The organism is Zhengella mangrovi (assembly GCF_002727065.1).
GTDB lineage: Bacteria > Pseudomonadota > Alphaproteobacteria > Rhizobiales > Rhizobiaceae > Zhengella > Zhengella mangrovi.
Genome location: NZ_PDVP01000002.1, coordinates 560,659 through 618,329, shown reverse-complemented (window position 1 = coordinate 618,329; position 57,671 = coordinate 560,659). Strand labels below are relative to the sequence as shown.

Here is a 57,671-nt window from a genome sequence, read left to right as displayed (position 1 = left end):
ATTCCGCGCGGATCTATTGCTGGGCCTGGGATGCGCGTCCGTTTCCGGCCTTTCCGCGGCAGGCGGCGACCTGGGCGGATGGCGGCAACTGGGCACGGGGCCACTGGCTCAACGGGCGCGTCGAGGACGTCGAGATCGGTGACGTCATCAATGCCGTCCTGTCGCGCCACGGCGTGCCTCCGGCCGATGTCGGCGGCGTCGATGCCCTGGCCGGCGGCATCGTCCTCGACAGCGCTTCCAGCGCCCGCGATGCCCTGGAACCCCTCGTCGCCGCGCACGGCCTGACGGTGGACGAGGCCGGTGGCAGCCTGGCCTTCCGCTCCGAGTCGCGTGCCGCCGAACCCGTCATCGTCGACGACTGCGTGGAGACCGAGGGTGATGCCGTGCGCGTGATCGAACACGCTGCCGCCGGCGACCGCCCGCGCGAGGCGGTGATCGCCTTCCGCGACCCCTTCAGGGGGTATGAAACGGCAGTGGCCCGCGTGGAGGCGGAGACCCGTGGCACGGGGGAGGTGAACCTCGCCTATCCGGGCATCCTCCACCAGGGAACAGCCCGCGCGCTGGCATCCGGCTGGCTGTCGCGGCTGGACTCGGCAACGCAGGAACTCACCGTCACCCTGCCGCCGGCGAGCGGCATCGAGGTCGGTGCCCCGCTGCAACTGGCGGCCGTCCCTGGCCGGACATGGCTGGTGACGTCGCTGGAAGAGGGACTGACCTGCCGGCTGAAGGCCCGACGGATCAATCCCGCCCCGCCGCAACCCGACATCCCGGTCACGGACACGCCCGCGGCCGTGCCGTTTCCCGAGCCCGGCGCGCCCCAGGCCATCTTCCTCGACCTGCCCATGGGCGATGCCATGGCGGCGGAGGAAGAGGCTTTCAGGGTCGCCGTCTGGTCCGATCCCTGGCGCACCCATGCCGTCGAGGCGTCTCCGGAGACGACCGGCTACGACCGCCGTACGCTGGTCACCGGCCCCGCCGCCATCGGCACGCTTCTGCGCGATCTTGCACCTGGACGGGGCGCCCGGCGCGAGCGGCGCTCAAGCCTCGACGTCGCCTTCGTTGACGCCGAGCCGGAATCGGTCACCGCTCTCGCGCTGTTCGGTGGCGCCAATGCCATGGCTGTCGGCTCGCCTGACACCGGCTGGGAAATCCTTCAGTTCCAGCACGCCGAGGAGATCCGCGCCCAGGTCTGGCGGCTGTCCTGTCTTCTGAGGGGCCAGCTCGGCACCGAGGACCGGATGGCGCTGGGCGCCCCGGCGGGGAGCCACGCCGTCCTGCTCGACGAGACCGTCCGGCCCGCCGGCCTGCGGGCGGGGGAAGTGGACCTGCCGTTGCAATGGCGTGTCCGTCCGCTGGTCCCCTTCGCCGCGCCCGACACGGTCACCGGCCTTGCCGCCCGCGGCGGAACCCGGGCCCTGACCCCGCTCAGCCCGGTGCATGTCCGTTGCGCCCCCGCGGCCGATGGCGGACGCCGGTTCCGCTGGACCCGGCGGTCGCGCATCCGAGCCGATACCTGGGATGCCGTTCCGCTGGGCGAGGACCGCGAGGACTATCGCGTTCTGGTCCGGACGCCGGACGGGAAAGGCCTATGGGAAACGGAGGTTGCCGGGCCGGCATGTATCTGGCCGGGCGCATCGATCGCCGGCGTCATCGCGGCCGGGCATGCCCGCGTGATCGTCGAGGTCCGCCAGGCAGGAGGCCCGCGGGCCTGGGGCTTGCCGGCCACGCGGGCATTCGATTTGCCGCACTTCACCTCAACAGCAAACGAAAGGAACTGAGCATGACGGATTCCAAACCCTGGTACCTGTCCAAAACCATCTGGGCATCGCTGATCACGATTGGCAGCGCGGTTGCCGGCATGGCCGGTCTGCCGGTTGCCGGACTGGACAATTCCGCGCTTGCCGAGACCATCCTCCAGGCGACGACGGCGCTGTCCGGCCTGGCGGCCATCGTCGGCCGTCTGTCGGCGCGCTCGGTCATCGACTGACGCCAGCGGGGCCGTGGCCGCGTCTTGCCGGAAATCGATTGCGGCAGGGCACGGCCATGGCCTATCCATTCATGTCGCGTTCAGGCGAAAACGGTTATAGCCTTGGCCATGATGAAAAGAACTGTCCTCCCTGTTTTCCTCGCCGCCGCCGTGCTTGCGGTCAATGCCGTGTCGCCCGCCGCTGCCTGGAACCTGCAACGTCCCGGTCTCGCACCGGTGACCGATGCCACTCCGGTGGCCGGTGGCTGCTATGCCGTCGGCCAGCGTGTTGCCTCCCAGCGTGGCGGCCAGTTGGCCAAGGCGTCCGAGGAGAGGCGCGGCGGCAAGTCCGTCTGCGTGATCGTCGTCCTCGTGCCGCAGGGCTACGGCCAGCGTCCGAGCCGGCAGGAAATTGTCGTTCCTTATAAATAGGCCGGGCGAAAGGATTGATCCGGCTGAAAAATACGCCAATATCGAACTGCAACGGGAGAAGGACGTCAGCCGATGCGAATACTGGTCATCGAGGATGACGCGGACCTGAACCGGCAGCTGTGCGAGGCACTGGCCGAGGCCGGCTATGTCACCGATTGCGCCTTCGATGGCGAGGAAGGTCACTTCCTCGGCGATACCGAACCCTACGACGCGGTCGTTCTCGACCTCGGCCTGCCCCAGCTCGATGGCCTGTCGGTCCTGGAGCGGTGGCGCCGCGAGGGGCGGACCATGCCCGTGCTGATCCTGACCGCCCGCGACCGCTGGAGCGACAAGGTCGCCGGAATCGACGCCGGGGCCGACGACTACGTCGCCAAGCCGTTTCACATCGAGGAAGTGCTGGCCAGGGTCCGCGCCCTGATCCGCCGGGCAGCAGGGCATGCGTCGTCGGAACTGACTTGCGGCCCGCTGCGTCTCGACACCAAGAGTTCCAAGGCGGACGTCAACGGCCAGACGCTCAAGCTGACGTCGCACGAATTCCGCCTGTTGTCCTATCTCATGCATCATCCCGACAAGGTGGTCTCGAGAACGGAACTCGTCGAACACCTTTATGACCAGGATTTCGACCGGGATTCCAACACGATCGAGGTCTTTGTCGGCCGCTTGCGCAAGAAGATGGGTGTCGATCTCATCGAGACCGTGCGCGGCATGGGATACCGCCTGCGGGCAGATGCCGGCTGACGCCGGCGACAGGTGCGGATGACGCTTCTTCCGAAATCACTCGCTCTCCGCGTGACGCTGCTGTCCACGTTTCTCGTGGTCATTGCCCTTTTCGTCATCGCGACCGTGATCGCCACGCTCTACGGCCGCTCGAGCGAGCGCAATTTCGACCAGCTCCTCTCCGCCCATCTCTTCAACCTGATCGGCTCCGTCGGCCTCGATTCGAACGGCCAGCTCGACGGGTCGCCGGATTTCGGCGACATCCGCTACTCGCAGCCGGAATCGGGCTGGTACTGGTCCGTCGAGCCCGTGACCGGCGGTATCAAGGCGCCTCTCTCGTCGCCGTCGCTCACCGGGCCTATCCCGTCCCCGGCGCCGGACAAGGTTCCCTTCGACAGCTTCTTCCGGCGCCATTACATTGCCGAAGGGCTCGCCGGCGAGAAGGTCCGCATCTTCGAAAGCGAGTTCGAACTGGGGGGAACCGGCGCCGCGGCCCGGTTCCGGATCATGGGCAACGAAAGCGAGTTGCGCGACGAGATCGGCGCCTTCCGGCGCCAGGTCTGGACCTATTTTGCCATTCTCGGCCTGGCGCTCGTCGCCATCAATGCCGCCGCGATGCGCTATGGCCTGCAGCCGCTGGTGCGAGTCCGCAAGGCCCTCGGCGACATTCGCGCGGGCAGGGCGCAAAGCCTGTCCGGTCCGTTCCCGTTCGAAATCGAGCCCCTGGCAGAGGAGATGAACGCGCTGATCGAGAACAACCGCCGGATCGTCGAACGCTCGCGCATCCAGGTCGGCAACCTGGCCCATTCGCTCAAGACGCCACTGGCGGTCATCGTCAACGAGGGCAGGGCCGTCGGTGGTGACAAGGGCCGAATTATCGGCGAACAGGCCGAGGCCATGCGAAACCAGGTCGAGCACTACCTTCAGCGGGCCCGCATCGCCGCGCAGCGCGAGAGCGTGATCTTCCGCACCGACGCCACCGCTGCCGTGGCCCGGCTGGTGCGTGTCGTCGCCAAGCTCAACCCGGGCAAGGATCTCGACGATGACCTGCCGCAGGCCCCGCTGCTTTTCGCCGGCGAGGAACAGGACCTCGAGGAGATCGTCGGCAACCTCCTCGAAAACGCGATGAAGTGGTCGCGCCAGTCGGTTCTGGTCCGGCTGGAGCCCGGCGAGGCGGGCCGGCTGGTCATATCCGTGGCCGACGACGGTCCGGGCATTCCGGCCGACAAGGCTTCCGAGGCACTCAAGCGCGGCCGCCGGCTGGATGAAAAGACACCGGGAACCGGGCTCGGTCTTTCCATCGTCGCCGAACTGGTCAATGAATACGGGGGCCGGCTTCAACTGGGTGAGTCCTCGCTCGGCGGGCTCGAGGCCAGGGTGGAACTGCCCCGTGTGAAAATGTGAAATGGTCCTAATTCGGCCAAATCCTGTCACTAACGGGTTGGCCGTCCGAGTTTCGAGGAAACGATTGATGCGACTTCTGCCCTTCCTGATCCTGCTGCCGGCCATCGCGCTTGCCGGATGCGCGACCAGCGGGAACACGCGGACTGCCTTTGCGCCGCTGGCACTCCAGTCTCGTGGTGCCGCCGCGGTGGAGAAGAACCTGCTGGCGCCGCTGGGTGGCGGCCTGGTCGCCCAGAGCGATGCGCTCAAGCCCGGAACCGACAACGAGCGTCGCGCGGTCGAGGCGGAATACAGGGCGCTGGAATATTCCAGGGGAGGCGAGACGGTGGAATGGAAGGGGTCGTCCGGCGTTTCAGGCGCTGTCACCCCGGCGCAGCCCTACCAGGTCGGCTCGCAGAACTGCCGTCAATATGCCCACGCGCTGACCGTGTCGGGGCAGGTAAGCGAATACAGGGGCGCGGCCTGCCGCAATCCGGATGGCAGCTGGACTCTCCTCAATTGAACCCGGCCTGTGGCGAAATGCGCCACCGGCTCTTCCCAGGTGCCGGTTGGCATCGGCTGTCGCAATGTCTAAATGGGCACCATGACGATCTGGATCATTGCCGTTTTCCTGACCCTTGGCGCCTCTGTGGCGCTGCTTCGCCCGCTCCTGCGAAAGCAGGAGACGTCGGTCGACGCAGCCGCGTTCGACCGCGAGGTCTACAAGGATCAGCTCGAGGAGCTCGAGCGTGACGAGGCCCGCGGACTGATTTCCGGCAAGGAGGCGACGGAAGCGCGGGCCGAGATCGGCCGGCGCCTGCTGAAGGCCGATGCACAGCTCAGGGCGCAGACCGTCAAGGCGTCGTCGACATCGCCGCGTGTCATCGCAGGTGCTGCAGTGCTGGCCGTACCGCTGGTCAGCTGGGGCCTCTACGCCGACCTGGGCTCGCCGTCGGCGCCGGACCAGCCGCTGGCCATGCGGATGCAGAAGAACCCGACCGAGAACACCATCGATGAACTGGTGGCGCGCGCCGAGGAGCATCTGCGCAAGAACCCGTCGGACGCCACCGGCTGGGAGGTTCTGGGTCCGATTTACATGCGCCTCGGGCGTTTCGACGAATCCGCTGATGCATGGCGCAACCTGATCCGCCTGAAGGGTGAAAATGCCAATCGCCTGAATGGCTTGGGCGAAGCGCTTGGCGCGGGTGCGCAAGGCATTGTGGCCGGTCCGTCCCTGGCCGCCTTCGAGAAGGCTCTTGAACTGGATCCTGCCAACGAGAAGTCGCGGTTCTTCGTCGCCGTGGGTGCCGCCCAGGCGGGCCGCCTCGACGAGGCTCGTACCGCGTGGACCAGGCTGAGCGAGGACGCTGCGCCCGATTCGCCGTGGCGCCAGGCCGCGCTGCGGGCCATCGAGGAATCGCGCAATGCGCCGGCGGTCGCCGCCGCCGAAGCACCCGGTCCGACGGCTGAGGACATGGCCAATGCGTCGCAGATGAGCGCGGCCGACCGCCAGTCGATGATCGCGGGCATGGTCGACCGGCTCGCCGGCAAGCTGAAGGACAACCCGGACGACGAGCAGGGCTGGCAGCGCCTGATCCGCGCTTATGCCGTCATGGGCCGCAAGGAAGACGCGGCTGCCGCGCTGGCGAGCGCGCGTGAAGCCTTCGCTGGCAAGCCCGATGCGCTCGCCCGCCTGGACGGCTTCGCCGCGTCGGTCGGCATCGCGGATGGAGCGCAGGCGTCACCTGCCGCGCCAGGTCCGACGGCCGAGGACGTCGCCAACGCCTCGCAGATGAGCGCGACCGACCGCCAGTCGATGATCGAGGGCATGGTCGACCGGCTCGCCGGCAAGCTGAAGGACAACCCGGACGACGAGCAGGGCTGGCAGCGCCTGATCCGCGCCTATGCCGTCATGGGGCGCAAGGACGATGCCACGGCAGCATTGACCGAGGCGCTCGCCGCTTTCGACGGAAAGCCGGACGAGTCCGGTCGTATCACCGCCTTCGCGGCGTCGCTCGGCATCGAGCCTGCGGCGAAAACAGACTGAGGTGGAAGCGCTATGGCCATGACTCGCAAGCAGAAACGGTTGGCGGTGATTTTCGGCGGACTCGCATTCCTGGGCATCGCCACCGGGCTGGTGCTCGTCGCGCTGAACCAGAAGATTGTCTTCTTCGTCACGCCGTCCGACCTGACCTCCATGCACGCCGAGGCGGGCCAGCGAATGCGCCTTGGCGGCATCGTCAAGGATGGCAGCGTCGTGCGCGGCGATGGCACCAGGGTCCGCTTCGCGGTGACCGATACCATCAAGGACGTGCCCGTCACCTATGACGGCATCCTGCCCGACCTGTTCCGCGAAGGGCAGGGCGTGGTCACGGAAGGCCTGTTCAACCGCGACGGCGTCTTCGTCGCCGATACCGTTCTGGCCAAGCATGACGAGAATTACATGCCCAAGGAAGTGGTGGAAAGCCTGAAGGAAAAGGGCGTCTGGCAGGAAGGCCAGGCCACCAACTGACGACCGGGAGAGGGAGAGAGGACCATGGTTGAAATCGGACACTTTGCCCTGGTGCTGGCGCTGGCCGTCGGGCTGGTCCAGTCGGTCCTGCCGATCTACGGCGCGCGCACCGGCGACGAGCGGCTGATGGGGATGGCGGCGCCGGCCGCCGTGACCGTCTTTGCCCTGGTGACGATCTCCTTTGTCGCCCTCATCCAGGCTTATGTGACGTCGGACTTCTCGGTGCTCAACGTCGTCGAGAACTCGCATTCTGCCAAGCCGCTGATCTACAAGATCTCCGGCACCTGGGGCAATCACGAGGGCTCCATGCTGCTCTGGGTGTTCATCCTGTCGCTCTTCGGCGCGCTGGTGGCCCTGTTCGGCGGCAACCTGCCGTCGAGCCTGAGGGCCACGGTGATCGCCGTCCAGGGCTGGATCGGCACGGCCTTCTTCCTCTTCATCCTGTTTACCTCCAATCCTTTCATCCGCGTGGCCAGCCCCCCGGTCGAAGGCCAGGACCTCAACCCGATCCTTCAGGACATCGGCCTCGCCATTCACCCGCCGCTTCTCTACCTCGGCTACGTCGGCTTTTCGGTCAGCTTCGCCTTCGCCGTGGCGGCGCTGATCGACGGCCGCGTCGACGCCGCCTGGGCGCGCTGGGTTCGCCCGTGGACTCTGGCTGCCTGGATTTTCCTGACCGCCGGCATCGCCATGGGCTCCTACTGGGCCTACTACGAGCTCGGCTGGGGCGGCTTCTGGTTCTGGGATCCGGTCGAGAACGCGTCCTTCATGCCGTGGCTCGCCGGCACGGCGCTGCTGCACTCGGCCATCGTCATGGAGAAGCGATCGGCGTTGAAGATCTGGACGATCCTCCTGTCGATCATCACCTTTTCCTTCTCTCTGCTGGGCACTTTCCTCGTCCGCTCCGGCGTGCTCACCTCGGTTCATGCCTTTGCCACCGACCCCTCGCGCGGCGTCTTCATCCTGATGATCCTGATGGTCTTCATCGGCGGCTCGCTGGCCCTGTTCGCCTGGCGCGCGGGTACGCTGACCGCAGGCGGCCTGTTCCAGCCGATCTCGCGGGAAGGCGCGCTGGTCCTCAACAACCTGTTCCTGACGACCGCGGCGGCGACCGTGCTGATCGGCACGCTCTATCCGCTGCTGCTGGAATCGGTAACGGGCGAGAAGATTTCCGTCGGCGCGCCCTTCTTCAACCTGACCTTCGGGCCGCTCATGCTGCCGCTGCTGCTGGCCGTCCCGTTCGGCCCGCTGCTCGCCTGGAAGCGCGGCGATCTCTTCGCCGCCGGCCAGCGCCTGGTCGCCGCGTTCGCGGTGGCGCTCGCCGCCGTCGCCGTCGTCCTGCTCTTCGTCGATCGCACCGCGCTGCTCGCCGCACTGGGCGCCGGCCTCGCGTTCTGGCTCCTTGCCGGCAGCCTCACCGATCTCGCCCTGAAGGCCGGCATCGGCAAGGTGTCGGCTCCGGTGATGCTGCGCCGCCTGCGCGGCCTTCCGGGGTCCGCCTTCGGCACTGCCATCGCCCATTTCGGCCTCGGCGTGACCCTGCTCGGTATCGTGTCTGTCACGGCCTTCCAGACCGAGAACATCCTGACCATGGCCAAGGGCGATACACTGCCGGTCGCCGGCTACACCCTTCGCTTCGACGAGACCGTTCCGGTCCAGGGCCCGAACTACACCGCCGACGAGGCCCGCTTCTCCCTCGTCAACGCGGCGGGGAAAAAGATCGCCGGAATCTCGTCCGCCAAGCGGATGTACACCGCGCGCCGCATGCCCACGACAGAAGCGGGCATTCACACTTTCATCTTCTCTCAGCTCTACGTGTCGCTCGGCGACCCGGCCTCCAACGGCGGCATGGTCGTGCGCATCTGGTACAAGCCGCTGGTCACCCTCATCTGGATCGGCGGACTGGTCATGATGTTCGGCGGTATCGTTTCGCTGGCCGACCGTCGCCTGCGCATCGGCGCCCCCGCGCGCTCGGCAAAGGGTACCGAAGCCGCCGCAACAGGGGGCCGGGCATGACCTCGCGGATTCGCCGCCTTCTGCCGGCGTTCGCCGCGGCTGCGATGCTGCTGCTCCAGGCGGCGCCGGCTTTCGCCGTCCGGCCGGACGAGATGTTGAGCGATCCGAAGCTGGAGCACCGCGCCCGCGAAATCTCGGCCGGATTGCGCTGTCTGGTCTGTCAGAACCAGTCCATCGACGACAGCGATGCCGATCTGGCCCGCGACCTGCGTGTCCTGGTTCGCGAGCGGCTGGAAAAGGGCGACACGAACGAGGAAGTCGTGCGCTTTGTTGTTTCACGCTACGGCGAATTCGTTCTGCTGAAGCCCCGCTTCGAACTCAAGACGCTGCTGCTCTGGGGAACGCCTGTGCTCGTTCTGTTGTTTGGCGGGGCTCTTGTTGCCGTCAGCGTGCGGAACCGCCGCCGCGCGGCTCCAACCGGTCTCAGCGAGGCGGAAAACGCTGAATTGAAGAAGATTTTGGCCGAAGGCGATTAGTGCCGTGTGCATGCATTGATCGCTACCGTGAACTTGGGGGAAAAAGACCATGGTTGCCACGTTGAGACGCATCGAGTTTGCCGGGCATTCCGGCGCCAGCCTGGCCGCCAGGCTCGACTTGCCCGACGGCCCCGTGCGCGCCTACGCTCTGTTCGCCCACTGCTTTACCTGCTCCAAGGATATCCTGGCCGCACGACGGATCGCGGCCGACCTGGCGCGTGCCGGCATTGCCGTTCTCCGTTTCGATTTCACGGGCCTCGGTTCCTCGGAAGGCGAATTCGCTTCCACGGATTTCTCCTCCAATTGCGGTGACCTGATCGCCGCCGCCGACTGGCTGCGCGCGAATTACGAGGCGCCAACCATCCTGGTCGGGCATTCGCTGGGCGGCGCCGCCGTTCTGTCCGTGGCATTGAAAATCCCCGAGGCGAAGGCCGTGGTGACCATTGGCGCGCCCGCCGATGCCGACCATGTGCTGCGCGGCTTCCATGCCTCGCTCGCTGAAATCCGCGAACAGGGACAGGCAAAGGTGAACCTGGCTGGCCGGGAGTTCACGATATCGCGCGATTTCGTCGAGGACGTGGAAACCGCCAATGTCCGCAAGGCCGTGCATGGGATGCGAAAGGCTCTGCTCATCCTGCACTCGCCCTATGACGAAACGGTCGGCATCGATAATGCCGCGGCCATCTTCGAAGCGGCCAGGCACCCCAAGAGCTTCATCTCGCTCGATCATGCCGACCACCTGCTCACCAGGCCAGAAGATGCCCAGTTCGCGGCCTCGGTGATCGCCGGCTGGGTTTCGCGCTACCTGCCGTCCGACCGCGCCCAGGGCGAAACGGCGCGCGAACATGTGCGTGTTTCAGAGACGGGGCAGGGCACGTTCCAGAATTCGGTCCTCGCTGGCCGCCATCGCCTGTTTGCCGACGAGCCGGAAAGCGTCGGTGGGCTGGATACGGGGCCGTCGCCCTATGATTTCCTGTCCGCCGCGCTGGGCGCCTGTACGTCGATGACCCTGCGCATGTATGCCGACCGCAAGAAGCTGGACCTTGGCCGCGTCACGGTCGATGTCAGTCATGCCAAGATCCATGCCGCCGATTGCGCCGAGTGCAGCGACGAGGAAAAGGCCATGGGCGGCCGTGTCGATCGCTTCGAGCGGGTCATTTCCGTGGAGGGCGGGATTCCCGAAGCGCTGCGCGACAAGATGGTGGAAATCGCCGGCAAGTGCCCGGTTCATCGCACGCTGGAGCATGGCTCGAAGGTGGCGACCCGCCTGAACGGCGACGGCTGAACGCGGTTTTCCGTGACATTACAAAAGTTTCATTCACCGGAAAGAGCCGCGTAATGTGACCTGTCCTAGATATCCTTTCGAAGGTGCCCGAAGGCGCCGAACGAGGAAAGGATATCGAAGACATGACCGCAACAACATCCAAGCTGCGTATGCGCTACATGGCCGCGGCCGCCGCCGTCGCGATTGCGTCCGCATCCGGAATGGCCGCCCTGTCTCCCTCCGCTCACGCCGAGGCGGTGAAGGTCGAGGCGACCCAGATGAATCCCGGCTTTGCCGATGTCGTCGAGAAGGTTTCTCCGGCGGTCGTCTCCGTCCGCGTCAAGAGCGACGTCCAGCCGGCCAGCAACGACGGCTTCTCCTTCAACTTCCCCGGCATGCCGGGCATGGACAACCTGCCGCCGGATCATCCGCTTCGCCGCTTCTTCCGCGAATTCCGTGGCCCCGGTGACCAGCAGGGGCGCCAGGCACCGAACGGCAACCGCCGCCCGCATCTGCGCCCGACCTCGCAGGGCTCCGGCTTCTTCATTTCCGACGATGGCTACCTCGTCACCAACAACCACGTCGTCGAAGGCGGTGCAGCCTATTCGGTCGTCATGGATGACGGCACGGAACTCGATGCCAAGCTGGTGGGCACAGACCCGCGCACGGACCTTGCAGTCCTCAAGGTCGAGAATGCACGCAAGTTCACCTATGTCGGCTTTGCCGATGACAGCAAGGTGCGCGTCGGCGATTGGGTCGTCGCGGTCGGCAACCCCTTCGGCCTGGGCGGTTCCGTGACCGCTGGCATCGTCTCGGCACGCGGCCGTGACATCGGCGCCGGCCCCTACGACGATTTCATCCAGATCGATGCGGCGGTGAACCGCGGCAATTCCGGCGGCCCCGCCTTCAACCTGAAGGGTGAGGTGATCGGCATCAACACCGCCATCTTCTCGCCGTCCGGCGGCAACGTCGGCATCGCCTTCGCCATCCCGGCGTCGATTGCCAAGAACGTGGTGCAGGACCTGATCCAGCACGGCTCGATCCAGCGCGGCTGGCTTGGCGTGCAGATCCAGCCGGTGACCAAGGATATCGCCGAATCCGTCGGCCTGGCCGATGCCAAGGGCGCCATCGTCGCCGAACCGCAGCCGGGCAGCCCGGCGCTGGCCGCTGGCCTCAAGGCCGGCGACATCATCACCGCGGTCGACAGCGACACGGTCGACAGCCCGCGCGACCTGGCCCGCAAGATCGGTGGCATCAATCCCGGCACCGACGTGAATGTCTCGGTCTGGCGCGACGGCAAGTCCCAGGACATCACCGTCAAGCTTGGCACCATGCCGAAGATGAACGACATGGCCAGCAACGACAACGGCCAGCAGTCCACGCCGGCCCAGCCGGGTACGATGGAGGAGTTCGGACTCACGGTCACGCCGTCCGATGACGGCAAGGGCGTCGTCGTGACCGATGTCGCCTCCGGGTCCGACGCCGAGGATCGCGGCATCCAGGCCGGCGACATCATCGTGTCGGTCAATTCCAGCCCGGTGGCGAGCCTCGCGGACGTCCAGGCAGCCGTCGATGCCGCCAACAAGGCGGGCCGCAAGGCCGTCCTTCTCCAGGTGGAGCGCAACGGGTCCAACCGCTTCGTCGCCCTGCCGGTCATGAACGGCTGATCGCCGTTTGCCGAGCTTGCCTTCGCCGTCCGGTCCCACTCACCCTCAAGGGCCATGGCGGCGGAGGCATGGCAGCCCCGAATGCCTCGTGCGCGAGGCTGCGCGGCAGCGGGTTCCCCATCACCCGCTGCCGCATTCCGTTTGCGAGGCTGAAAAAGAGGGAGTGAGGCGTTGAATATGCAGTCCCAAATCGGCCGTGAATCCGTTAAGACCGACACCATGAAGATACTGGTGATCGAAGACGACCGCGAGGCGGCCGACTACCTGGCGAAAGCCTTCGAGGAAAGCGGCCACGTCGCCCACGTCGCCGGAGACGGCGAAACCGGCTTCGCCCTGGGCGAGACGGGCAGTTACGATATCCTCGTCGTCGACCGCATGCTGCCGCGCCGTGACGGCCTGTCGGTGATCGCGGGCCTGCGCGCCCGTGGCATCGAGACCCCGGTGCTCATCCTCTCCGCGCTGGGCGAGGTGGATGACCGCGTGACCGGCCTGCGCGCCGGTGGCGACGATTACCTGACCAAGCCCTATGCCTTTTCCGAGCTGCTGGCGCGCGTCGAGGTGCTCAACCGGCGCTCCGGCGCCAAGGACAGCGAAACCGTCTATCGCGTCGGCGACCTGGAACTCGACCGCCTGTCCCATTCCGTCCGGCGCGCCGGGCAGGACATCACGCTCCAGCCGCGCGAATTCCGCCTGCTGGAATATCTCATGCGCCATGCCGGACAGGTGGTGACCCGCACCATGCTGCTGGAAAACGTCTGGGATTACCACTTCGATCCGCAGACCAACGTGATCGACGTCCACGTTTCGCGGCTGCGCTCGAAGATCGAGAAGGGCTTCGAGACGCCCATCCTGCACACGGTGCGTGGCGCCGGATACATGCTCAAGGCAGGATGAGCCTATGCGCCTGCCGGCGATCCTGAACACGACCGCCGCCCGCCTGTCGGCGCTCTTCATCCTGCTCTTCATGGTCTGTGCCATCGCGCTGGTGACCTACATGACGTCGCTGTCGGTGCGCATGCTGACCGGGCAGACGCGGGAATCGATCGACCAGGAGATCGCCCAGCTTTCCCAGGTCTACGAGGTTGCCGGCCTGCCGGGCATCGTCCGGTCCATTGACCGCCGCGCCCGCCAGCCCGGCGCCAATCTCTTCCTGATCGCCGATCCCGCCGGCCGCATCCTCGCCGGCAACGTCCAGAGCCTTGCGCCCGGCATCCTCGACAACAAGGGCTGGACGGAACGGCCCTTCACCTATGTCCGCTACGGCGAGGGCGCCGCCGCCCGCGACAGCGACGATCCGCACAAGGCGATTGCCCGCATCTTCGAACTGCCCAACGGGCTGCTGGCCATGGTCGGCAAGGACCTGGGCGAGCCCGAACGCCTGCGCGTCGTTGTTCGCAAGGCGCTTATCCTGGCGCTCGGCATGATGGCCTTCGGCGGTTTCCTGATCTGGTTCTTCGTCGGCCGCCGCGCCTTGAAGCGCATCGATGCCGTCTCCGCGGCCAGCCGCCGCATCATGGGCGGCGACCTCGGCGGACGTCTGCCGGTCTCCGGCTCCGGCGACGAGTTCGACCGCCTGTCGATCAACCTGAATGCCATGCTGGCGCGCATCGCCGAGCTCAACGATGGCCTGAAGCAGGTCGCCGACAATATCGCCCATGACCTGAAAACGCCGCTCACCCGGCTGCGCAACCGCGCCGAGGTGGCGCTGGCGTCGTCCAGCAACGAGGCGGAACTGCGCGCGGGCCTCGAGCAGGCGGTGGCCGAATCCGACCACCTGATCCGAACCTTCAATGCCATCCTGATGATTTCCCGCCTCGAAGCGGGCAACGGCGTCACCGAGCGCGGGCCGGTCGACCTCGCCACCGTCGCCCGGGATGTCTGCGAACTCTACGAGCCGCTGGCCGAGGAAGCCGGGGTCACGCTCGCCTGCGGTCCGCTGGCCGACGCGCAGGTGGCCGGGAACCGCGAACTGATCGGCCAGATGGTCTCCAACGTGGTCGACAATGCCATCAAGTATGCCGGCGGTGACGGCAAGGACGCCCGCGTCACGGTTTCCCTTGCCAGCCGGCCGGAGGGGCCGGTCCTGTCCGTCATCGACAACGGCCCGGGCATTTCGCCGGATGATCGCGAACGCGCGACCGAACGCTTCGTGCGGCTGGAGGAAAGCCGGAGCCAGCCCGGCTCCGGTCTCGGCCTCGCGCTTGCAAAGGCGGTGATGAAGTTCCACGGTGGGCGCCTGGATCTCGGCGACGCCGGCCCCGGACTCGCCGTGTCGATGATCTTTTCCAGGGGGGAGGAAAAACCATGACGTCGCAAGCCGGGCAAGCCTCAAGACCGTGGTTCGGCGATGACCAGGCCGTTCTGGTCCCGCTGGATCCGGACCATGCCCGCGACGAGTGCCGCGATCTAGCCGGACGGGCTGGCGATGCCGGCCTGGACGGTCTTGCCCGCATCCTGGAACGCCCGGACGACGTCAATGCGGCCTTTGTCGCTGCCGCGCTCGACCTGTCGCCCTTCCTGCGCGATACCGTCCGCCGCGACCCTGCCATCCTTTCCCGCCTGGCCGAAGATGGCCAGGAGAAGTGCCTCGATGCCATTTTCGCCGGGATCCGCGCGGCCGGACTGAAGGAGGAGCAGACCGAGACCGGCCTGATGCGCGACCTGCGCCTCCTCAAGGCCGAGGCCCATGCGCTGATCGCGCTGGACGACCTCGCCCATGGTGGCCATGCCCGCGTCACGGTCGGGCGCCTGTCCGCGCTGGCCGATGCCGCCATCGGTGCGGCCATCCGTTTCCTGCTGGCCGATGCCGCGCGCCAGGGCAAGCTGACCCTGCCGGATGCCGCCGATCCCGAAACCGGGTCGGGCTGGATCGTCCTCGGCATGGGCAAGCTCGGCGCCTGCGAGCTGAACTTCTCCTCCGACATCGACCTCGTCGTCTTCTTCGATCCCTCCGCGCCCGCGGTAGGAGATCCGTGGGATGCTGCCGACACATTCGTCCGGTTGACCCGCCGCCTTGTCCGCATTCTCCAGGACCGCACCGAATACGGCTACGTCTTCCGCACCGACCTGCGCCTGCGGCCCGATCCCGGTTCCACGGCGCTCGCCATCCCCGTGGAGGCAGCGCTGATCTACTACGAGGGCAGGGGGCAGAACTGGGAGCGCGCGGCGATGATCAAGGCCCGCCCGGTGGCCGGCGACATTCGCGCCGGGGACGCCTTCCTGAAGGAGTTGCAGCCCTATGTCTGGCGCAAGTACATGGACTATGCGGCCATCGCCGACGTCCATTCCATCAAGCGTCAGATCCACGCCCACCGCGGGCACGATGCCATCGCCGTGCACGGCCACAACGTCAAGCTCGGGCGGGGCGGCATTCGCGAAATCGAGTTCTTCGTCCAGACCCAGCAGTTGATCGCCGGTGGCCGCTTCCCCGAACTGCGCGGTCGCCAGACCATTCCCATGCTCTACAAGCTGGCCGAACGCCGCTGGATCGAGCCGGAGACGGCGGCCGAGATGGAGGAGCAATACTGGTTCCTGCGCAACGTCGAGCATGCCATCCAGATCGTCGCCGACGAGCAGACGCACATCCTGCCCGAGGACGACGAGGGTATCCGGCGCATTGCCCTCATGCTCGGCTTTTCCGGCATCGACGATTTCTCCGAGCGGTTCCGCGCGGCGTTGAAGACCGTCGAATCCCACTATGCCGCGCTCTTCGAGACCGCGCCGCAACTGTCCGGCGACATGGGCAACCTCGTCTTCACCGGCGAGGACGACGATCCCGGCACGCTGGAAACCCTGTCGCAACTGGGCTTCGAACGTCCGAGCGACATGGCCCGCGTCATCCGCACCTGGCATTTCGGCCGCTACCGCGCCACCCAGTCGGCCGAGGCCCGCGAACGCCTGACCGAGCTGACGCCGGCCCTGCTGAAGACCTTCGGCGCCACCCGCCGCGCCGACGAGGCCCTGCTGCGCTTCGACGAGTTCCTGGCCGGCTTGCCGTCCGGCATCCAGTTGTTCTCGCTCCTGCAGACGAACCCGGCGCTCCTCGACCTGCTGGCGACCATCATGGGCGCCGCGCCGCGCCTGGCCGGCATCATCACCCGGCGCGCCCATGTCTTCGACGGCCTCCTGGACCCGGCGCTGATCTCCGACCTGCCGACGCGGGCCTACCTCGCCGAGCGGCTGGAGAGCTTCCTGGCCGGTGCGACACTGCACGAGGAAGTGCTCGACCGCCTGCGCATTTTCGCTGCTGAACAGAAATTCCTGATCGGCGTGCGCCTGCTGACCGGCTCCATCGATGCCCGGCGCGCCGGCAAGGCCTTCTCGGACCTCGCAGACCTGACCATCGGCGCCGCGCTGGATGCGGTCGAGGAGGAATTCGCGGTTCGCCATGGCCGCGTTGCCGGCGGCCGTGTCGCGATCCTCGGCATGGGCAAGCTGGGCAGCCGGGAACTGACCGCCGGCTCCGATGTCGACCTGATCCTGCTCTATGACCACGATCCCGAAGCGATGGAGAGCGATGGCCAGAAGGCGCTCGCACCGTCGCAATATTACATCCGCCTGACCCAGCGCCTGATCGCCGCGGTCTCCGCGCCCACCGCGGAGGGCGTGCTCTACGAACTGGACCTGCGCCTGCGGCCCTCGGGCAACAAGGGGCCGGTCGCCACCCACGTGGAAAGCTTCTGCAAGTACCAGCGCAGCGAGGCCTGGGTCTGGGAGCACATGGCACTGACGCGTGGCCGCATGGTCGCCGGCAACGAGCACCTGAGCCGCGAGATGACCGACAGGATCGCCGGGATCCTCGCCGATGCGGGCCACGATGCCGCGCGGATCCGCAAGGAAGCACGCGACATGCGCAAGCTCATCGGTGAGGAGAAGCCGCCGCGCGACCACTGGGACCTGAAACTGGTGCCCGGCGGCCTGATCGACCTGGAATTCATCGCCCAGGTGGCGCGTCTGACCGGCCAGGTCGACTTGCCGGAGGACGGCGGCGTCCTGACCTCCACGAGCGATGTCCTGGGTGCGCTTTCGGCGGATTTCGCAGACCCCGCGCTGCGCGACGACCTTGTCGCGGCATGGACCCTCTACATGGCGCTGACGCAGATGCTTCGCCTCTGCCTCACGGGTCCGTTCGAGCGCGACGACGCGCCGCCTGGCCTGGTCGATCTCCTTTTGCGCTCGACCGACCTGCCGGATTTTTCGGTTCTGGAAGCCCATGTCAAAGAAATGTCCCTTCTTGTGCGTAAACACTTCCAGACGCTGCTTCGCGCAAAAGCCGAGGCGGCATCGGGTGAGTAAGACGTGCCTGCATGACGATGGTTGAAACAGGAACATGAGGAAGCCGAGATGAAGAAAACGACGAAACTTGCACTGGCTTTTGCGACCTTGGCAGGCTTTGCCTCCGCCGCCGCACAGGCGGATGATTTCGGGCCCGGCCGGGATGGCGGTGGCTGGCGTGGCCATCATATGGGCATGGGACCGACGGGCGATTGTGGCGGCATGGACCGAGACGAAATGGGCATGGGCCCAGGAATGGGACCGGGCATGGGGCCCGGATATGGTCGTGGTCCCGGAATGGGTCGTGGCCCCGGCATGCGTGGCCAGGCCATGTTCGACCGGGCCGACGCCGACAAGTCCGGCGATGTCACCTACGAGGAGTTCTCCGCCGCCATGGGTGGCCGCATCCTCGGTGCCGATGCCGATAAGAACGGCGAACTGACCGTGGGCGAGGTGGCCGACGTCATCGAGCGCATGCGGGCCGAGCGCCGGGCCGAGCAGCTGATACGCCGCTTCGACCTCAATGGCGACGGCAAGCTGACCACCGACGAGATCGAGAACCGCCAGAAGAAGATCTTTGCGCTCATGGACCGCAACGATGACGGCAAGGTCGAAAAGGACGAGGTCGGCCGGCCTGGCGCCTGGGGCCCGCGTGGCAACTGGGGTCATCGCGATGGCTGGGGTCCGCGCGGCAACTGGGGCAACATGCCCGGCTACGGTATGGGCCGTCAGGGAATGGGCCCCGGCATGCGCGGCAATCGCCCGATGATGGACGACGACGACTAGAGCAATTCCAGCGAAAGTGGGTACCGGTTTCGCGTCCGGAATTGCGGCACGGGAAGTTGAATTCCAGCGAAAGTGGGTACCGGTTTCGCGTCCGGAATTGCGGCACGGGAAGGTGAATTCCAGCGAAAGCGGGTACCGGTTTCGCGTCCGGAATTGCGGCACGGGAAGGTGAATTCCAGCGAAAGCGGGTACCGGTTTCGCGTCCGGAATTGCGGCACGGGAAGGTGAATTCCAGCGAAAGTGGGTACCGGTTTCGCGTCCGGAGTTGCGGCGGAACAACCCGGCAAGGCATTGCGGCCGAACAACTTGTGGCGACATTGCCCGAAGACGCCGGCAAGACCGGGCCGATGGCAGCGGTTGAAGCATTGGATGGCCCCGGCTTTTGGCCGGGGTCATTTTTATGGAACGCAGCTCAGGCGGCCAGTTGTTCCGTCTGCGCATGCGGAATGCGCACGGAGACGATGGTTCCGCGGCCCTCGTGCGACCGGATTTTAAGAGCGCCGCCATGCAGTTCGGCCAGCGAGCGGGAAATGGCGAGGCCGAGACCGGAGCCGGTATGGTTCTTGGAGAACTGGTTCTGCACCTGTTCGAACGGCTTGCCGAGCTTGCGCAGGGCTTCGCTCGGAATGCCGCAGCCGTTGTCCTCGATGGTCAGTGTCAGCGCGCCGGACGTGTTGCGCGCCCGCACCTTGATGTGCCCGCCTTCGCCGGTGAATTTCACTGCGTTCGACAGCAGGTTGAGCGTGATCTGCTTCATGGCCCGGCGGTCGGCGGTCAGCGTAAGCCGGTCGGAAATCCGCGTTTCCATCGTGATCGCCTTGGCCTTGGCCTGCAGGGCCACCATGGCAACGGTTTCCTTGATCAGCGGGCAGAGATCGAAGTTTTCCTGCTCCAGCGTGAACCGTCCGGCCTCGATCTTGGACATGTCGAGTATGTCGTTGATGACGTTGAGCAGGTAATTGCCGCTCTGGTGGATGTCGCGCGCATATTCCTCGTAGCGGTCGGAACCGAGCGGCCCGAAAAGGCCGGCCTGCATCACTTCCGAGAATCCGATGACAGCGTTGAGCGGTGTGCGCAACTCGTGGCTCATGTTGGCCAGGAATTCCGACTTGGCCCGGTTGGCTGCTTCGGCCCGGTCCTTTTCCGCCTGGTATTTCCGGTTCAGGTCTTCCAGTTCGCGGGTGCGTTCTTCTTCCGATTTGCGCATCAGCGACAGGTCGTGGATGGTCGCCATCAGCCGGCGCTCGCTTTCCTGCAGCCGCTCGTGATGCAGCTTGAGCGCGGTGATGTCTGTTCCGATCGACACGACGCCGCCGTCGCGGGTGCGGAACTCGTTGACCTGCAGCCAGCGCCCGTCGGCCAGCTGCCGTTCCCAGGTTGCGCCGCCGTCGCCGTTGGCCATGCGCTTCTGCATGGCGAACGGGGCCATCTGTGCTTCCACGTCGTCGCGGTGGGTGCCCGGCTGCACGTCGGAGGCCGTCAGGCCCATCTGCTCCAGGTACTTGGAATTGCAAAGGACCAGCTTGCCGCGCGAATCCCAGAGGACAAAGGATTCCGGGACGTTCTCGATGGCCGTCCGCAGCCGCATGTCGGCTTCCTCGGAGGCCAGCGCGAGGCGGTGCTGCTCGGTGACATCGACCGCGATGCCGATCAGGTGGGCTTCCGGCGCCTCAGGGTCGACGACCTTCGCACGGGCGCGCATCCACACCCAGTGGCCGTCGGCGTGGCGCATCCGGAACACCTGGTCGATATGGCTGATCTCGCGGCCGGCGATCCGGGTCGCGATCTCGAAGAGGTCGCCGTCGTCGGGATGGATGATGTTCGACACCTCGCCGAAGGAGAGCATGCCCTCGCTCGGCGCGTAGCCGAGCATGTCGTACATAGACCGCGACCAGTACATGCAGCCGCGCGACATGTCCCAATCCCACAGGCCGCAGCGCCCGCGCATCAGCGCCATGTCGACGTGGTCGTGGGCCTTGGAATACATGGCATCGGCCGCACGTGCCCGCGCCGCCTGGCCGAAATAGGCGTACAGGATGACGATCAGCACCATCGACGTGGTCACAAACAGCGTGACGTTGAGCGAGATTGACTGTTTCCAGGCGGCGAAGACCAGCGACTCCGGCACCACGGCCAGCGCTCCGAAGCGCCGGTTCGGGCTGAACGACATGGCGGCCAGCTGGCTGCGGCCGTCCATTCCGACGGTCATGACGTCGGCTTTGTCGCCGAACAGGAACAGCGGCTGCCCGCCGGTCAGGATCGTGTCGAGGCTGCGACCGACGAGCGGCTGCGCGGTGCCGACGGCCGCGATCACGGTCAGCGAATTGTCGGTGACGATCAGCGCGCTGCGCCCGCCCATGGCGCCAACCGCATTGACATCCTCGATGGCCGACAGGACGTCGGCGACCGGTGCGTCGTCGTCGAGCCGCGCCAGTTCGCTGGCCAGCTTGCCGGCGCTCATCTGCAGCATCACGCGGGCCGTCTGGGCCGTGTCGTCATGCTGGTTGAGCATGTTGATCAGGCGGATGCCCGCCACCATGACGAGGAAAATGACGATCAGGATCGGGACCGACCGCCGAAGCACGGGCTCCGAGGCGATCAGGCGGCGATAGGCCGGCTTGGCCAGAAGTTGCGCTGCTCCGCGCAGCCGCCCGGCATGGTCCTGCTTGGCGTTGCCGCGGATAAAACTGTCCCGATCGGGCGCGCCGAACGCGTCCGTCTTGGCCATGTGTGGCCTCCCCGTTGGATGTCTGCCGCTTGATGATTCGGAACGCCGCACAACCGAATCGTCAGTAAGGAATCATCCGCGATTCGGCTTGTCCAGTCCCCGCCGATCAAAAAGTTGACAAGTCGGTAACGGGCGCCCGGAACGTCACGCCAGGGTCCGGTCCACGATGTCCTTCAGGTCGGTCGAAAGGTCCGGTGCATTCGCCATGGAAACCAGCGCCTTGCGCGCCTTTTCCCGACGTTTCGGTTCAAGCGAGCGCCACGAGCGCAGCGCCGTGGCAAGCCGCGCGGCGACCTGCGGGTTCATCTTTCCGATGGCCAGCACGGTCTCGGCGAAGAAGGCATAGCCTTCGCCGTCCGGACGATGAAAGCCGGTCTGGTTCGCACTCGCCCAGATGCCGATGAGCGAGCGCACCCGGTTCGGATTGGCAATCTGGAAACCCGGATGGTCCATCAGGCCCTTGACCCGCGCCAGCGCCGCGTCGCCGGGCATCATCGCCTGCATGGAGAACCACTTGTCCAGCACCAGCGGATCGTCGCGGAAGCGCGCCTCGAAGGCCTCCAGCGCCGCCTCGGCCGCAGCCGAACCGCCGGCCTTCTGCGTCAGCACGGCCAGCGCCCCGGCGAGGTCGGTCATGTTGCCGGCCGTGTCGAAATGCGCCTTGGCAAGCGCGGTCTCCGCCTCGCCGGTCAGGTAACCGAGCAGCGTCAGCCGCAGCGCCCGCCGGCCGGCCTGCGCCGCATCGGGGCGGAAACGCCCGGTTTCCTCCAGCCCGTCGTAAAGCTGGCGGAAGCCGTCACCGTTGCCGTCGGCGATCGCCGTCGAGAGCACGTTGCGTGCAGCGAAGATCGCGTCCGGATCGACATCCTCCCCGATTTCCCGCGCGATGTCCGCTTCGCCGGGCAGGGTCAGCGCCAGCGACCGGTAGGCCGGCTCCAGGGCGCCGTCGGCGGCGATCTCGCCTGCCAGCGCGACCAATTGCCGGTCGACCGCCATTGCCTTGCCGCCGCGCGCCAGCCGAGTCAGACGGATCAGTTCGTCGCTGAACAGCCGGTCCAGCGCCTGCCAGCGCGAGAACGCGTCGTTGTCGTGGCGCGCCAGGAACATGCGGTCGGCCTCGCTCTGCTCGAAGGCCAGCGTCACCGGGGCCGAGAAACCGCGCAACAGCGACGGCACGGGCCGCTCGTGGATGCCGGAGAAGCGGATCGTGTGCTTGCGCTTCGTCAGGTGGATCACGCCGTCGCGCACCTCCGCGCCCTCGATGCCGGTCGGCGCCATGTCCTCGCCGTCCGGACCGACGAGGCCGAAGGCGAGGGGGATGTGCATCAGCTTCTTGCGGCTTTCACCGGGCGTCGCCGGCACCGACTGCTCGACATCGAGCACGAACTGCCCGGTCCGGGCGTCGTGGCTGGCCTTGATCGACAGGTGCGGGGTTCCGGCCTGGTGGTACCACAGCGCGAACTGCGACAGGTTGCGCCCCGATGCGTCCTCGAAACAGGCGAGGAAGTCCTCGATCGTGGCCGCATCGCCGTCATGGCGCTCGAAGTAGAGGTCCATGCCGGCCCGGAATGTCTCGGCACCGAGCACGGTGCGGATCATCCGCACCACTTCCGATCCCTTCTCGTAGACCGTCGCCGTGTAGAAGTTGTTGATCTCGCGGTAGGCCCGCGGGCGCACCGGGTGCGCCAGCGGCCCGGCATCCTCAGGGAACTGGTGCGACTTGAGCAGCCGCACTTCGGCGATGCGCTTGACCCCGCGCGAGCGCATGTCGGCGGAAAATTCATGGTCGCGGAAGACCGTCAGGCCTTCCTTGAGGCAAAGCTGGAACCAGTCGCGGCAAGTGATTCTGTTGCCGGTCCAATTATGGAAATACTCGTGCGCGATGATCGCCTCGATATTGGCGAAATCCGCGTCGGTGGCCGTCGCCTCGTCCGCCAGCACGTACTTGTCGTTGAAGACGTTGAGACCCTTGTTCTCCATCGCCCCCATGTTGAAGTCCGACACTGCGACGATGTTGAAGACGTCGAGGTCATACGCGCGCCCGAACACCTCCTCGTCCCAGCGCATCGAGCGCTTGAGCGCATCCATCGCGTAGGCCGCGCGGTCTTCCTTGCCATGCTCGACATAGATGCCTAGGTCGACCGGCCGGCCCTCCATGGTCGTGAAACGGTCGGACACGCGTGCCAGGTCGCCCGCCACCAGCGCAAACAGGTAGGACGGCTTGGGGTGGGGATCATGCCACTCGGCGAAGTGCCAGCCCTCGCGGAGATCGCCGGTCTCGCCGGGATTGCCGTTCGACAGCATCACCGGGTGCCCGTCCTTCGGCGCCTCGATGCGCACGCTGTAGACCGAAAGCACGTCGGGGCGGTCGAGGAAATAGGTGATGCGCCGGAAGCCCTCGGCCTCGCACTGTGTGCAGTAGTTGCCGGACGAGCGGTAGAGGCCGGACAGTGCCTTGTTGGCATCCGGGTCGAGCCGCGTGACGATCTCCAGGTCGAAACGGGCAGGGGGATTGGCAAGCGTCAGCCGGTCCGGCGTCGCCTCGTAGCCCTCGTTCAGCAGCTTGCCGTCGAGCTTCAGCGAGGCCAGGTCGAGGCCGTCGCCGTCGAGCACCAGCGGCGCGCCCTCCGCCACACCGTCGCGCCGCTCCACGCTCAGCACCGCCTTGCAGGTCGCCTTGCCCTCCTCCAGCCGGAACGTCATGTGCGTGCTGGCAATGAGGTAATCCGTCGGTTGGTAGTCGGAGAGCTTGAAGACCTGTCCTGTGTCGGTACGCATTGATGACCTTTCGCCGGCGGCTTGCCGGTGTTATCGCTTGCTGCACGTGAGCGGGCGCCGGCTTGACTGCCGACAGGGCCTGTTTATCCAATCGGGACCAATCGACAAAGCCTTTTACTGACCCATCTAGGTCACTGGCTGAGAGAGCAAGGGAGAGCGATTGCCATGGGCATGGCCAATGTGAAGTTCGGCTTCGGTGCATCCGCGCGCCGGGTGGAAGACCAGACCTTCGTGACCGGCAGGGGCCGCTACACCGACGACATCGCGCCGGAAGGATGCCTGCACGGCTACGTCCTGCGTTCGCCGGTGGCCGCCGCGACCTTTTCCATCGACGCCGGTTCGCTGGACGCGGCCCGCGGCGCCGAGGGGGTCCATCTCGTTCTGACCGGACCGGACATCGACAACCTTGGCGACCTTGTTTCGCCGCTCTTCCAGGCCCTGCCGGAGCTGAAGGGCGCGACGCCGCGCAACATCCCCGTCCTGTGCCGCAATGCGGTACGCCATGTTGGAGATGCCGTTGCCTTCATCGTGGCCGACACCCGCGAACTGGCCGCCGACGCCGCCGAACTGATCGAGGTGGACTACGACACGACGGATCCGGTGATCGAAACGGCCCGCGCGCTCGATGCCGATGCGCCGCTGGTCTGGCCCGACGCAGGCAGCAACAAGGCCTTCACCTACCATCGCGGCTCGAAGGAAGAGACCGACGCTGCCTTCGCAAAGGCAGCGCACGTCACCCGGGTTGCCTTCGTCAACAACCGCCTCGTCAGCAATTACATGGAGCCGCGCGCGGCCATTGGCGACTGGCGCGACGACGGCATCACGCTGACCACGGGCTCCCAGGGCGTGTTCAGCCTGCGCCGCCTGCTGTGCCAGAACGTGTTTGGCATCGACCCGGAGCAGATGCGCGTCATCACCCCGGACGTCGGTGGCGGGTTCGGCACGAAGACCTTCGTCTACCGGGAATATCCGCTGGTTCTGGAGGCCTCCCGCCGTCTTGGCCGCCCGGTGAAGTGGACAGGCGACCGCACCGAGCACTTCCTCGAGGATGCCCACGGCCGCGACAACGTGGTGGAAGCCGAAATGGCGATGGACGCCGAAGGCCGGTTCCTCGCGCTCCGCATTTCGGTGATCGCCGCCATGGGGGCCTATGCCAACCAGTTCGGCCCCTACATCCCGTGGGTGGGAACATCGATGACCACCGGCGTCTACGACATTCCCGTCATCGACGTGACGGTGGACGGGGTCTACACCCACACCGTGCCGGTGGATGCCTATCGCGGCGCCGGCCGGCCGGAAGCGGCCCTGCTGATCGAGAAACTCGCCGACCAGTGCGCCCGCGAACTGAACCTCGCGCCGGAAGAACTGCGGGCCCGCAATTTCATCCGCCCCGAGCAGTTCCCCTACACCACGCCCACGGGCCGCAAGTACGATGTCGGCGAGTTCGATGCCCACATGCGCCAGGCCATGCAAAAGGCCGACTGGGCCGGCTTCGAGGCCCGCGTCGCCGAGGCCCGCTCGCGCGGCAAGATCCGCGGCATCGGCATGGCGACCTATATCGAGGCCTGCGCCTTCGCCGGGTCCGAGCCGGCGCATCTCAAGCTGGAAGACAGCGGTGACGTGACGCTGTTCATCGGCACCCAGTCCAACGGCCAGGGTCACGCCACGGCCTATGCCCAGTTCGTGGCCGACAAGCTGGACCTGCCGCTGGAACGCATCCATGTGCGCCAGGGCGATACCAGCGAATTGACCAACGGCGGCGGGACCGGCGGATCGCGCTCCATCCCGCTGGGGGGCGTATCGGCCTCGCGGGCCGGCGATGACCTGGCCCAGAAGATGCGCCGGATCGCCGCCTCCGAACTGGAGGCCGACGCCGCCGACATCGAGCTGACCGAGGGCGAGGCCCGCATTGTCGGCACCGACCGCTCGATGTCCTTCGCCGCCATCGCGAAAGCCGCCAAGGATCCGGAAGACCTGAAGGGTTTCGGCGAGTTCAAGCAGGACGAGGCCACCTATCCGAACGGCACCCATGTCTGCGAAGTCGAGATCGACCCGCAGACCGGTGCAACGGAGATCGTGCGCTACACCATCGTCGATGATTTCGGCGCGTCGGTGAACCCGCTCCTGCTCGCCGGCCAGGTGCACGGCGGCGCGGTGCAGGGCATCAGCCAGGCGTTGATGGAAAATACTGTTTACGACGAAAGCGGCCAGCTCATCACGGCGACCTTCATGGACTATGCCATGCCGCGCGCCGCGGATATGCCGAGCTTCGATTTCGAAACCCGCAACGTGCCGTCCACCACCAATGCCATGGGCATCAAGGGGGCCGGCGAGGCGGGCACGATCGGTGCCACGCCGGCGGCGCTGAACGCCGTCACGGATGCGCTCTGGCGCGCTTGCGGCGTTTCCCACATCGAGATGCCGACGACGCCGGAACGGGTCTGGAGGGCCATCGACGAGGCCGGCGGCGTCAAGTAGGCGGCAGGCGACGGCGATGGGGCAGGTGGCGGCAAAGGAAGTGGCAGGCGAGGAGCGCCCGTTGTTGGGCATCCTGCTGAAGATGGCGTCCGTCACCGCCTTCGTGTCCATGCAGGCGATGATCAAGGCGGCCGGGCAGCTTCCGCCCGGCCAGATCGTCTTCTTCCGCTCTGCCTTCGCCATTGTCCCGATCCTGCTCTGGCTGATCCTTCGCGGCCAGATGAAGGGGGTCCTGCACACGGCCAGGCTCCGCTCGCATATCCTGCGTGGCCTGTTCGGCGTCACCTCCATGGGGCTCGGGTTCTTCGGCCTTACCCGCCTGCCGCTGCCCGATGCCGTGACGCTGAACTATGCCAGCCCGCTGGTCGTCGTCATCTTTTCCGCCATCTTCATCGGCGAGACCGTGCGGCTCTATCGCTGGACGGCGGTCATCGTCGGCCTCATCGGTGTCATCATCATTTCCTGGCCGAAGCTGACATTGCTCACCGCGCCGGGCGGCATGGCCAATGACGAGGCACTGGGCGTCATCGCCATTCTCTGCGCCGCCGTCATGACCGCCGGCGCCATGATCCAGGTCCGTGGCCTGGTCAAGACCGAGCGTACACCAACGATCGTGCTCTATTTCTCGCTGACCGCCAGCGTCGTGGGTCTGGCGACATGGGTATTCGGCTGGGCCGACCTGTCCCGCTTCCAGGTGATCGCCCTTGTGTCGGCGGGCTTTTGTGGCGGCATCGGCCAGATCCTGATGACCCAGAGCTATCGCCACGCGGAGATGTCGACCATCGCGCCGTTCGAATACACATCGCTGATCCTCGCCGGCGTGATCGGCTATGTCGCCTTTGCCGACGTCCCCACCGCCTGGACCCTGGTCGGCGGCGCCATCGTCGTCGGGTCCGGCCTGTTCATCATCTGGCGCGAGCACCGGCTGGGCTTGGAGCGGCGGGCCGCACGCCGTTTCCAGCCGCCGCAATAGCCGTCCCGTCGTTTTTCCGCGTCAGGCGTTGAGGCGTTCTTCCTCCGGCACGTCCTCGATGCGCGGGTCCAGTTGCAGGCTTTCGGGCGTTTGCTGCACTGCCGGCGTGATGACCTGGTAATCCGTGCGCTCGTCCGCCGGGACCGCTTCGCGCCGCATCGACCGCCAGAACGCGTAGCCACCGTAGACCGCGAAGGCCACGCCGAGCGTCATGAACACGCCGCCCTTGCCGACCGCGTCGATGATCGGGCCGCCGACGAGCGGGCCGGCGGTCGTGCCGAAGCCGTAGAAGATCAGGATGCCGCCGGAAATTTTCACGAAGTCTTCCGGCTGCGCGATGTCGTTGGCATGGGCGCTGGCCAGTGCGTAGATGGGGAACAGCACCATGCCCAGCGCGAAGGTGAACCCGAACAGCACCCAGGGCGTCGCCGGCGCCAGGATGGCGGCCGGCACGCAGAGTGCGGCGCCGAACAGGCCCGCGCCCGCCATCACGTAGCGGCGGTCCATCTGGTCGGACAGCCGGCCAATGGGAAACTGCGCGATGATGCCGCCGAGCATGGCGAAGGCCAGCATGGTGGCAATGGTGAAATCGGAAAGATGAGCCATCTTGCCGTAAACCGGCACGAAATAGGACCAGATCGAGAAGACCACGCCGGCCATGAAGGCGCCGACCATGGCCGCCGGCGAGGCCTTGAAAAGGCCCTTGATGTCGATCGAGACCTGCGTGATCGGCCGCGGCGACTGGGCGCTGGTGAGCGTCACCGGCAGCACGGCGGCGGCGAACAGCAGGGCGCAGATGACGAACAGCGTCTCCTTTGTCGGATCGCCTGCCGGCGCCAGGTACTGGCCGGAGGCAACGGCGGCCATGGAAACGATCATGTAGGCCGACATCACCATGCCGCGCGTCTCGTTGGTCACGCGTTCGTTGAGCCAGCTTTCCAGCACCATGTAGCCGCCGGCGACCGAGGCGCCCGCCATCAGCCGGAACAGCGCCCAGGCAATCGGATCCACGACGAGCGAATGGAACAGCATCGACGCCACCAGCAGCGTCTGCATGGCCGCGAAGACCCGGATATGGCCGACGCGCAGCACCAGCCGCGGCACGACCACGCAGCCCGCCGTGAAGGCGGCCGCGTAGGATGCCCCGATCCAGCCGAGCGTCACCGTCGACCAGGCTTCCGCCGTGGCCCGCAGCGGAATCAGGATGCCGGCAAGGCCGACGCCGGCCACCATGAAGAATGCGCTGAGCATCAATGCGGTAATCGGGCGGAGCTGTTGGATCATGAAGCACCGGGATGGGTTTGCAGTTTCGATCGGTGTTGGTGGCGCGGTCCCGCAGTCCAGCGGTCTCACGATTTGCCCCGCGCGTGATGACCGGATTGCGACGGCCGGTTTCGCATTTCCGTGCATGCAGGAGAAAGGGCATTCGCCGCGTCCGTCAACCCCGCGTTCTTTCGCGAGCCGCCGGACGCGGGTCTCTCAGCCGCTCTCGATCTCCCGGAGCCGCAGTTTCAGCGCCAGGAAATCCTTCCAGGCAAAGGCCTTGTGGGCCGGGTTGCGCAGCAAGTAGGCCGGGTGCAGCGTGGCCAGCACCGGGATCTCCGTGCCGGCCGGCGTGCGGTGGACGAGCCAGTTGCCGCGCGTGCGCATGATGCTGTCATTGCGCCCGGTCAGGACCGCCATGGAAGGCCGCCCGAGCGCGAGGATGACATGCGGCGCCGCCAGTTCGATGTGGCGCTCGAGGAAAGGCCGGCAGATCTCGGTCTCGTGCGGTGTCGGCGTGCGATTGCCGGGCGGCCGCCAGGGAATGACATTGGTGATGTAGGCGCTGGTGCGGTCGCGTCCGATGGCCCCGAGCATGCGGTCGAGCAATTGCCCCGACCGGCCGACGAAGGGCAGGCCCTGCAGGTCCTCGTCGCGCCCCGGCGCCTCCCCGATCACCATCAGGCCGGAGTGCGGATCGCCATCGCCGAAGACGAAGCTCTTGGCCGTGAATTTCAGGTTGCAGCCGTCGAAGCCCGAGAACAGCGTTTTCAATTCGTCGAGGCTGGCGGCGGACCGGGCCATGTCACGTGCCCGTGCCACCTGCGCCTCGTCCGGTACGGCGGCCGGCTGACCGGGCTGGGCCGGCACTGGCGGGGCAGGGCGGCTGGCGCCTTGAGCGGCCGCCGGGGATGCAGGCCTTGCCCGGCCAGGGTCCTGTCCCTCGCGGGCCTCCCGTGCCCTGGCCTGAGCCTGTTTCAGCGCCGCCGCCTCGGCAAAGCGGTCGGCCGGGGTGTCGTTCAACACCCAGTCCGCGCCAGCGTCGCGGTAGAAATGCATCAGGTCGGCCAGATCGGTCATGCCTGAGCAGTGCCATGCCGGCCGGTCCGGCGCAAGGCATGGCCGCTCCCTGTGAACAATCGCCGGGCAGGCAACTTGGTGGAACCGGGGCAGCGCGACGGGGTTGATCATCAGGACCGGGAAGCCGGGCCACGCGCTTTCATGGCTGAAACGCCCGGGCGGCGACAGGTGCGACGGTGGCCGGGTGCCGGGGCAAGGCTGCGCAGACTGCCGTTCCACGCCCTGTCCGCCCGCGCGCGACACCCGGGGACGGCGTGAACGAAGAAATGGGATTGACGCTAACGTAAACGTCAATAATATTTGGAAACCTGTAGGCCTGCGAGGTGGATGCGGGGTGTGGCCGTGGTTTTCTCGGGCTCCACCTTGCGCTAAGGGCAGGGGATGATATGGCAAGAGCCGGATGATCAGGCGCGCCGGCGGAGGAACCGATGAGCGAAGTTGAACGCGAAAGCATGGAATTCGATGTCGTGATCGTGGGCGCTGGCCCCGCTGGCCTGTCGGCCGCGATCCGGCTCAAGCAGCTTGATCCCGACATCTCCGTCGTGGTGCTGGAAAAGGGCGGCGAGGTCGGCGCCCACATTCTCTCCGGCGCCGTGGTCGACCCCATCGCGATCAACCGGCTTCTGCCGGACTGGAAGGATGACGCTGATCATCCGTTCCGAACCCCGGTCACCGACGACCATTTTCTCTGGCTTGGCCCCGCCGGATCGGTGCGCCTGCCGAATTTCGCCATGCCGCCGCTGATGAACAACCACGGCAATTACATTGTCTCGCTGGGCAATGTCTGCCGCTGGCTGGCAGCCAAGGCCGAGGAACTGGGCGTCGAGATCTATCCGGGCTTTGCCGCCTCGGAAGTGCTTTACGACGACAACGGCGCCGTCATCGGCGTGGCCACCGGCGACATGGGCATCGGCCGCGACGGCGAGCCGGGTCCGAACTATGCGCCCGGCATGGCGCTGCTCGGCAAGTACACGCTGATCGGCGAGGGTGTGCGCGGGTCGCTCGCCAAGCAGCTCATCGCGAAGTTCGACCTGGCGAAGGACAGTGATCCCGGCAAGTTCGGCATCGGGCTGAAGGAACTCTGGGAGGTCAAGCCCGAGAACCACCGCCAGGGCCTGGTGCAGCATTCCTTCGGCTGGCCGCTCGACGGACGCACCGGTGGCGGCTCGTTCCTCTATCACCTGGAAGACAATCTCGTCGCCGTCGGCTTCGTGCTGCACCTCAACTACGAGAACCCCTATCTCTCGCCCTTCGAGGAATTCCAGCGCTTCAAGACCCATCCGGCCATCGCCCCGGTCTTCGAGGGCGCCAAGCGGCTCTCCTACGGCGCCCGTGCCATCACCGAGGGCGGCTGGCAGTCCGTGCCGAAGCTCACCTTCCCGGGCGGCGCGCTGATCGGCTGTTCGGCCGGTTTCGTCAACGTGCCGCGCATCAAGGGCTCGCACAACGCCATGCTGTCGGGCATGCTGGCAGCCGAGAAGACGGTCGAGGCGCTGGCCGCCGGCCGCGCGCAGGACGAACTCGCCGCCTACGAAAGCGAATGGCGCTCGTCCGACATCGGCAAGGACCTCAAGCGCGTGCGCAACGTCAAGCCGCTGTGGTCGCGCTTCGGCACCATGATCGGAGTCGGTCTCGGCGGGCTGGACATGTGGACCAACCAGCTTCTGGGCTTTTCCTTCTTCGGCACGCTGCACCACGGCAAGACCGATGCGGCCTCCCTCAAGAAGGCGAAGAACTTCAAGCCGATCGCCTATCCCAAGCCGGATGGCGTGCTGACCTTCGACCGCCTGTCCTCGGTCTTCCTCTCCAACACCAACCACGAGGAAGACCAGCCGGTTCACCTGCAGCTCAAGGATGCGGCACTCCAGTATTCCTCCGAACTCAAGGAATATGCCGGACCGTCGACGCGCTATTGCCCGGCCGGGGTCTATGAATGGGTGGACGCCGAGGGCAATGCCATTCCCGCGGGACAGATGACGTCGGCCGGCCAGGAGGCCCGCTTCGTGATCAACGCGCAGAACTGCGTCCACTGCAAGACCTGCGACATCAAGGACCCCAACCAGAACATCAACTGGGTGCCGCCGCAGGGTGGCGAGGGCCCGGTTTACCCGAACATGTGATTGCGCGGGAAAGATCGCGACAGGGCCCGGCACCAGCCCGGGCCCTTTTCGTTTCAGAAGCGCAGGTCGGCGACCACCGGCAGGTGGTCGCTCCCGATCGCCGGCCCGGTGTGAATGGCCTGTACGCGGAAATCGGCCGAGGTGAGAACCTGGTCGATGGGCAGGCCGGCGAGCGGCCGCACCCAGTCCGATGCCCTGAAGGTCAGCCAGCTCGGGCGGTAGCCCGGTGCGACCGTCGTTCCGGTCAGGCCGGCCGTGCGCGTGAGCGTCCGGCTCCATGGCGTGGCGTTGAAATCTCCCGTGATGACAAGCGGATGGGGCAGGGCGGAGAGCATCGGCGCCAGAGAATCGAGATGGGCCTCCTGCTTCATCGGCCACGGCCATTGCAGGTGAATGCTGGCAAAGCTGACCGCCTTTCCGTCCAGCAGCAACTGCGTTGCGACCAGGCTGGAATCCCGGCTGCAGCGCACCGCGTCTGCCCGGGCAAATGGCAGGCGGCTGAGGATGACGGAGCCACCCTTCCAGCCGCGTGCCGGGCACACGGCCCGGACGGGGTAGTCCTCCGCCAGCAGCGACTTCAGCGAATGGATGCCTCCCGTCGCCTCCTGCAGCAGCACCACGTCGGGATCTTGTGAGCGGATATAGGCGGCAGCGCGCCTGGTCTCGTGATTGTCGAAGCGCATGTTGAACTGGAGCACGCGCAGGCTGTGGGGTGCGGCGGCCTGGCCCCGCGTCGCCAGGCCGGGCAGGTAGGGCGCGGTCCACACCGCGGCAAAGCCGGCGATGGCAAGCGAACACAGCGCCAGGGCGCGTGGCCCCCATGCCAGCGCCACGAGCGAAGCGACGGCGAGCGCAGCGGCCAGGTGAAGCCGGAAATGCGCGATGGAATCCAGTGCAGGGTGCAACGGCGCGGCAAGCGAAGCCAGCACGGCCCCGCTCGCGGCAAGCATGAAAAGGTGCAGCACGGCCCTGGCCGCGCGGGTCAACAGCGTCATGATCCTCTGCCCGTCATGGTTCGCAGGGTGGCATAGGCCAGAAACCGGTAGGATTTCTTGGCGCCTTTGTGCGGATTTTATGCAATCCGGTCCGGACCTGGCCGCCGCCTGCCATGCGTGTTGCGGCAGGGTGCGCCTTGTGGTTTCATTTCATCATCGCGGAAAAGCTGGAGCGCGCGGATGAAGTCGGTCGGGTTTGCCTTACGTCTTGCCATGGCTCTCGCCGTGCTCGGGCTTGTCGCCGGTCCGGTCCTGGCCAAGGCGCGCATCACCAGCAAGACCCGGTATTACAGCGTCAGCGGCACCACGGGATACGAGCTGTTCAAGTCGATGAACCGCCGCGGCCCGCGGCACGCCTTCATGCAGAAGGCGATGGCCCAGACCCAGTACAAGACCAGCCCCCGTGGCAAGATGGTCTGGAAAAAAGGCGTGTGCCGCGTCGAGAACGGCGGATACGACGCCGTCATCACCTATGTCTTTCCGCGGCCTGCCGCGCGTCTGTCGCCGGCCATGAAGCGGCGCTGGGCCACCTTCATGAAGCACACCACCGGCCATGAACGGGTTCACGGCCGCATCGCGGTCGAGATGGCCAATGCGCTGGACAGCCGGATCCGCAGGTTCGCCATGGAGGACAGCCGGGGCTGCCGCCGGGCGGTCAACCGCCTCCGGCTGGACGTCAAGGCGATCTACAAGCGCTACGACGACAAGCAGAATGCCTATGACAAGCGTGAGCACCGGGATGGCGGCCCGGTGGAAAAGAGCGTCATGCAACTGGTGAAGTAGCGCGCGCCCCGGACCCGCTTGTCATGGGTCCAGACCGGAACCGGGCTTGGCATCCACCGCCATGCAAGCCCGGCTGACCCGCAGGACCCTTACTGGAACGCCGTCTCCGTGAAGCTTCTCAGCTTGCGCGAATGCAGCCGTTCCGGCGGCATGGCCGCCAGCTTTTCCATGGCCCGGATGCCGATGTCGAGATGCTGGGCCACCTGGCGCTTGTAGAAATCAGTCGCCATGCCGGGCAGCTTCAACTCGCCGTGCAACGGCTTGTCGGAGATGCACAGCAGCGTGCCATAGGGCACCCGGAAGCGGAACCCGTTGGCCGCGATCGTCGCCGATTCCATGTCCAGCGCGATGGCGCGGCTGACCGAGAGGCGCTGCACGGGGCCGCGCTGTTCGCGCAGTTCCCAGTTTCGGTTGTCGATGGTGGCGACCGTGCCGGTCCGCATGATCTTCTTGAGCTCGTAGCCCGAAAGCCCGGTCACCTCGGCGACGGCTTCCTGCAGTGCCACCTGCACCTCCGCCAGCGCCGGGATCGGCACCCAGACCGGCAGGTCATCGTCCAGCACGTGGTCCTCGCGCACGTAGGCATGGGCCAGCACGTAGTCGCCGAGCGCCTGGCTGTTGCGCAGCCCCGCGCAATGGCCGAGCATGAGCCAGGCATGCGGCCGCAGCACGGCGATATGGTCGGTGATGGTCTTGGCGTTGGAAGGGCCGACGCCGATGTTGACCATGGTGATGCCGCTGTGGTCGCCCTTTTTCAGGTGGTAGGCCGGCATCTGCGGCATGCGCGCCAGGGCGGCGCCGGAGGACGGTTCGCGCTCGCCGGCCAGGGTCACGGCGTTGCCGGGCTCGACGAAGGCATCGTAGCCGCCACCGCCCTGTGCCATCAGCTGGCGCGCGAACATGGCGAATTCGTCGATGTAGAACTGGTAGTTGGTGAACAGCACGAAGTTCTGGAAATGACTCGGGCTGGTGGCGGTGTAATGCGCCAGCCGGTGCAGCGAATAGTCGATGCGCTGGGCCGTGAAGGGCGCCAGAGGCATGGGGTCGCCGTCCCCGGGCTCGTAGGTGCCGTTGACGATGTGGTCGTCCGTCGCGTTCAGGTCCGGCACGTCGAACAGGTCGCGCAGCGGCCGCGACACGCGGTCGGCCACGTTCGCTTCCACGTGGGCGCCTTCGGCAAAGGCGAAATGCAGCGGGATCGGCGTGTTCGATTCGCCCACGCTAACCGCCACGCCGTGGTTTTTCATGATCAGGCCGAGCTGATCCTCCAGGTAGTCGTGGAACAGGTCGGGCCTTGTAATCGTGGTCGAATAGTCGCCCGGCATGGCCATGTGGCCATAGGCAAGGCGCGAATCGACCTGCGCGTAGGATGAGGTCGTGACCCGCAGGTCCGGGTAGCAGGCCCGCCAGCGGCGGTCGTTGCGTCCGGTCGTCGCCACCGTTTCGAAGGCGTCTCGGAGAAAATCGGTGTTGCGCGTGTAGATCTCCGCCAGCGCCTCGACGGCGGCGGCGGGATCGGTGAAATCGCGCCGCTCCATGCGTTCCGGCATGGCGACGTCCGCGATCGGGGAAGGGTAGATTCGTTTTTCCATGGCTCAGTTTAATCGGCCAATATGACAAGGGAAGAGGCACGGCGCGGAAATCCGCGCCGTCCTGCGCCAGGCGCTGCTGTCGTCAACGCGGTTCCGGCCCGTACTGGTTCGGGCCCTCGGTGCCGCGCGAGACGAAGAAGACCAGCAGCACGATGAAGCCGATCAGCGGCACGAGGATCAGTAAGTACCACCAGCCGGCCCGGTCCGTGTCATGCAGCCGGCGCACGCCCACGGCCAGCGAGGGAATGAGCATCGCAAGGCTGAAGATCGGGCTCAGGATGCCCGATTCGGACTGCGTGCCGAAGATCGAGACATCGATGAAACCCGTGATCATCGAACCGATGAAGGTGAAGAGGGCGAACCACCAGAATTCGGGCCGCCGGGCCCGCCCGCTGAAGGTGGCGTATTTCGCGAAGCAGGTCTTGACCGCCCCCATGAACGTGTCCGGGTCGGGTGCGCCGGGGTCCCGCGCCGCGCTTTCGGCGCCGGCCTGGCGCGTGTCCTGCCAGGGGCCGCCGGCGCCGGTGTCCGCGGCGCTGGCGCCCTCCGGCTGTTCCCGCCGCGCGGGGCGGCTCACCGGGGGCGGGGCCTCGCCGCCCCAGTGGGCGGGGCGGATGCCCGCCGGCAGCGTGGCGGAGGCCTTCTGCCAGTTTTCCATGCCCGCGGTCCAGACCAGCGTATCGGGCCGGATGAGCCCGCTTTCGGCCATCGACCGGACTTCGTTCTCGCCCACGGGGCCGCGCCGTTCCTGTCCCTCGGCGTAATACCACTGTGCTTCGCTCATGCCAGTTCACCCTCCTGACCTTAAGTGAAAGTCAGTGTGGCAGAACAGGCAGCCAGGCCGCAAGTGGTTGCGTCAATGACAGAAACCCGAGCGCGAAAACACGCAGGATGGCGTCGCTGCCGCGCTCCAGGAGCGGTCGTGGCGGGCCGTTTCGGCGACGAGGGTGGAGAGGCCGATGCCGAGAATGGCGGCAAGCAGGCAAAGAAGGGTAACTCGGCGGGCAAGCATGTCAGACGTCCTACGCAATACAATGGCGCCATTCTGCATGCCGCGCCCTGAATTGCCGCTGAGAGGGTTGTTCATGCGCGGTTCAAAATGGTTGACGCGAGGGCTGCGAACCCTCGTCTTGAGAACACCACGCCTCTGTGGTCTTTTTGTGCCCGAAACGCCGGAGGAGCCTTTTTATGACCGTCACCCAGACCGAACCCGTCGCGCTTTACTACTGGCCCACGCCGAACGGTTGGAAGGTCACCATCATGCTCGAGGAACTGGGCATCCCCTATGACCTGCACTTCGTCGACATCCTCCGGGGCGAGCAGTTCGAGCCGGAATTCCTGGCCATCTCGCCCAACAACCGCATGCCGGCCATCATCGACCCCGAGGGCCCGGGCGGCGGACCGATCTCCGTCTTCGAAAGCGGCGCCATCCTGCAATATCTCGGCCGCAAGTTCGGCCGGTTCTACCCGGCCGACGAGCGCCAGCGCGTCGAGGTGGAGCAATGGCTGTTCTGGCAGGTCGGCGGCCTCGGGCCGATGTGCGGCCAGGCGCATCACTTCCGCGGCTATGCGCCGGAAGAGGTGCCCTATGCCATCGAGCGCTACACCAACGAGGTCAATCGGCTCTACGGCGTCATGAACCGGCGTCTTGCCGACCGAGATTTCCTGGCCGGCGACTATTCCATTGCCGACATGGCCTGCATCGGCTGGGTCAAGCCGCACAAGCGCCAGGGCCAGGACCTCAACGATTTTCCCAATGTGAAGCGCTGGTTCGAGACCATGATGGCGCGCCCTGCCGTGGAAAGAGGCATCAGGGCAGGCGAGGAGAAGCGGCTTTCGATCAACGAGATGACCAAGGACCGCGAGGCCTGGAAGCTGTTGTTCACCCAGAAGGCGAGGTGACGGGGCGCGGACGCCCCGCCGCGCGCTGGTGCCGTCAGCGCTTCGTCCAGGTCTGCGTCTTGCAGAAGATCTTCAGCGCGCAGCCTTTCAGCTTCATCGATGCACCCGTGACCTTCGCGGATCCCGAGTAGGTCTTGTCGTCGGCCGGGTCCGTGATGGTGCCGGAATAGCTGCCACCGGAGCCGGAGAGCTGCCCGATACGCTTGCCCTTGTAGTCGCCCGTCTTCAGCGTGATGCAATAGGCGCCGCCGCAGGACGCGATGGATGCGGTCTCGCCGCTCTGGGTTTTCCAGTTGCCCTCGATCGGTTCGGCCGCCGCGGCAACGGCGGTCAGGGCGAATGTGGCAGCAGCAAGTGAAAGCAAGCGGATCATGTCAGTCCTCCCGATGATCGCCTTGTTTGGCGTGGCGTTATAATTACTCTAACGTAAACGTAAAAGCAATTGGCCCCCGCATGACCCCGCGGAAACCTGCGTCAGCCGTGTCCGGCGGCCTGGAGCGGCCAGCGCAGGGTTTTCCGGGGCAGTCGCGCCGCGCCGCTCACCGGTGGCAACCCGCCGGTTTCAGCATTTCCGGAACGATCTTTTTCGGTCCCTGCTGTTGGCGTGGTCAACAGATCCTTGACGTCCATCGGCGGCATTTTAGCGGAATTTTCGCCGGAATCCCGGAACCGGCCGGACTCCGATGCTTAATGAAAACTGAGGTTTACCCCTTGTTTTCACTTTGTTTGTTTCAAATTAAGCACAAGTTTTTACGGCGGATTCAAGGCTCTACGGCATCCTCGGGACCATGAAGCGCGGCCAACGAACGAGGCAAGGCAACGGGCCGCAGCAAGGGATACAGGGGATTTCGAAATGGCACGTTTTGACATGCATGAAGCCGGCGCCGGCGCGATGGACGCGACCACCCAGGCCGACATCCTGTTCGAGATGGGCATGATGTACGCCACCGGCCGTGATTGTGACCTGGACCTGGTCGCCGCGCACAAGTGGTTCAACATTGCAGCGATCAAGGGCTCGGCCCGCGCCGCGGCCCTGCGCTCCGAGATGGCATCGCAGATGTCCAAGCCGGAACTCGCCCGCGCCCTGCGCGAAGCCCGCGAATGGATGACGATGCACTAGTCGACAGACACGGAAAACCAAGCCCCGCACCTCAAGAACGGGGTACGCCTGCCAAAGGCAGGCCCGGCCGGAATGGCACAAGAACAACAAGAAGCGGTTCCTTCTGGGATAGGAACCGGCCATGAACCGGCAGGACGGACGTAGATTCCGACGTGGGGACGCACAGGGGGACGCGACCGTCAGAAAGAGTGAGCCGCGACCGGCAGGGGACAAGGCCGGCGCGGCTCTTTTCTTTTCACCCGGCCATCACCGTCCCGCCCGGGTCAATCCGCTTCGTTGAACCGCACCAGCACCGTTCCGTCGGTCACCTGCGCGCCTTGCGCGGCCACCTCGGCGATCACGCCGTCATGCGGCGCGGCAATGGTGTGCTCCATCTTCATCGCTTCCAGTACCAGCAGCGGCTGGCCCTTTGTCACGGTCGCGCCGGCTTCCACGTTGACGACCTTGACGAGGCCGGGCATCGGCGCGGTCAGCTTGTCGGCCCCGCCGGCGTCGTCGGCATCGCCGAACGGATCGCGCAGCACGAAATCGAGGGCGTGACCGGCGGAAAACACGGTGACATGGCCCGGCCACTGCACCGCCGAGGTGTCTCCGAGCGCAAGCGTGACGGCCGGATGCGACCCGACCGAGACCCTGGCGGCCCGCGTGCCGGAAGGCAGGATGCGCGCCGCGATGGTCTCGTCGCCGCGTTTCAGTTCCACCGAAATGGCCAGCGGATGGAAATGGCTGAAGCCGGCCAGCGAATCCCACGGATCGCTGCCGCTCGCCGGCGTGAGGCCGGAGGCGGCCAGCGCCGCTTCGGCCACCATGCGCGCGTCGGGCTGCGGCGCGGCCACCAGCACCGCCTGATCGCGGTCGATCAGGCCCGTATCGACATCGCCGGCAGCGAAACCGGAATGCCTGGCAAGCGCGGCGAGAAAGCCGGTATTGGCCGTCGAACCGGCCACGCGGGTGGCTTCCAGCGCGTCGGCGAGTCCGGCCAGCGCGGAGGCCCGGTCCGCTCCCTGCACGACCAGCTTGGCGATCATGGGATCGTAGAACGGGCTGATTGCATCGCCTTCCTCCACGCCGCTGTCGACGCGCACCAGCGCGCCGGTTCCGGCCGAGGCGGGGAAGGAGAGGTGGTGCAGCGTGCCGATGGCCGGCAGGAATCCTTTTGCCGGGTCCTCGGCATAGACGCGGGCTTCGAAGGCGTGCCCGCAGGCCTGGATGTCGTCCTGGCGCCGCGGCAGCGGTTCGCCCGCTGCCACCCGCAACTGCCATTCCACCAGGTCGATGCCGGTGATGCATTCGGTGACCGGGTGCTCCACCTGCAACCGGGTGTTCATCTCCATGAACCAGAAGCCGTCCGGCCGCAGGCCCTGCGATCCGTCGACGATGAACTCGATGGTCCCGGCGCCGCGGTAGTCGATGGCCTTGGCCGCCTTCACGGCCGCGTCGGTCATCGCCGCGCGCATCTCCGCGGTCATGCCGGGGGCGGGCGCTTCCTCGATCACCTTCTGGTGGCGCCGTTGCAGCGAACAGTCGCGCTCGTAGAGGTGCACCACGTTGCCATGGCTGTCGCCGAACACCTGCACCTCGATGTGGCGCGGCTTCTCGACGAATTTTTCCACCAGCACGCGGTCATCGCCGAAAGCTGCCTTGGATTCCCGTTTCGCGGCCGAGAGCGCGTCCTTGAAATCCTCCGGGCGGTCCACCTTCCGCATGCCCTTGCCGCCGCCGCCGGCCGACGCCTTGATGAGCACCGGGTAGCCGATCTCGTTGGCCTTGGTGGCCAGCACGACCAGTTCCTGCGCGTCGCCGTGATAGCCCGGCACGACGGGCACTCCGGCCTTCTCCATCAGCCGCTTGGCCGCGTCCTTCAGGCCCATGGCGCGTATGGAGGCAGCCGAGGGCCCGATGAAGACGAGCCCGGCGGCTTCCACCTTTTCCACGAAGCCCGGGTTTTCCGACAGGAAACCGTAGCCCGGGTGGATGGCCTGCGCACCCGTGGCCAGGGCCGCCTCGATGATCCGCTCGGCGACCAGATAGCTTTCCGCCGCCGCGGCCGGGCCGATGGGTACCGCCTCGTCGGCCATGCGCACATGCAGCGCATTGCGGTCGGCATCGGAATGAACCGCCACCGTGGCGATGCCCATGCGCCGCGCGGTGCGGATGATGCGGCAGGCGATCTCGCCGCGATTGGCGATGAGGATCTTCTCGAACATGGTCAGGTCTCCTCCAGGGCCGCGCGATGCAGTGCGGCGCTTTGATTGTCGAAGCAGCAGAAGGTCACGTGGTGCGGCAGCGCATGTCGCTCCAGCCAGCTGGTGACCGTGCGTGTGGCGATGCGGGCGGCGTCCGCTTTCGGATAGCCGTAGACGCCGGTGGAAATGGCGGGAAAGGCAATGGTCTCAAGCCCGGCGTCGCGGGCAAGCGCCAGGCTGTTGCGATAACAGGCCGCCAGCAGGTCTGCCTCGCCGGCATTGCCGCCATGCCAGACCGGCCCGACCGTGTGGATGACATGGCGCGCCGCGAGCCGGTAGCCTGCGGTGATTTTCGCCTCGCCGGTCTCGCAGCCATCGAGCGTCCGGCATTCTTCCAGCAGGCCCGGCCCGGCGGCCCGGTGAATGGCGCCATCGACGCCGCCACCGCCCAGCAGCGTCTGGTTGGCCGCGTTGACGATGGCATCGACGTCGAGCGTCGTGATGTCGGCGGTGACGACGGAAATGCGCGATGCCGCATTCATGATGCCGCCCCCGCCGCATGGGAGGGGACAGCATCGCGCGCCAGTGTTATTCCGTGGCGATCGGCGTGAAGCCGCAGCGACGCTCCATGGACTGGATGGCATGGATGATATCGTCCATGCGCGGCTCGATCGTCCGCAAGCGGCGCCCGTTGCGCAAGACCAGGGAGACCTCGCGCCGATGCGACTGGAAGGCCGTTTCCACCTTGCAATGGCGCACCAGTTTCATCGCCCGATGCCAGGAGATCGGCTGTTCGCCCTGTTCGGCGAAAGCCGGAAGCGCTGATGCCGCCACCATGCCGGCCGCGATCGCCAATGTTACCCGTCTTTTCATGAAACCACCCCGATGAAGGAAACTCACCGGTACCGGCCACCATGGCGCGGCACCCCCGATCCGCCCGGACACCGCACGTCCGGACGATCGTGGATTCTCCTGAAACGGGAATGAGGCAGAGTTGAGACAAGGAATGCGCGAACGCCGGAGCGGCCCGTCCGTTCGGGGCAGAACGCAGCCTTGTTCCTGGTCGGGCGCGCATCGGCATGGATCAGGCTCCCAGCCGCGCCGTGAGGATCTTGAGGCTCGCGGCGCCGAACAGCAGGCCGAAGGCGGCATCGAACCAGCGCCGCAGCCGCCGGTAACCCGTGGCGATGGCGGGCGTTGCAAACAGCATCGCATAGCCGAAGAAAACCAGCAGCGTGCCGCCGAACAGGACGGCGAACTGCTGCAGCAGGGCGGTCGGCCCGGCATCCGCCGGCAGGGCGATGGCATAGATCGAGCCCCAGGCGATCACTGCCTTCGGGTTGGTCAGGTGCAGCAGGTAGCCCTTGGCGAACAGCTTGGTCCGGCGAACCGGGACCGCTGCCATCGAAGAAGGCCGCAAGGCGTTGCGCAGCGACTTCGCTGCAAGGAACAGCAGGTAACCGGCGCCAAGATAGCGCACGACCTCGAATAGCCACGGCTTGGTCATGAGCACCGCCCCGACGCCAAGTGCCGAGGCAAGGCCCCAGGTCGCCGATCCGGCCGCGATGCCCGCGGCGATGAGCAGCCCGGCCCGGCGCCCGTGCGCCATCGCCGTCGAGGAGATCGCCAGGGTCGCCGGCCCCGGAGAACCGGCGGCGACCATCCAGGCCAGCAGGATCAGGAGACCGTGGGTCATGCCGCCCTCACATCCGGAACACGCCGAATTTGGTTTCCTCCACCGGCGCGTTGAGCGCGGCGGAAAGCGAAAGGCCGATCACGTCGCGCGTCTTGGCCGGGTCGATGATGCCGTCGTCCCACAGCCGGGCGGAGGAATACAGCGGATGGCCCTCGCGTTCGTACTTCTCCAGGATCGGCTTGCGGAAGTCGGCCTCTTCCTCGGCCGCCCACGTGCCGCCCTTGCGCTCGATGCCCTCGCGCTTGACCAGCGCCAGGACGGTCGCCGCCTGTTCGCCGCCCATCACCGAGATCCGGGCGTTGGGCCACATCCAAAGGAAGCGGGGCGAGTAGGCCCGCCCGCACATGCCGTAGTTGCCGGCACCGAACGACCCGCCGAAGATCACCGTCACCTTCGGCACTTTCGCCGTGGCGACGGCGGTCACCAGCTTCGCGCCATCCTTTGCGATGCCGCCGGCCTCGTACTTGCGGCCGACCATGAAGCCGGTGATGTTCTGCAGGAAGACCAGCGGGATCCTGCGCTGGCAGCACAGCTCGATGAAATGCGCGCCTTTCTGCGCGCTCTCGGAAAACAGAACGCCGTTGTTGGCGATGATGCCGACCGGTATGCCGTGGACATGGGCAAACCCGGTCACCAGCGTGGTGCCGTAATTCGCCTTGAACTCGTCGAACTCCGATCCGTCGACGGTGCGCGCGATCAGTTCCCGGACGTCGAAAGGCTTGGACAGGCTTTGCGGCACGATGCCGTAAAGCTCCTCCGGCGCGTACTGCGGCGGGCGCGGGTCGCGCAGCACCAGGTTCGGCTGCTTGCGCCGGTTGAGGTTCTTCACGATCCGCCGGACCATCGCCAGCGCGTGGTGATCGTCCTGCGCATAATGGTCGGCCACGCCGGACTCGCGGGTGTGCAGGTCAGCGCCGCCGAGATCCTCCGCCGACACTTCCTCGCCGGTCGCCGCCTTCACCAGCGGCGGGCCGCCGAGAAAGATGGTGGCCTGCTTGCGCACCATGATCGTCTCGTCGCTCATGGCCGGCACATAGGCGCCGCCGGCCGTGCAGCTTCCCATCACGCAGGCGATCTGCGGAATGCCCCTGGAGCTCATGTTGGCCTGGTTGAAGAAGATGCGGCCGAAATGCTCGCGGTCGGGAAAAACCTCGTCCTGGTTGGGCAGGTTGGCGCCGCCCGAATCCACCAGGTAGATGCAGGGCAGGTTGTTCTGCTCGGCGATCTCCTGGGCGCGCAGGTGCTTCTTCACCGTCAGCGGGTAATAGGTGCCGCCCTTTACCGTGGCGTCGTTGACCACGATCATGCACTCGGTGCCTTCCACCCGGCCGACGCCGCAGATCAGTCCGGCCGACGCGATGTCTCCGCCATACATGTCGTAGGCGGCGAACTGGCCCACTTCCAGGAAGGGCGAGCCGGGGTCGATCAGGTGGGCCAGGCGCTCGCGAGGCAGCAGCTTGCCGCGCTCCACGTGGCGTTCGCGGGCGTGTTCCGGCCCGCCAAGCTCGATGGTCGCGGCCTTGGCGGCCAGCTCGTCCACCAGCGCGCGCATGGCTTTCGTGTTGGCGTGGAAATCGTCCGTGGACGTCGAAACGGAGGAGGTAAGGGCGGGCATGGATTGTTCCCTGTCAATGAGTCCTGCGGTGCATCCGGATCGTCCGGGCGGTGGCCGGCGACGGGCGTCTCCGGCTGAAGATTTGTCGTTTCGGCGGTTCGCGCAAGGGGCGTCCGCAATGATAGGCAAAGCAGGCCGCGCTGCCTACCGTGGCCGGACCGTGCCGGAGATCCTGCGCGGTTGAGACCCCGCGGACAGGCCGCGCTGCGGCGGATTCGCCGGCATGGCGCGCCGTTGCCCTGGCGCAACACCCGGGAGCGCAAGTGCCCTGAGCGCTCCGATGGTCCTTGAAGTTTCCGTAACGGAAGCGTATGTCCCGCGCCCTTCTGACCAAGAGGAGACAGGGCCATGAAAACGCAATCGGGAACGACACGATCCGTGCCGGCGCCCGCAGTGCGTCCGGCGTTCTGTACTCCAACGAGGTTGGAAAACCATGGCACGTTCCATGATCAAGCGCCGGCAGGAGGCCGCGCGCGAGCGTATCGAGGCCTATGAAGCCACGCTTCGGCGCGTATCGCCGAAGGCACGGCCGGCCCCCGATTTCGAAAAGGCCATCACCGAGGCCCGTCGCGGTTTCATCAACGAGACCGTGCGTGCCGGCGATGGCTGGTCGCCCCGGCTGAAGACCCGCAATCCCGCGCGTCTGCGGCTCGCGGCGGCCCGTCACCTTTTTGCCGTGTATCCCGTGCCCGAGCCGCTGGAGCGGATCTGGCTGGACGATGCGGGGCTGGAGGAGGCCGAAGTCAGGCTGCGCAAGCGCTGGTATGTCATCGTCGCCCGCGGCGGCTCGCTTTACAAGGAAGCGGCGCGAAGCCTGCTGACGAAGAAGCAGGTTCATCGCTTCCTCAATCCGCCCGGCAGGCTGTCCTTCACGGAGGCGTTCTGGCACGCGATTGCCGGGTCCTTCACCGGGGACGGCGGCATTGCCCTGCGCATCGCCCGTTCGAAGATCGGGCGTACGCCGCGCGCGGAGCTGGCGTTCTGGCGCGATGTCGCCCGCTTCTTCGCGGTCAACCCCGTGTCGCTCGAGGAAATCGACGACCTGTGCGATTTCCTGGCCGCAAGGCACCGTCGCGACCGGGGCTGGAGCCTGGACGGACGCACGCTGGCTTCGGTCCGCCGCCTGGCGGCCGAATGGCACCGCGACGTGGCGGCCGTCGCCCGCATCGAGGCCGCGCGGCGCCGCTTCGTCGAGGCCGAACGCCACCGTGGCGGTGCGGACCGGGGCGAGGGCGGTCGCTGGAAAGGGGCTGCCATTGCCGACTGGTCCTGGCAGCCGTCCGGAAAGGATGCGCGCTACCGCAAGGAAGCCTACGCATTCGTTCAACTGCGCAGTGCCGAGGATCTCGTGCACGAAAGCCGGATCATGCACCATTGCGTCTGGACCTACGCGGCGAAGTGCATCTCCGGCCAGGCCTCGATCTGGTCGATGCGCCACGTGGCGGCGGGACAGTCCACCCGCCTGCTGACGATCGAGCTCGATCGCGGCAACCGCGCGGTGCAGGTGCGCGGCTTTGCCAACCGCACGGCCAAGCCGGACGAGCGCAAGGTGCTCGAGCGCTGGGCCAGGGCGCGCGGCATTCACCTGCCGGCATGAGACCCCGTGCGTCGCCATCGGGCGGCGCACGGGGATCATGTCATGGAAGGCGGGCGTCACACGTCCTCCGCCATCATTTCCCGGCCGATCAGCATCCGGCGGATCTCGGACGTTCCCGCGCCGATCTCGTAAAGCTTGGCATCGCGCAGCAGCCGGCCCGTCGGGTATTCGTTGGTATAGCCGTTGCCGCCCAGAAGCTGGATCGCATCCAGCGCGCACTGGGTCGCCCGCTCGGCCGAGTAGAGCACGCAACCGGCCGCGTCCTTGCGGCTCGTTTCGCCGCGGTCACAGGCCGAGGCGACGGCGTAGACATAGGCGCGCGATGCATTCATCGTCGAATACATGTCGGCCAGCTTGCCCTGGACAAGCTGGAAATTGCCGATCGGCTCGCCGAACTGCTTGCGCTCGTGCACGTAGGGAACCACCACGTCGAGGCAGGCTGCCATCAGGCCGACCGGCCCGCCGGAAAGCACCACCCGCTCGTAGTCCAGTCCGCTCATCAGCACGGCCACGCCCTTGCCTTCCTCGCCGAGCACGTTCTCGAACGGCACTTCGACGTCCTCGAACACCAGTTCGCCGGTGTTGGAGCCGCGCATGCCCAGCTTGTCGAGCTTCTGTGCCACCTTGAAGCCCTTCATGTCCTTCTCGACGACGAAGGCCGTGATGCCGCGCGAATGGGCGGCCATGTCGGTCTTGGCGTAGACCACCAGCGTGTCGGCATCCGGGCCGTTGGTGATCCACATCTTCGAGCCGTTCAGCACGTAGCGGTCGTTCTTCTTGTCGGCCCTGAGCTTCATGCCGACGACATCGGAGCCAGCGCCCGGCTCACTCATCGCCAGGGCGCCGACATGCTCGCCCGAGCACAGTTTCGGCAGGTATCTTTCCTTCTGCTCGGGCGTGCCCCACCGGTTGATCTGGTTGACGCACAGGTTGGAATGGGCGCCGTAGGACAGGCCCACGGAGGCCGAGGCCCGGCTGATCTCCTCGACGGCGATCGTATGCGCCAGGTAGGTCATGCCCGACCCGCCGAATTCCGGGTCCGCGGTCACGCCGAGCAGGCCCAGGTCCCCGAATTCCTTCCACAGGTGGGCCGGGAAATTGTCCTCGCGGTCGATCTGCGCCGCGAGCGGGGCGATTTTCTCCTGGGCGAAACGGTGCACCATCTCGCGCAGGGCGTCGATTTCTTCACCAAGGCCGAATTTCATGCTGTGGTGGTACATGCGTGTTGTCCTCCGCGGGCCATGCGCCGAGCAGGCGCAGGGTCATTGTCTGGTAGGTGGTGGTCACGTCGTCGATGGAAAGCCGGTCGTCGGGCCGGAACCAGACGATGACACCGGTGATCATCTGGATGATCGCCATGGATGTCAGCGCCACGTCTTCGACCGTGAACGCGCCGGTCTCATGGCCATCCCGCAGGATGGCGCGCAATTCCTTCTCGTAGGCCGAGCGCAGCTTCAGGATCTCGCTCAGGTGCTCCCGCGAAAGGCTTCTCAGTTCCATGTTGGAGACGTGGGTCTCGTGCCGCCGCTCCACGTGGAAGCGAACGTGGTTGGCGATGAAGGCCATCAGCCGGGCGCGCGGGTCCCGGCCGGCAGGCAGGGCCTCCTGCAGGGCCGCCGCAAGACCTGTCATGTGTCCGTGCATCAGTATGAACAGCAGGTCTTCCTTGGCCGGGAAGTAGCGGTAGAGCGCGGCGGCCTGCACGCCCACTTCCGCCGCGAGCTGGCGCATGGTGACCGCGTCGAAGCCGTGCCGCGCGATCAGCTGCGCGGCCGCCTCGCGGATCGCCGCTTCCGTCTTCTCGCCGTCTGATCCTGCGGTTCTGGCCATTGCGTTCCCTTTCGAGGCAATTATTAAAACAAACGTTCAATTCATTCAAGGGTCAGAAAACGGGATGCCTGCCGATTTCGCATCCCGGTTTGCGCTTGGTCATTGCGCCGTCATGCCGGCAGGGTTCAAGATACTATTTGAGATTCCAGCCAGTATAGCAGCCATGACCCCGATCCTCGCCATCGCCCTCAATCCCACCCTCGACATGTCGTCGGACGCCGCGCGCGTTCAGCCGACATTGAAGATACGCACCCGCAACCAGCAGGTTTTCCCCGGCGGCGGCGGAACCAACGTTGCCCGCGTCATCGCGGAACTGGGCGGCAAGGTGGACCTGGCCTATCTGGCCGGTGGCGCGACCGGGCCGGTGTTCGAAAGCCTGCTGGCCGGCACCGGCATCACGCTGCACGGGTTTCCCATGCGGGGGTCCGTCCGCATTTCCGTGACCATCTTCGAGGAAGAGACCGGGTTCGAATATCGCGCGGTGCCGGAAGGTCCGGAGGTGACGGAGGACGAACTGGCGCCGGTCTTCGACCTGCTGCGGGATTTCCGCGAAGGCTATGTGGTGGCGTCGGGCAGCCTGCCGCGGGGATGCGGGGCGGATGTCTACGCCCGCATGGCCGACATCGCGCGGGCCAACGGCGCCCGTTTCGTGCTCGACACGTCCGGCCCGGCACTTACCGAAGCTCTTGAAAAATCGAGCGTATTCCTGCTCAAGCCGAGCATTGGAGAACTGTCGGCCCATGCCGGGCGCAAGCTCGACGATGACAGCGCCGCCGAGGTTGCGCTGGAAATCGTGCAGTCGGGTGCCGCCGAGAACATCGCCGTCACCATGGGCCGCGACGGTGCGTTTCTTGCCAACAGGGACGGCATTTCCCGCCTGCCGCCGATCTATGTCCGGACCCGCTCGGCCGTCGGCGCCGGAGACAGTTTCGTTGCCGCCATGGTGCTCAAGCTGGCAGATGGCTGGACCGTGCGCGACGCGTTCGAATACGGCCTTGCCGCCGGGGCGGCCGCAGCCATGACATCGGGCACGGTGCTGTGCCTGCGCAGGGACGTCGAACAGCTCTATGCGACGCTCAAGGAGCAGCGCTGAGGCCGTTCAGCGGGGTTTCTGCTGGTCGGCGAAATGCTGGTCGATATAGCCCAGCCAGTGCCCGACATCCTTTTCCGGCGCGAACAGGTCGCGCTCCGCTTCCTCGCGAAGCCCGTTCAAGTGGCCGGCGTCGTCGTCGGCAGCTACCGCTTTGCGGCCATGACGGCCGCAACCGCGTCGATGGAGGACTTGCCGGCCGCTTCGGCTGCCGTGGCCAGTGTCTGGTCCGCCGTGGCGACAATTCCCTTTTCCTTCAGTGCCGAAACCAGCGTATCCGGTGTATGGCCCACCAGCGGCGCCACCTGGGCCACCGTGCCGTTGCCGATCAGGCCGATGACCGCCCGCGGATTGACCCCGCCGCGATCGCCGCCTGTCAGGGTCGGAACGGCGAAGGCCACGGCCGCGGCCAGCGATGCGCCCAGCGCCAGTCCCATGGGCGGACGCTTGAAATAGGTCAGGAACGCGCGCCAGTTGCGCCAGATGTGCAGCAGGAACGGCGCGATCAGCACCATCGACAGCCATTCGTGCATGCCGTGAAAAGTGGCTCCGCCCCAGTGGAAGAACAAGGCAATGCCCGAGACCAGGGAAACGAGGAACAGGCCGGTTGTCAGCGGTGTTGCGTAGCGGTTCAGGAAGGCTTGCATGTTGGTCCTCGCAGAGTTGATTCCGGAGGCAGGTTAGCGCAATTTTCGCGTGAAAATACCCGCTTTCGTTGCAAGGCAGTTGCGACGAAATCGCAAGGCTTTGCGCCGGTGGCCCCTATCCCGCTGCCCCGCGCCGCAGTATCGTCGCATCGAGGAAGCGGAGGAGAGATACATGCCCGAACTCAACGAGGATCAGCGCGCGGCATATGCGCGTGACGGCTTTCTGGCCGGTGTGCCGGTCTTCACGGCTGCAGAGGCGCGTGCGATTCGCGACGAGATCGAAACCATCGAGCGCGACCACCCTGACGGGGTCGCCGGACGCCCCGTGGGCCGGTTCATGCGGACCAATGGGCACGTGGTCATTCCCTTGCTGGCCCGCATGGCCCGCACGCCGGCCATCCTGGACGCGGTGGAGACGATCCTCGGCCCGAACCTGCTGGCCTGGTCGGTCGAACTGTTCATCAAGGAGCCCGGTACCCGCAAGATCGTCACCTGGCACCAGGACCTGACCTATTGGGGAATGGGCGAGACCGATGACGAGGTGACGGCCTGGCTGGCGCTGACCGACGTCACGGTGGAGGCCGGGTGCATGCGTTTCCTGCCGGGCAGCCACCAGGGCGGCATCGTCGCCCACAATGACACCTTCTCGGAGGACAACCTGCTGTCGCGCGGCCAGGAAATCGCCGGCGTGGACGAGACGAAGGCGGTTTTCGGCCCGCTCCGGCCCGGCGAGATGTCGCTGCATCACGGCCGCTGCTTCCATGCCTCCGGGCCGAACCTCTCCGATGACCGGCGCATCGGCCTCGTGATCCGCTACGTCACGCCGGGCGTGCGTGAACAGGCGGGCGGGCGCGACTACGCCATGCTGGTGCGAGGCGTCGATGATTGCGGCGGCTGGACCAACATCGCCGGTGCCCGGTCACTGCTGCACCCGGTTGACATTGCCCTCTACGACCGGATCCTGACGGATCAGGCCGCAACCATGGCCAAGGGCGCGGAAGACCGGGTGGCGAGTTTCCGCGCCGCGCCACCGCCCGCCGGCTGATACCGTCAGGCGGGGACCGTTGCGAGCGTCTCGGCCAGGGCCTCGGCAAAGAGCGACAGCTCCTTTTCGGGACCGCAGGAGATCCGGATACAACGGTCGAGGCCGGGCGCCATCGGCTTGCGTGCGAACACGCCGCGTTCGACGAGCCCGTTCATGACCGAGAGGGCGAAGGCGCCGTCGCGGCCGCAATCGATGGTCACGAAATTCGTGGCCGAGGGCAGGGCGGTCAACCCGCTGTCCGCCGCGATGGCGCCGATGCGGTGGCGCGCGGCGTCCACGTTGGTGATGGTCTTCGCCAGGTGGTCGCCATCCTGCAGCGCGGCCAGGCAGGCGGCCTGCGCCATGCGCGTGACGCCGAAATGGTTGCGCACCTTGTCGAACGACGTGATCGCCTCGGCCTCGCCTATGCAATAGCCGCAGCGCAGGCCAGCAAGGCCGTAAGCTTTTGAAAACGTACGCATGCGCAGCACGTTCGGGCGCGACGTGTCGATCGCCGGCAGCGTGCCGTCAGGCGCGAACTCGCCATAGGCCTCGTCGAGGACCAGCATGGTCGTCGCCGGCAGCGCCTCGATGAAGCCCTGCACGGCGCCGGCGTCGTGCCAGCTCGCCATGGGATTGTCCGGGTTGGCGAAATAGACCAGGCCAGCACCCTCGCGCGCCACCGCGTCGAGCAGCGCCTGGGGGTCTTCCCGGTCCTCCGCGTAAGGAACGGTGACGAGCCGGCCGCCGAACCCGGCCACGTGGTAGTTGAAGGTCGGATAGGCGCCAAGGGATGTGACGACCGGCTGTCCCGCCTCCACGTACTGGCGGACCACCAGGCCCAGCAGGCCGTCGATACCTTCTCCGACCATGATGTTGGCCGGGGCCACGCCCGCGTGGGCCGCCAGCGCGTGGCGAAGGTCGTGATTCTCCGGGTCGCAGTATTTCCACATCTCCGGCGCCGCAGCCGCCATCGCGGCCACGGCCTTCGGCGACGGGCCGAATCCGTTCTCGTTGGCGCCGAGTCGCGCGGCGAAGGGCTTTCCGCGCGCGCGCTCCTGCGTTTCCGGCCCGACGAAGGGCACGGTGGCGGGCAGTGAGCCGACCAGCGGCGTTGTCTGCGGGCGAAGCGGCATGGCGATCCTCCTCCGGTTCAGGACGGTTTACCAAGACCGCCGCCCCGCTGGAAGCAGGAATGCGGTTTGCCGTGCCGGTCATGGCCGGAAGGCTCCGGCGGGAAAGGGGGGAGGGCGATGACAGGGCTGCATGGCGCAACCGTGCGGAAGCAAACGGGAGTTCAGATGCACAAAAGAAAAGCGGGGCACCGAAGCGCCCCGCTCAACTCGTCCAACCGTACTTCTATTAGAAGTAACGGGTGAAGCGGATGAAGCCCGACATCGTGCCGTCGGCATCGCCCGTGGCGAGCGAACCGGCAGTGGCGTCGGTGTAGTTCAGCTCGGTGCGAACTTCGAAGTTCTGGACCGGGGTCCAGACGATCGACAGCTCACCAGCCCAGGCGTCGTTCGTGTACTTGGTGCCGGTGACGGCGCCGTAGACGTTGGCGAAGTACTGGACGGCAACCGAAGCGCTCAAGGTCGGCGAGAACACGTGGTTGTACGAAGCCAGGATGGAGTGCTCGTAAGCAACACCCGGGACGGCCAGACCGCCGACCGGACCGCCAACAGCGTAGGCGTTCGGGCTGTCAGCATAGTAGTAGATCAGGCGCAGGCTGTCGCCAGCCATGTTCGGGATGTTGTACTGCATGCCGACCGAAGCGCCCCAGCCACGACCGGAAGCGGTCACAGCACCGGCGTTGTCCCAGCCGATCTTGGCCCACACAGCGCCCCAACCGGCGTTGTAGGCAACCTTGCCGACCACGTCCGGGGTCCAGTCGGTAGCAGCCGGACCTTCGTCATGCTCGAGCGAGAGGGTGGCGGCGAAGCCGTTGCCGGAGAACGTGTAGGCGATCAGGTGACGCTGCTGGTAGCCGTAGTACATGCCACCCCAGGAGTGCGAACCCCAGTTGGAAGCGCCGCCGTTCTGCGTCTGGGCCCAAGCGGACTCGGTGTAACCCATGCGCAGGCCGCCGAGCTCGAGGAAGGCCTGGTCGAAGGTGGTGTTGCCGTCGGCGTTGGAGCCCCAGGTGCCCTGCAGACGGATGTACGAACGCAGCGTGCCCCACTCGGTGTCCGAACGGGCATCGATGTTCAGGCGGGCGCGGGTGTTGAGATCGTAACCGGCGTTGCCGACCTGGCCACCGTAGTACGGGGTCGTGTCGAGAGCGTTGCGGTAGGAGTCGCCACCAACCTGCAGCCAGACGTAGCCGGAGATGGAGAGGCAGGTCTCGGTGCCCGGGATGTAGAAGAAGCCAGCGCCGTAAGCATCGCAGACGCGGACATATTCAACCGGCTCGGGCTCGTACACGACAGCGTCGGCAGCCTGAGCGGCGGAAGCGGCGACCATGGCAGCCGCGGAGCCGAGAAGAAGGCTCTTGATGTTCATTGTTGACCTCCAGTCAAAGTTAATAACGGGTCTGGGTACTTTAGCTGAAGGACAGCGTTTCCCTGCCCCATCCCCAATTCCGAAAAAGACGCGCTGTCCGCGCCCCTTCTTCGAGGCTGACAATACGCATGCGGTTGCGGCGTTCAACAAAGATCGTCACCCGAAAACCTCCCCCCGGTGCCGATGCATGGGGCTTGTTGCACAAATGACACGATTTCGGTGGGGTCGGTAACGTCCTGTTAACGAACTCGGCCATTTTCCCGCTTTTCGTGATGCCATGCCGGGCCGGTTCAAGCGAAAAAGCGCGGAATCACGGGAGAATCGCGGGAATCGGCCCTGGTGTCCCGCGGGCGCGCCTTCCGTTGCCATACCACACGGGCGCGTGAGCCGGTGCGCGGCAGGGCGGGATTCGCCGTCCCCGGCCGGGCCGGCGTTGCGGAAGCGCCACAGTGCGCTGGCGTGCCAGGCCTCGCGCGCGAGCGACAGAAGAAAATGCAGTCCGGCTCGATTGCCTTGTTGATTCCGCGGGGGCTTTTCTTTATCCACCGCGCAACGGAGAGGTGGCCGAGTGGTCGAAGGCGCTCCCCTGCTAAGGGAGTAGACGGGAAACCGTCTCGAGGGTTCGAATCCCTTCCTCTCCGCCATTTCCCTTGTCTCACGCGAGTTCGCTTCGCTCACGGCTCCGACGGGGCGGGCGAAAGCCCGGGCCGCCGTCGCGGCCTCCGGCTTCGGGTTCGAACGGATCCTGAACGCGCCGCCATTTGTCTTGTCTCACGCCGGTACGCTTCGCTCACGGCTCCGACGGGGCGGGCGGAAGCCCGGGCCGCCGTCGCGGCCTGCGCCTTCGAGTTCGAACGGATCCTGAACGCGCCGCCATTTCCCTTGTCTCACGCCGGTACGCTTCGCTCACCGCTCCGACGGCGCGGGCGCGCTGTCATGGCCCGGTAGACAGGCCTCCATGACCCCTCCATCGCGCCACTTGCTGCCGCGATCGCCTGGCAAGGGGGAGCTCGAACGATAAAAAGAAAAAACAGATCAAAAGGATAGGGCCTTTCGCCGGCCGGATTCGGCCTCATTCCGGTTCATCGTTGACTGGAGGTCAACAATGAACATCAAGAGCCTTCTTCTCGGCTCCGCGGCTGCCATGGTCGCCGCTTCCGCCGCCCAGGCCGCCGACGCGATCGTTTACGAGCCGGAGCCGGTTGAGTATGTCCGCGTCTGCGATGCTTACGGCGCTGGCTTCTTCTACATCCCGGGCACCGAGACCTGCCTGTCGATCAACGGCTATGTCCGCATGCAGGTCGGTGGTCACACCCGCAACAACACCAATGACGTCAACTCGTCCATTTACGGCGACGCGATGAATGACGGCTACGTTCTCCACACCCGCGCCCGCCTGAACGTCGATGCGCGTTCGGATACCGAGTGGGGCACGCTGCGCTCCCTCATTCGTGTCCAGGGTCAGTGGGGCACCAATGGTGACGGTGCGGCCAAGCTTGACCAGGCTCTCATCGAGCTCGGCGGCCTGCGCATGGGCTACACGGAATCGGCCTGGAGCCAGACGCAGAACGGCGGCGCGTCCAACTGGGGTTCGCATTCCGACACCGGTCTTTACTACGGCTACCAGCAGCGTCACCTGATCGCCTACACCTTTGGCCTCAACGGCATGACCGGCACGATCTCGCTGGAGCATGACGATGCCAGCGCCAATGCCTCCAACTGGACGCCGGATGTGGTCGGCAAGCTGGCTTACAATGCCGGATGGGGTGCCGTTTGGGCCAAGGTGGCCTACGATGAGTCGATGAGCGGTGTCGCCGCTTCGGTTGGCACGCAGTTCAACGTGCCGAACATGGGTGGCGATAACCTCCGCCTGATCGGCTACTACGCCGATCGTGACAACGCCTATGGCGTGGCGAGCGGTGCGACCAATGCGGCCTATGGCGCTGCCAAGTACTCGATCCTGGCATCCTATAGCCATGTGTTCTCGAATACCTTCTCGGCGTCGGTAGGCTTCCAGTACAACATGGACCACTACATGGCCGGCACGAAAACCAAGTCGGGCGTCGACTCCTACGTCGGCGAGCTCTCCATGATCTGGACCCCGGTTCAGAACTTCGAAGTGCGCTCGGAAATCGCCTACCAGGACGACAACGCGCTCAACTCGAAGGGCACCGTGTCCGGCTACGTGCGCTTCACCCGCTACTTCTGATCGGAAGATCGGTTGATGTGATCCTGGAGGGGCGCCGGCCGGCCAAGGCCGGCGCCCTTCTGCCTTATCCAGATAAAATCATGCGAAAGGAGACCGGGGGCTTTCGGCGAAAAGCACGTGGCAATCCAAGTTCTTGAAGCAATGCCTGTTGAACCGGGGGCGGCTGGGAGCCGAAATCCCGTCTCGACGCGGGGCATTCCTTCGATTACGGGAGGCTGTGTGCGGTCCTGGAAGAATGATGTCTCGGGCATGGTTGTGCGGCCATCCCGGCGTTCGGAAAGGGCGGATATCTCAGCGTTGGGGTGGAACGCCGTGAGTGAAAGACGAATCGGATTGCGGCGGCGGGTGCTTGCACCGGCCGGACACCGGGCATCGGGCCCGGGCCCGCGAATCAAGGTTGTGCAGAGCGTGACCGTTGGCGACCTGGCCGGCCTCTACCTGGATGTTCTCTGGGAAGAGGGTCAGCACAAGCGCCACGTGGCCGCTTTCCTCGATGAGATCGACTTGCTGCTCAGGCGGCAGGCCTTCAGTATCTTTTCCGAGGACATGCTTGATGACGTCACCGGTAGCCTTCGTGCGAAGGGCAATTCCAACGCCACCATCAACCGCAAGATGGCGGCGCTCGGCAAGCTGCTCCGCAAGGCGCGCAAGATGGGCGATATTGTCGGCCTGCCGGAGTTCCGGCGGCAAAAGGAACGGCAGGGTCGGATCCGCTTCCTCGAAACCGAGGAGGAGGAGCGTCTCTTTTCATCCCTATGCGCCCATAGCCGCGATGCCTGGCGGCTGGCCGTGTTCCTGGTCGATACCGGCGCACGCCTCGGCGAGGCGCTTGCGCTCACCTGGAACGACATCCACGATGGCCGCGCCACGTTCTGGGTCACCAAGTCGAATCGCAGCCGCACCGTGCCCCTGACGCGACGGGCGCTCGATGTGCTCGACGAGCGCCGGGGCAGGGGACTGCGCGGCCCCTTCGTGATGCTCAACCAGCAGGGGTTCCGGTTCGTCTGGAACAAGGCCAAGAAGGAATGCGGCCTCGGCGCCGACGCCGACGTCGTTCCGCACGTCCTGCGCCACACCTGCGCATCGCGTCTCGTCAAGGGCGGGGTCGATATCCGGCGCGTGCAGATGTGGCTCGGCCACCAGACCCTCCACGTGACCATGCGCTACGCCCACCTGGCCGCCAACGACCTCGACGCCTGCGTCAACGTGCTGGAGGCATTCCGGGTCGTCGAGAGACGCCGGCCGTCCGTTCCCGTGCCGCCCCTGGAACAGAACCGGGGAAACACGTTGGCTGGCCAGGCCGGCTGACACCGCAAGCACCCCGCTGCCAATCGCCGGGGCTTTGCCGCTGCGCGCCACCCTGGCGCAACCTGCGCGCAATCCCGGCCAGGGATGAAGCCGGAGCCGCGGCGAACCCTTTCGAACGCCCCTTGCCTGGCGGGTCGTGAGCCGTGGCCGCGATCTTCCTCTGGGGAAGGCGAGGCTACCGGGCTCAGCCTAGAAAAAAGGCAATTGCCAATGACTTGGCTTGGTTTTTTGCCGGCTATGTTGCGTCGCAGCAACAGTGGCTGATCCTTGTGATTCTCCGGCTAAAAAAGCGATTGCCGAAATTCAAATCCCGCAGCAACGCTTGGCGGCCAGTGAGGTGCTGGTCAGCGCCTCCCGGCTCCAGAAGGCGGCGGCGCCACAGGCAACAAACAATCGACCCCGGCCGGCATGGCGGGGCATCTTGAACGGAGAGACTGACGATGACATTCAAGGGCCTTCTTCTTGGCTCCGCGGCGGCGCTGGCTGCCGTTTCCGGCGCCCGTGCTGCCGACGCGGTTGTCTACGAACCCGAACCGGTCGAATATGTGAAGGTCTGCGATGCCTACGGCGCGGGCTTCTTCTACATCCCCGGGACGGAGACCTGCCTGTCGATCAACGGCTATGTCTACTTCCAGGTCGGTGGCACCAGCGACCGCGACGGTGGCCTCGCCATCACCGACACGCCCGGCTACCACGGCTTCGGCTACGGCGGGTACAACGTGGCGACCCGCGGCCGCCTCAACATCGACGCCCGCTCGGACACTGAGTGGGGCACGCTGCGCTCCTACATCCGCCTCCAGGGCACCTGGGGCACCAACATCGACGGCAACGTCGCCTTCAACCAGGCCTACCTCGAACTCGGCGGCCTGCGCATGGGCTACACCGAGTCGGCCTGGGTCGATTCGATGAACGCCGGCGTGGCGGTCTATGGCTCCCATTCCGATGGCGGCCTCTACTACGCCTACCAGCTTCGCCACCAGGTCAACTACACCTTTTCGGCCAACGGTTTTGCCGCCACGCTCTCGCTCGAGCATGACGAAGGCCCGGCCGCGACGGACTGGGTTCCCGATGTTGTCGGCGTCCTGTCCTACAACGCCGGCTGGGGCGGTGCCTGGGCCAAGGTCGCCTACGACAACGACTACCTCATCCTGCCCGGCCGCCAGGGCGGCTGGTCCGCGCAACTCGGCATGCAGTACAACATCCCCAACATGAACGGCTCGTCGCTGCGCCTGCTCGGCTTCTACGCCGACACGCCGAACGCCTATGCCGTGGGGTCCGAGTGGTCGGTCCTGGCCTCCTACAACCACGTCTTCACCGACACGTTCTCGGCCTCCGTCGGCTTCCAGTACTTCAACGACACCAACTATGCCCTGGCCGGCTCGCCGGATGCCTGGGCAGCCGAACTGTCGACGGTCTGGACCCCGGTCCAGAACTTCGAGGTCCGCACCGAGTCGGTCTACACCAAGGCGGACGGCCTTTCCGGCTCGCTGTCGAGCTTCGTGCGCTTCACCCGCTACTTCTGATCCTCGACGGTTCAGCACGATCCGGGCCCGGCAGCGATGCCGGGCCCTTTTCGTTTTGCACGCCGGTTCTCCCCCTGGTACTTGCGCTCACCGCCGCCTGTCTTAAAGTTGCGCCATGGGTGAAACGCTGGCTTGCGGC

The 57,671-nt window shown here is 66.2% G+C and carries 47 protein-coding genes and 1 tRNA gene (1 of these 48 running past the window's edge); 29 read left to right on the top strand and 19 right to left on the bottom strand.

Going from position 1 to position 57,671, the window contains the following annotated elements; all coding sequences use genetic code 11:
• From CSC94_RS06805 to CSC94_RS24845, 16 genes are all read left to right on the top strand, one after another.
• Positions 1-1,778 carry the end of a baseplate multidomain protein megatron gene (locus CSC94_RS06805; protein WP_099305136.1) on the top strand. Its footprint begins 2,122 nt before the window's first position, so 1,778 of the gene's 3,900 nt are visible here — the last part of the coding sequence; its start codon lies beyond the left edge, outside the window; it ends in the stop codon at positions 1,776-1,778.
• A gap of 2 nt (positions 1,779-1,780) precedes the next feature.
• Positions 1,781-1,987, top strand: coding sequence for a hypothetical protein (locus tag CSC94_RS06800; protein ID WP_099305134.1), 207 nt, complete (start codon positions 1,781-1,783; stop codon positions 1,985-1,987).
• A 108-nt stretch (positions 1,988-2,095) separates the two neighbouring features.
• Positions 2,096-2,398 (top strand): hypothetical protein, encoded by a 303-nt coding sequence (locus CSC94_RS06795; RefSeq protein ID WP_099305132.1) that lies wholly within the window; start codon positions 2,096-2,098, stop codon positions 2,396-2,398.
• Positions 2,399-2,470: 72 nt separating this feature from the next.
• Positions 2,471-3,136 carry a winged helix-turn-helix domain-containing protein gene (locus CSC94_RS06790; protein ID WP_099305130.1) on the top strand — a complete coding sequence of 222 codons (666 nt, stop codon included), beginning with the start codon at positions 2,471-2,473 and terminating at the stop codon, positions 3,134-3,136.
• Between the two features lie 18 nt (positions 3,137-3,154).
• Complete coding sequence (locus tag CSC94_RS06785; protein WP_099305128.1) at positions 3,155-4,519, top strand: sensor histidine kinase; 1,365 nt, start codon at positions 3,155-3,157, stop codon at positions 4,517-4,519.
• 67 nt (positions 4,520-4,586) lie between these two features.
• On the top strand, positions 4,587-5,021 hold the full coding sequence (locus CSC94_RS06780; protein ID WP_099305126.1) for an RT0821/Lpp0805 family surface protein: 435 nt from the start codon (positions 4,587-4,589) through the stop codon (positions 5,019-5,021).
• Positions 5,022-5,102: 81 nt separating this feature from the next.
• Positions 5,103-6,545 (top strand): c-type cytochrome biogenesis protein CcmI, encoded by a 1,443-nt coding sequence (ccmI, locus tag CSC94_RS06775; RefSeq protein WP_165784348.1) that lies wholly within the window; start codon positions 5,103-5,105, stop codon positions 6,543-6,545.
• 18 nt (positions 6,546-6,563) lie between these two features.
• Positions 6,564-7,010, top strand: a complete 447-nt coding sequence (gene ccmE, locus CSC94_RS06770) for a cytochrome c maturation protein CcmE (protein WP_099305296.1) — start codon at positions 6,564-6,566, stop codon at positions 7,008-7,010.
• Between the two features lie 24 nt (positions 7,011-7,034).
• Positions 7,035-9,026 (top strand): heme lyase CcmF/NrfE family subunit, encoded by a 1,992-nt coding sequence (locus CSC94_RS06765; protein WP_099305122.1) that lies wholly within the window; start codon positions 7,035-7,037, stop codon positions 9,024-9,026.
• Complete coding sequence (locus CSC94_RS06760; protein ID WP_099305120.1) at positions 9,023-9,502, top strand: cytochrome c-type biogenesis protein; 480 nt, start codon at positions 9,023-9,025, stop codon at positions 9,500-9,502. Before CSC94_RS06765 ends, CSC94_RS06760 begins: the two co-directional genes overlap by 4 nt.
• 49 nt (positions 9,503-9,551) lie before the next feature.
• Complete coding sequence (locus CSC94_RS06755) at positions 9,552-10,787, top strand: bifunctional alpha/beta hydrolase/OsmC family protein (RefSeq protein WP_099305118.1); 1,236 nt, start codon at positions 9,552-9,554, stop codon at positions 10,785-10,787.
• Between the two features lie 122 nt (positions 10,788-10,909).
• Positions 10,910-12,433, top strand: a complete 1,524-nt coding sequence (locus CSC94_RS06750; protein ID WP_099305116.1) for a DegQ family serine endoprotease — start codon at positions 10,910-10,912, stop codon at positions 12,431-12,433.
• 219 nt (positions 12,434-12,652) lie between these two features.
• Entirely contained in the window at positions 12,653-13,327 is a 675-nt protein-coding gene (locus tag CSC94_RS06745) for a response regulator transcription factor (protein WP_099305294.1), read from the top strand.
• Positions 13,328-13,331: 4 nt separating this feature from the next.
• Positions 13,332-14,741, top strand: a complete 1,410-nt coding sequence (locus CSC94_RS06740; RefSeq protein ID WP_099305114.1) for a sensor histidine kinase — start codon at positions 13,332-13,334, stop codon at positions 14,739-14,741.
• Entirely contained in the window at positions 14,738-17,728 is a 2,991-nt protein-coding gene (locus CSC94_RS06735; RefSeq protein WP_099305112.1) for a bifunctional [glutamine synthetase] adenylyltransferase/[glutamine synthetase]-adenylyl-L-tyrosine phosphorylase, read from the top strand. The genes CSC94_RS06740 and CSC94_RS06735 overlap by 4 nt, the downstream gene beginning before the upstream one ends.
• Positions 17,729-18,004: 276 nt before the next feature.
• On the top strand, positions 18,005-18,493 hold the full coding sequence (locus CSC94_RS24845; RefSeq protein ID WP_245408276.1) for an EF-hand domain-containing protein: 489 nt from the start codon (positions 18,005-18,007) through the stop codon (positions 18,491-18,493).
• Between the two features lie 412 nt (positions 18,494-18,905).
• On the opposite strand, the gene CSC94_RS06725 is transcribed toward CSC94_RS24845, so the two are convergent.
• Both CSC94_RS06725 and pepN read right to left on the bottom strand, forming a co-directional pair.
• Positions 18,906-21,221, bottom strand: a complete 2,316-nt coding sequence (locus tag CSC94_RS06725; RefSeq protein WP_099305109.1) for a PAS domain-containing sensor histidine kinase — start codon at positions 21,219-21,221, stop codon at positions 18,906-18,908.
• Between the two features lie 144 nt (positions 21,222-21,365).
• A complete protein-coding gene (pepN, locus tag CSC94_RS06720) occupies positions 21,366-23,999 on the bottom strand; it encodes an aminopeptidase N (RefSeq protein WP_099305107.1) in 2,634 nt (877 codons plus the stop codon).
• 165 nt (positions 24,000-24,164) lie between these two features.
• Here pepN and CSC94_RS06715 point away from each other — a divergent pair, with 165 nt between their 5' ends.
• Together CSC94_RS06715 and CSC94_RS06710 are read left to right on the top strand one after the other, a co-directional pair.
• On the top strand, positions 24,165-26,477 hold the full coding sequence (locus tag CSC94_RS06715) for a xanthine dehydrogenase family protein molybdopterin-binding subunit (protein WP_099305105.1): 2,313 nt from the start codon (positions 24,165-24,167) through the stop codon (positions 26,475-26,477).
• A 16-nt stretch (positions 26,478-26,493) separates the two neighbouring features.
• Entirely contained in the window at positions 26,494-27,450 is a 957-nt protein-coding gene (locus CSC94_RS06710; protein WP_099305103.1) for a DMT family transporter, read from the top strand.
• A 21-nt stretch (positions 27,451-27,471) separates the two neighbouring features.
• Here the strand turns inward: CSC94_RS06710 and CSC94_RS06705 are convergent, their stop codons facing one another.
• On the bottom strand, positions 27,472-28,734 hold the full coding sequence (locus tag CSC94_RS06705) for an MFS transporter (RefSeq protein WP_099305101.1): 1,263 nt from the start codon (positions 28,732-28,734) through the stop codon (positions 27,472-27,474).
• A gap of 195 nt (positions 28,735-28,929) precedes the next feature.
• Positions 28,930-29,793 carry a uracil-DNA glycosylase gene (locus CSC94_RS06700; protein ID WP_099305099.1) on the bottom strand — a complete coding sequence of 288 codons (864 nt, stop codon included), beginning with the start codon at positions 29,791-29,793 and terminating at the stop codon, positions 28,930-28,932.
• Between the two features lie 428 nt (positions 29,794-30,221).
• On the opposite strand from CSC94_RS06700, the gene CSC94_RS06695 reads away from it, so the two are divergent.
• On the top strand, positions 30,222-31,913 hold the full coding sequence (locus CSC94_RS06695; RefSeq protein ID WP_099305097.1) for an electron transfer flavoprotein-ubiquinone oxidoreductase: 1,692 nt from the start codon (positions 30,222-30,224) through the stop codon (positions 31,911-31,913).
• A 53-nt stretch (positions 31,914-31,966) separates the two neighbouring features.
• Here the strand turns inward: CSC94_RS06695 and CSC94_RS06690 are convergent, their stop codons facing one another.
• Positions 31,967-32,908 (bottom strand): endonuclease/exonuclease/phosphatase family protein, encoded by a 942-nt coding sequence (locus tag CSC94_RS06690; protein ID WP_099305095.1) that lies wholly within the window; start codon positions 32,906-32,908, stop codon positions 31,967-31,969.
• A 180-nt stretch (positions 32,909-33,088) separates the two neighbouring features.
• Here CSC94_RS06690 and CSC94_RS06685 point away from each other — a divergent pair, with 180 nt between their 5' ends.
• Positions 33,089-33,691 (top strand): DUF922 domain-containing protein, encoded by a 603-nt coding sequence (locus tag CSC94_RS06685; protein WP_099305093.1) that lies wholly within the window; start codon positions 33,089-33,091, stop codon positions 33,689-33,691.
• An 89-nt stretch (positions 33,692-33,780) separates the two neighbouring features.
• Here CSC94_RS06685 and CSC94_RS06680 read toward each other — a convergent pair whose 3' ends face one another.
• The 3 genes from CSC94_RS06680 to CSC94_RS24565 form a co-directional block, all read right to left on the bottom strand.
• A complete protein-coding gene (locus CSC94_RS06680; protein WP_099305091.1) occupies positions 33,781-35,283 on the bottom strand; it encodes an AMP nucleosidase in 1,503 nt (500 codons plus the stop codon).
• Between the two features lie 82 nt (positions 35,284-35,365).
• A complete protein-coding gene (locus CSC94_RS25215; RefSeq protein ID WP_099305089.1) occupies positions 35,366-36,067 on the bottom strand; it encodes a DUF805 domain-containing protein in 702 nt (233 codons plus the stop codon).
• Positions 36,068-36,139: 72 nt separating this feature from the next.
• Entirely contained in the window at positions 36,140-36,295 is a 156-nt protein-coding gene (locus CSC94_RS24565; RefSeq protein ID WP_165784346.1) for a hypothetical protein, read from the bottom strand.
• Positions 36,296-36,471: 176 nt separating this feature from the next.
• On the opposite strand from CSC94_RS24565, the gene CSC94_RS06670 reads away from it, so the two are divergent.
• Positions 36,472-37,185, top strand: a complete 714-nt coding sequence (locus CSC94_RS06670; protein ID WP_099305087.1) for a glutathione S-transferase family protein — start codon at positions 36,472-36,474, stop codon at positions 37,183-37,185.
• A 34-nt stretch (positions 37,186-37,219) separates the two neighbouring features.
• Here CSC94_RS06670 and CSC94_RS06665 read toward each other — a convergent pair whose 3' ends face one another.
• Entirely contained in the window at positions 37,220-37,558 is a 339-nt protein-coding gene (locus CSC94_RS06665; RefSeq protein ID WP_099305084.1) for a DUF2147 domain-containing protein, read from the bottom strand.
• A gap of 480 nt (positions 37,559-38,038) precedes the next feature.
• On the opposite strand from CSC94_RS06665, the gene CSC94_RS06660 reads away from it, so the two are divergent.
• Entirely contained in the window at positions 38,039-38,305 is a 267-nt protein-coding gene (locus tag CSC94_RS06660; RefSeq protein ID WP_099305082.1) for a sel1 repeat family protein, read from the top strand.
• Positions 38,306-38,568: 263 nt separating this feature from the next.
• On the opposite strand, the gene CSC94_RS06655 is transcribed toward CSC94_RS06660, so the two are convergent.
• From CSC94_RS06655 to CSC94_RS06635, 5 genes are all read right to left on the bottom strand, one after another.
• Positions 38,569-40,512 (bottom strand): acetyl-CoA carboxylase biotin carboxylase subunit, encoded by a 1,944-nt coding sequence (locus CSC94_RS06655; protein WP_099305080.1) that lies wholly within the window; start codon positions 40,510-40,512, stop codon positions 38,569-38,571.
• 2 nt (positions 40,513-40,514) lie between these two features.
• Positions 40,515-41,033, bottom strand: a complete 519-nt coding sequence (locus tag CSC94_RS06650) for an O-acetyl-ADP-ribose deacetylase (RefSeq protein ID WP_099305078.1) — start codon at positions 41,031-41,033, stop codon at positions 40,515-40,517.
• Positions 41,034-41,079: 46 nt separating this feature from the next.
• Complete coding sequence (locus tag CSC94_RS06645) at positions 41,080-41,364, bottom strand: hypothetical protein (protein WP_133122837.1); 285 nt, start codon at positions 41,362-41,364, stop codon at positions 41,080-41,082.
• A gap of 211 nt (positions 41,365-41,575) precedes the next feature.
• A complete protein-coding gene (locus CSC94_RS06640) occupies positions 41,576-42,187 on the bottom strand; it encodes a LysE family translocator (protein ID WP_099305074.1) in 612 nt (203 codons plus the stop codon).
• Between the two features lie 7 nt (positions 42,188-42,194).
• Entirely contained in the window at positions 42,195-43,802 is a 1,608-nt protein-coding gene (locus CSC94_RS06635; protein WP_099305072.1) for a carboxyl transferase domain-containing protein, read from the bottom strand.
• Positions 43,803-44,235: 433 nt separating this feature from the next.
• On the opposite strand from CSC94_RS06635, the gene CSC94_RS06630 reads away from it, so the two are divergent.
• Positions 44,236-45,399, top strand: a complete 1,164-nt coding sequence (locus CSC94_RS06630) for a PcfJ domain-containing protein (RefSeq protein ID WP_099305070.1) — start codon at positions 44,236-44,238, stop codon at positions 45,397-45,399.
• 56 nt (positions 45,400-45,455) lie between these two features.
• Here the strand turns inward: CSC94_RS06630 and CSC94_RS06625 are convergent, their stop codons facing one another.
• Both CSC94_RS06625 and CSC94_RS06620 read right to left on the bottom strand, forming a co-directional pair.
• A complete protein-coding gene (locus CSC94_RS06625; RefSeq protein WP_099305068.1) occupies positions 45,456-46,619 on the bottom strand; it encodes an isovaleryl-CoA dehydrogenase in 1,164 nt (387 codons plus the stop codon).
• On the bottom strand, positions 46,585-47,229 hold the full coding sequence (locus CSC94_RS06620) for a TetR/AcrR family transcriptional regulator (RefSeq protein ID WP_099305064.1): 645 nt from the start codon (positions 47,227-47,229) through the stop codon (positions 46,585-46,587). Before CSC94_RS06620 ends, CSC94_RS06625 begins: the two co-directional genes overlap by 35 nt.
• Positions 47,230-47,392: 163 nt before the next feature.
• On the opposite strand from CSC94_RS06620, the gene CSC94_RS06615 reads away from it, so the two are divergent.
• Positions 47,393-48,322, top strand: a complete 930-nt coding sequence (locus CSC94_RS06615) for a 1-phosphofructokinase family hexose kinase (protein WP_099305060.1) — start codon at positions 47,393-47,395, stop codon at positions 48,320-48,322.
• Between the two features lie 143 nt (positions 48,323-48,465).
• Here CSC94_RS06615 and CSC94_RS06610 read toward each other — a convergent pair whose 3' ends face one another.
• A complete protein-coding gene (locus CSC94_RS06610) occupies positions 48,466-48,966 on the bottom strand; it encodes a DUF4405 domain-containing protein (protein WP_099305057.1) in 501 nt (166 codons plus the stop codon).
• A gap of 172 nt (positions 48,967-49,138) precedes the next feature.
• On the opposite strand from CSC94_RS06610, the gene CSC94_RS06605 reads away from it, so the two are divergent.
• Positions 49,139-50,011: a phytanoyl-CoA dioxygenase family protein gene (locus CSC94_RS06605; RefSeq protein ID WP_099305054.1), complete on the top strand. Its 873-nt coding sequence runs from the start codon at positions 49,139-49,141 to the stop codon at positions 50,009-50,011.
• 5 nt (positions 50,012-50,016) lie between these two features.
• On the opposite strand, the gene CSC94_RS06600 is transcribed toward CSC94_RS06605, so the two are convergent.
• Positions 50,017-51,126: a pyridoxal phosphate-dependent aminotransferase gene (locus CSC94_RS06600; protein ID WP_099305051.1), complete on the bottom strand. Its 1,110-nt coding sequence runs from the start codon at positions 51,124-51,126 to the stop codon at positions 50,017-50,019.
• Positions 51,127-51,352: 226 nt separating this feature from the next.
• Entirely contained in the window at positions 51,353-52,492 is a 1,140-nt protein-coding gene (locus CSC94_RS06595) for a porin (RefSeq protein ID WP_099305048.1), read from the bottom strand.
• A gap of 554 nt (positions 52,493-53,046) precedes the next feature.
• On the opposite strand from CSC94_RS06595, the gene CSC94_RS06590 reads away from it, so the two are divergent.
• The 4 genes from CSC94_RS06590 (at position 53,047) to CSC94_RS06575 (ending at position 57,532) form a co-directional block, all read left to right on the top strand.
• A tRNA-Ser gene (locus CSC94_RS06590) sits at positions 53,047-53,136 on the top strand.
• 461 nt (positions 53,137-53,597) lie between these two features.
• Positions 53,598-54,701: a porin gene (locus tag CSC94_RS06585; RefSeq protein ID WP_099305044.1), complete on the top strand. Its 1,104-nt coding sequence runs from the start codon at positions 53,598-53,600 to the stop codon at positions 54,699-54,701.
• Positions 54,702-54,950: 249 nt separating this feature from the next.
• A complete protein-coding gene (locus CSC94_RS06580; protein ID WP_099305042.1) occupies positions 54,951-56,009 on the top strand; it encodes a tyrosine-type recombinase/integrase in 1,059 nt (352 codons plus the stop codon).
• 440 nt (positions 56,010-56,449) lie between these two features.
• Positions 56,450-57,532: a porin gene (locus CSC94_RS06575; RefSeq protein WP_099305040.1), complete on the top strand. Its 1,083-nt coding sequence runs from the start codon at positions 56,450-56,452 to the stop codon at positions 57,530-57,532.
• Positions 57,533-57,671: the final 139 nt, after the last annotated feature.

Bases quoted from the DNA above. Each gene is read 5' to 3' on its own strand.
- CSC94_RS06755 (WP_099305118.1), top strand. From the start codon at position 9,552: ATGGTTGCCACGTTGAGACGCATCGAGTTTGCCGGGCATTCCGGCGCC.
- CSC94_RS06705 (WP_099305101.1), bottom strand. From the start codon at position 28,734: ATGATCCAACAGCTCCGCCCGATTACCGCATTGATGCTCAGCGCATTC.
- CSC94_RS06710 (WP_099305103.1), top strand. From the start codon at position 26,494: ATGGGGCAGGTGGCGGCAAAGGAAGTGGCAGGCGAGGAGCGCCCGTTG.
- CSC94_RS06800 (WP_099305134.1), top strand. From the start codon at position 1,781: ATGACGGATTCCAAACCCTGGTACCTGTCCAAAACCATCTGGGCATCG.
- CSC94_RS06605 (WP_099305054.1), top strand. From the start codon at position 49,139: ATGCCCGAACTCAACGAGGATCAGCGCGCGGCATATGCGCGTGACGGC.
- CSC94_RS06760 (WP_099305120.1), top strand. From the start codon at position 9,023: ATGACCTCGCGGATTCGCCGCCTTCTGCCGGCGTTCGCCGCGGCTGCG.
- CSC94_RS06685 (WP_099305093.1), top strand. From the start codon at position 33,089: ATGAAGTCGGTCGGGTTTGCCTTACGTCTTGCCATGGCTCTCGCCGTG.
- CSC94_RS06615 (WP_099305060.1), top strand. From the start codon at position 47,393: ATGACCCCGATCCTCGCCATCGCCCTCAATCCCACCCTCGACATGTCG.
- ccmE (WP_099305296.1), top strand. From the start codon at position 6,564: ATGACTCGCAAGCAGAAACGGTTGGCGGTGATTTTCGGCGGACTCGCA.
- CSC94_RS06575 (WP_099305040.1), top strand. From the start codon at position 56,450: ATGACATTCAAGGGCCTTCTTCTTGGCTCCGCGGCGGCGCTGGCTGCC.
- CSC94_RS06680 (WP_099305091.1), bottom strand. From the start codon at position 35,283: ATGGAAAAACGAATCTACCCTTCCCCGATCGCGGACGTCGCCATGCCG.
- CSC94_RS06620 (WP_099305064.1), bottom strand. From the start codon at position 47,229: ATGGCCAGAACCGCAGGATCAGACGGCGAGAAGACGGAAGCGGCGATC.
- CSC94_RS25215 (WP_099305089.1), bottom strand. From the start codon at position 36,067: ATGAGCGAAGCACAGTGGTATTACGCCGAGGGACAGGAACGGCGCGGC.
- CSC94_RS06635 (WP_099305072.1), bottom strand. From the start codon at position 43,802: ATGCCCGCCCTTACCTCCTCCGTTTCGACGTCCACGGACGATTTCCAC.
- CSC94_RS06790 (WP_099305130.1), top strand. From the start codon at position 2,471: ATGCGAATACTGGTCATCGAGGATGACGCGGACCTGAACCGGCAGCTG.
- CSC94_RS06750 (WP_099305116.1), top strand. From the start codon at position 10,910: ATGACCGCAACAACATCCAAGCTGCGTATGCGCTACATGGCCGCGGCC.
- CSC94_RS06645 (WP_133122837.1), bottom strand. From the start codon at position 41,364: ATGAAAAGACGGGTAACATTGGCGATCGCGGCCGGCATGGTGGCGGCA.
- CSC94_RS06625 (WP_099305068.1), bottom strand. From the start codon at position 46,619: ATGTACCACCACAGCATGAAATTCGGCCTTGGTGAAGAAATCGACGCC.
- CSC94_RS06600 (WP_099305051.1), bottom strand. From the start codon at position 51,126: ATGCCGCTTCGCCCGCAGACAACGCCGCTGGTCGGCTCACTGCCCGCC.
- CSC94_RS06670 (WP_099305087.1), top strand. From the start codon at position 36,472: ATGACCGTCACCCAGACCGAACCCGTCGCGCTTTACTACTGGCCCACG.
- CSC94_RS06780 (WP_099305126.1), top strand. From the start codon at position 4,587: ATGCGACTTCTGCCCTTCCTGATCCTGCTGCCGGCCATCGCGCTTGCC.
- CSC94_RS06795 (WP_099305132.1), top strand. From the start codon at position 2,096: ATGATGAAAAGAACTGTCCTCCCTGTTTTCCTCGCCGCCGCCGTGCTT.
- pepN (WP_099305107.1), bottom strand. From the start codon at position 23,999: ATGCGTACCGACACAGGACAGGTCTTCAAGCTCTCCGACTACCAACCG.
- CSC94_RS06740 (WP_099305114.1), top strand. From the start codon at position 13,332: ATGCGCCTGCCGGCGATCCTGAACACGACCGCCGCCCGCCTGTCGGCG.
- CSC94_RS06665 (WP_099305084.1), bottom strand. From the start codon at position 37,558: ATGATCCGCTTGCTTTCACTTGCTGCTGCCACATTCGCCCTGACCGCC.
- CSC94_RS06580 (WP_099305042.1), top strand. From the start codon at position 54,951: ATGGTTGTGCGGCCATCCCGGCGTTCGGAAAGGGCGGATATCTCAGCG.
- CSC94_RS06650 (WP_099305078.1), bottom strand. From the start codon at position 41,033: ATGAATGCGGCATCGCGCATTTCCGTCGTCACCGCCGACATCACGACG.
- CSC94_RS24845 (WP_245408276.1), top strand. From the start codon at position 18,005: ATGGGTCGTGGCCCCGGCATGCGTGGCCAGGCCATGTTCGACCGGGCC.
- CSC94_RS06695 (WP_099305097.1), top strand. From the start codon at position 30,222: ATGAGCGAAGTTGAACGCGAAAGCATGGAATTCGATGTCGTGATCGTG.
- CSC94_RS24565 (WP_165784346.1), bottom strand. From the start codon at position 36,295: ATGCTTGCCCGCCGAGTTACCCTTCTTTGCCTGCTTGCCGCCATTCTC.
- CSC94_RS06700 (WP_099305099.1), bottom strand. From the start codon at position 29,793: ATGACCGATCTGGCCGACCTGATGCATTTCTACCGCGACGCTGGCGCG.
- CSC94_RS06660 (WP_099305082.1), top strand. From the start codon at position 38,039: ATGGCACGTTTTGACATGCATGAAGCCGGCGCCGGCGCGATGGACGCG.
- CSC94_RS06745 (WP_099305294.1), top strand. From the start codon at position 12,653: ATGAAGATACTGGTGATCGAAGACGACCGCGAGGCGGCCGACTACCTG.
- CSC94_RS06595 (WP_099305048.1), bottom strand. From the start codon at position 52,492: ATGAACATCAAGAGCCTTCTTCTCGGCTCCGCGGCTGCCATGGTCGCC.
- CSC94_RS06725 (WP_099305109.1), bottom strand. From the start codon at position 21,221: ATGGCCAAGACGGACGCGTTCGGCGCGCCCGATCGGGACAGTTTTATC.
- CSC94_RS06690 (WP_099305095.1), bottom strand. From the start codon at position 32,908: ATGACGCTGTTGACCCGCGCGGCCAGGGCCGTGCTGCACCTTTTCATG.
- CSC94_RS06765 (WP_099305122.1), top strand. From the start codon at position 7,035: ATGGTTGAAATCGGACACTTTGCCCTGGTGCTGGCGCTGGCCGTCGGG.
- ccmI (WP_165784348.1), top strand. From the start codon at position 5,103: ATGACGATCTGGATCATTGCCGTTTTCCTGACCCTTGGCGCCTCTGTG.
- CSC94_RS06610 (WP_099305057.1), bottom strand. From the start codon at position 48,966: ATGCAAGCCTTCCTGAACCGCTACGCAACACCGCTGACAACCGGCCTG.
- CSC94_RS06640 (WP_099305074.1), bottom strand. From the start codon at position 42,187: ATGACCCACGGTCTCCTGATCCTGCTGGCCTGGATGGTCGCCGCCGGT.
- CSC94_RS06655 (WP_099305080.1), bottom strand. From the start codon at position 40,512: ATGTTCGAGAAGATCCTCATCGCCAATCGCGGCGAGATCGCCTGCCGC.
- CSC94_RS06735 (WP_099305112.1), top strand. From the start codon at position 14,738: ATGACGTCGCAAGCCGGGCAAGCCTCAAGACCGTGGTTCGGCGATGAC.
- CSC94_RS06630 (WP_099305070.1), top strand. From the start codon at position 44,236: ATGGCACGTTCCATGATCAAGCGCCGGCAGGAGGCCGCGCGCGAGCGT.
- CSC94_RS06785 (WP_099305128.1), top strand. From the start codon at position 3,155: ATGACGCTTCTTCCGAAATCACTCGCTCTCCGCGTGACGCTGCTGTCC.
- CSC94_RS06585 (WP_099305044.1), top strand. From the start codon at position 53,598: ATGAACATCAAGAGCCTTCTTCTCGGCTCCGCGGCTGCCATGGTCGCC.
- CSC94_RS06715 (WP_099305105.1), top strand. From the start codon at position 24,165: ATGGGCATGGCCAATGTGAAGTTCGGCTTCGGTGCATCCGCGCGCCGG.